The following is a 57,671-nucleotide window of genomic DNA, read 5'->3' on the forward strand; positions in this document are numbered from 1 at the left end:
CCAGATCACGTGCACGCGGCTACCGGAACGAGGCCAACTTCATCGCCATGATCTACCTGATCGGTAGCCCAGTCGGGCGCATGCTTGATCAGGCCAAATCCACATGAAACGACGAAGAGCCCAAAATATATATGTAGGAAATCAAGAAGTCTTTGAGCAGGATCCCCGTGAGGGACAACAGGTAGAAACGGGCATAAAATGGAGCTCAGCCGATAACCGTTACTTTATTACTGGAGCTATTTTTGATCTTCGCGAAGACAATGTGGTCGAAAACATCAATGGAGAGCCTGTTCCAACGGGTGGTATCAGATCCCAGGGTATAGAAATTTCCATGGCAGCTAACCCCATAGATGGCTTCAACTTGCGTGGCGCCATTGGTTTTCTTGATGCTGAGATCGTCAGCGATAATGATGCAACAAACGGTAACCAACCACGTAACGTCCCTGATACGACTGCTAGCCTTTGGGCGAGCTATGAATTTCAGAACCCAGAAAGTGCGCTTCGAGGGCTAGGTATCGGCAGCGGCATTACCTATACAAGCAACCGCTATGGCGATAACGGCCATAGAAACAACATTGGCGAGACTCTCCGTGGCTTTGAGCTTGGTGACTATACCGTTGTTGACGCCGGACTCTGGTACTACCTACCTGTTGGTAGCGGTGATCGCTTACGTTTCGACCTAGGTGTCAAGAACGTTACAGATGAAGAGTATATTGTTGCCTCAGGAGGCAACACTCGTATAAGCGTGGGTGACCCCAGAACATTCTATAGCGGTGTTCGCTTTGAATTCTGATTGAATGCACGACACGCTCAAAAACAAAGGAAGGGGGCGCGCCCCTTTCCTTCTGCTCTCAATATTCATCGTTGGTCCGTTCAAGAGAGATCATCATGCCGGGTTTCACTATTGCCCTTAGGCTTTCATTTAATAGCGTAGTGGCAATGGTTGTCATTGCGGCTTTAACGCTGCCTACTAAAAGCCTAGCATCTTCTAATGCCCCAACTATTGCCGCTCTCGATAGCCGTATTGTTGAAACACTAATTGCGATGGAGTTGCCCCCAGTTGCATTTACCTATCCCGGATCTCAATATTACTTATCTAACTCCAGTTTATCGGGTTCCACTAACCTTGGCTTAGCCTCCCAGCCCAACTTGGAGCTTCTTAACCAATTTTCACCACAGCAGATTTTGATTTCTCCGTACTTAACACAGATTTCTGCTCAGCTGTCAGGCATTGCCAAAGTAGTGATCCTAACTCCCTATAACAGCGAAAAACGAACAGGCCGTTGGCGGCAACTGACTTCTTTCACACGGAAGCTAGGCAAGCACATCGGTGAGATGAAATCCGCAGAAAGCTTGATACGTGAAAGCGAACATCAGCTCCAGGTATTGCGGGATAGGCTCCCTCGTGACCAGCCCCCCTTTTTAATTATTAGCTTTATGGATCACCGCCATGCTCGGGTCTTTGGGAACAACAGCATGTTTCAAGGTGCCTTGGAGCAGTTGGAGTTGACCAATGCCTGGCAAGGACAGAACAATCACTTGGGTTTTACGACTGTCAGTATTGATGCGTTGATCGACATTGACGCTCGTTTAATAATCTTAGAAAGCCCCTATGCTAACAGCCCCGTTCATGAACAATTTTTCGCGGAGGGTATTTGGGGGTATATGCGTAGCTTGCAGCGCGGGGATGAGATCTACTTGCCAGCAACATTTAGTCATTTCGGGGCCTTACCTTCTGCACGCCATTTTGCTGAGCTCTTGGTCGAGACACTCGAAGCGACTACAAGCTAATAGCATGCTTAGTCGATATTTTGATTCATATCTTTTGGACGACTTTCTATAAGCAAAACTAATACCCCATTAGCAGGATGATTTTTAGTTATCCAGGCTGCCCGTTACCTTAGTGCGATGTTTTCAAAGAGCAACGCTAATTCTGACAATGGGGGCAGGGCAATGTGGGAAAGTTATATCACCGGGCTGGTAGTGTGCGGCGGTATTATTATGGCGATTGGAGCGCAAAACGCCTACATTCTGGGGCTGGCTATTCGTCGTGAGTACCACTGGTGGTCGGCGGGGCTGTGCATGAGTGCGGATATTATCCTGCTCACCGCGGGTATGTTTGGGGTGAGTGCTTTTCTGCTGACGATGCCCAGCGCCCTGGAAGCCATGCGCTGGGTGGGCGTGGTGTTTTTAAGCTGGCTGGCGGCCCAGGCATTATTTAGAGCCTTTAGCGGGCGGCAAGGGTTGAGCGCTGAAGCGGGCAAAGCGCGCAGCTTAACCAAAGTGATTTTCGCCACGCTTGCCGTCACCGTGCTTAATCCCCAGGTGTATCTGGATACGCTGCTGCTAATACCCGCCATTGGCGCTCAGCAGGAGAGCGCCGGTGTATTTGTGGCGGGGGCATCTACTGCGTCCATACTCTGGTTCAGTCTGCTGGCCTGGGGTGGCGCTGCACTTTCGCCCTGGCTTTCAAAACCCATCGCATGGCGCATTATCGATGGTCTGATTGGCTTGATGATGGCGGGTATCGCTGTCCATCTTGCCCTGGGGGCATCCTATCCTGGCTAAGCCGCTCAATGGTTAATGGCGACTGGTTTTTAATGACGGCTAAAGTAGGCCTCCATCACCGCGATGACTTTGTCGATATCCGCGTCATTAACATCGCGATGGGCAACGAAGCGCGTGGCGTAAAGCAGCTCAATCAATATGCCATGCTCTTTTAGCCAGGCGGAGAGGGGCTTTACGTGCTCGTCGGGAAAGCGAACGAACACCATATTGGTTGCCTGGGCGGTAATCTCGACGCCAGGCAGCTTTGCTAAACCCTCTGCCAAGCGCGCCGCCCGACGGTGATCGTCAGCTAAGTCTGCCACGTGATGATCTAACGCATACTGGCAGGCGGCGGCGATAATGCCCGACTGGCGCATGCCGCCACCCACCACTTTACGCCAGCGCCGAGCGCGGTCGATCAATGCTTGCGAGCCCACCAGTGCCGAGCCGATAGGCGTGCCAAGCCCCTTGGAAAAGCATAGCGAGACGCTATCAAACGGCAGGCAAAGCTGTTTAAGCGGGATGTCGCTCGCCACGACAGCGTTAAACAGCCGTGCCCCGTCCAAGTGCGTGGCCAGGCCGCGTTCCCGGGCCAGTTCGGTGGCTTTCAAAACGTAATCTGCGGGCAGCACTTTGCCACCAATGGTGTTTTCCAACGCCAGCAGCTTGGTGCGTGCAAAGTGAAAATCGTCGGCTTTAATCGCCGCGCTGATTTTCTCCAGTGGCAGCGTGCCATCGGCGGCGTTTTCAATCGGCTGGGGCTGAATGCTGCCCAGCACTGCGGCACCACCACCTTCATAACGATAAGTGTGGGCTGACTGCCCCACAATGTACTCATCACCGCGCTCGCAGTGAGCCATTAGTGCCACTAAGTTGCTTTGGGTGCCGCTGGGAAACAGCAGTGCCGCCTCTTTGCCAGCTTGCTCGGCTAAATTTTCTTGAAACGCGTTCACCGTTGGGTCATCGCCCCACACATCATCGCCAACCGGGGCGGCCATCATGGCGTCTTTCATGGCAGAGGTTGGACGGGTCACCGTATCACTGCGTAAATCAATCATGCGCATCTCCTTTATTGTGTGGGGCAATCACTCGGAAGCGTTTTCTCAAGCAAGTTCTGGGGAACCATCTATGGTTAACAGCAGACTTCTATCATTCTAAGGCAACCCAGCAAAGGCAAACAGATGGATCTGAAAAGCGGTTATCCCTTTTGGGCGGTCAAAAATGGCCTGTTGAAAACCTTCCCGCAGTTGACTCACGATCATCAATGCGAGGTGGTGGTGATTGGCGGCGGCATTACCGGCGCTCTCATCGCCGATGAACTAAGTAAGCATGGCCACCAAGTGGTGGTGCTGGAACGGCGAGATGTGGGCTGGGGCAGTTCAGCCGCCAGCACGGCGTTGCTGCAATACGAAATTGACACCCATATGACCGACTTGGCTAAGCGCTACGGGGAAGATGATGCCGTACTCGCCTATCGCGCCTGTGCTGAGGCCATCGGCGAGCTTGAAAGCTTAGCCGCCGGCATGGGTGATGTGGATTTTGAGCGCCAGCAAAGCCTTTATTACGCCAGTAATGAAGAAGATGTCGCGCCGCTTAAAGAAGAGCTGGCGTTGCGCCAAAAGCATGGTTTTGACGCTGAATGGCTTGAAAGCGAGACCATTTGGGCAGATTACGGCTTTAAGGCCCCGGGTGCTATTCTGACTAAGTTAGCGGCCACGATGGATCCCTATCGGATGGCGTATCAGCTGTTTTCCAGGGTCGTCGAGCGTGGGGGAGAAGTGTACGACCGCACGCAAATGGAGACGATCACGCCGGACGATCTGGGTGTCACGCTCACGCTGGCCAAGGGCGCCAAGCTGCGCTGCCAATATGTGGTAATAGCGGCGGGGTATGAGTCGCAAACCTGGTTGCCCGAACCGGTGGCATTCAATCGCAGCAGCTATGCACTTATCACTGACCCAATACCGTCAGAAGCACTGGGTAAGCTACGCAATACCATGGTGTGGGAATCAACCCGCCCCTACCTGTATATGCGCACTACGCGCGATAGACGCCTGCTCGTGGGCGGCGACGATGACGACGAGGACATTCCCAAGCGCCGCGATGCACGGGTAGAAGAAAAAGCCGAAGGGCTAGCACGCAAAGTAGAGGCGCTGTGGCCTAAACTCGAGATTAATCCCACCTTCTCCTGGGGCGGCACCTTTGCCGAAACCGACGACGGCCTGCCGTTTTTTGGCCCACATGACGCCCAGGGCCCACGAGTGCATTTTGCCATGGCCTATGGCGGTAACGGCATCAGTTATAGCATGATTGGTGCCAAGCTATTACGGGCGTTAATAGAAGGGAGGAAGCATCCGTTGGCGGCGCTGTTTTCGTTTCAGCGAGTGAGTAAATAGCACGGCCAAGTCTGTTAGTAAAAATTGAGTAGCCGGAACTGTGTAGCTAGTCAGTTGACAGCGAGTATTCTTAACGAATATTCATAAGGATAGCGGGCAATGGGGCACACACTGTATTTACGGGCATTAGAGCGCAGCGACCTGCGCTTTGTTCACGAGCTAAATAATAACCAGAGCATCATGTCTTACTGGTTTGAAGAGCCTTACGAGTCATTTGACGAGTTGGAGGAGCTTTATAACAAGCATATACACGATAACGCCGAACGGCGCTTTGTCGCAGAAGATAGCGGTAGGAATGCGATTGGCTTGGTTGAGCTGATTGAGATCGACTACATCCACCGTAGTGCTGAGTTTCAAATCATTATTACCCCAGACCATCAAGGCAAGGGGTTTGCACGCTCATTGATCCGCCAAGCGCTGCACTACTCGTTCACGATTTTAAACCTGCATAAAGTATATCTCATTGTGGCGGTGGAGAATGTTAAAGCAATTCATCTTTACGCGGAGAGTGGTTTTACTGAAGAGGGCCACTTGGTGCAGGAGTTTTTTATCAATGGCAAATACCGCGATGTGAAACGCATGTATATCCTGCAGAATACCTATCTGGATCGACTGGACACCATGGATGCTTCCGAACCTAACTGGCTGTACTCACTTGATGGGGAGGATGGACTTATGGATACACGGTGATGTTCATGAGCCGGTGGATATTCTGCACAATGGTACGCGTGTTATGGTCAACCCTGGAGGATACACAGATGAGTTTAATCCAGCGTTGTTTAAGCCAAGCTTGGTGCTTAACATCTAACGACTCTCCTTTTAGCTCAATACAACTTGACGCCATTTTTTTGGGTTGGGAGAAAAAAACTGTCTAGACTCGAATGAAGTTGTAAAAGGCAGTCCACGCAGCGGGGCAAGGCACTTCCCGCCGTCGTCAAGCAAACTGGAGAGCATTCCCATGGAGACCCTCGAATTACTCATAGCCCCGCTGCGCGATGGTCTTTACGCCATCATGATGCCCGTCAGTAACTTTATCTGGAGCTACATTCTTGTTTATTTGCTGCTAGGTGCTGGCTTGCTGTTTACGATCATGACCCGAGGTATGCAGTTCCGGTTGTTTCGTCATATGGCCTACGTCACCTTCACTGCTCGGGGCGCAGGGGAAGGCATTAGCGGCTTCCAGGCGTTTGCCACGTCAATGGCGGCTAGGGTCGGCACCGGGAATCTAGCGGGGGTGGCGCTGGCGCTGTGGATTGGTGGCCCGGGGGCGATTTTCTGGATGTGGGTCACCGCGTTGCTTGGCTTCGCCACTGCTTTTATCGAGTCGACCCTAGCCCAGGTTTATAAGCATCGAAATGAAGATGGCGTATTCCGCGGCGGGCCTGCTTACTATATCGAGCGCTGCCTGGGATGGCGCTGGCTAGGCGCGCTGTTTGCAGTGTTCCTGGTTATTGCTTACGGCTTAGCGTTTAACGCGGCGCAATCGAATACCATTGCTCAAGGTATGAATGGCGCCTTTGGCATACCCAATTGGCTCACCGGTGTGGTGATTGCCATCTTGTCAGGCTTTGTCATTTATGGCGGCCTCAAATCGGTGGCGCGAACCGCTGAAAAAATTGTGCCAGCCATGGCAATTGCTTATCTGCTAGTGGCGCTATGGATCCTGGTGAATAACCTTTCTGCCGTGCCCGACATGCTCTCGCTGATTGTAATGAGTGCCTTTGGCCTTGGCCCTGCGGTGGGCGGTGCTGCCGGTTATGCCATCAAAGCGGCGATGGAAAATGGCGTCAAGCGCGGTCTATTTTCCAATGAGGCGGGTATGGGCTCAACGCCTAACGCAGCTGCCCAGGCGACAGTCAAACACCCGGCGGCCCAGGGGTTAGTGCAGTCATTTGGGGTGTTCGTGGATACCGTTGTGATCTGTAGCTGCACGGCCGTGGTGATTCTGCTTTCCGGCGTTTATGAACGCCTGCTATCCGAATCGGCGGGAGATAGCATCGAAGGCATTCAGTTGACGCAGGATGCCATGGTGGATCACCTGGGCAGTTTCGGTGAAATCTTTATTGCGCTGGCTATCCTGTTTTTTGCCTTCACCTCCATTTTAGCTAACTTCTCTTTCTCGTCGGTTAATATCGAATACCTATTCCGCCGTCATGCTAAAAAAGCGGTCAGTGTGTTTCGTGTAATTGTGTTGGCCATGGTGCTGCTTGGCTCTGTGGCGGAACTCAGCGTGGTATGGGACTTTGCTGATCTGGCCATGGGGCTAATGGCCACCACCAACCTGTTTGCGATTCTAATCATGGGGCCGATCGCCGTATCAGTGCTGAAAGATTACGAGCGCCAACGCCGTGAGGGTATTAAGGAGCCGTTATTTGACCCTGCTATTCTCAAGCGCCCTGAGTTGGTCGACGACGATGTATGGCCTGTTAAAGAGGGAAAAGAAGAGTAGGGGGAGCTACCTACTATTCCGGCATGCTGGTTGGTTTTAACTTGCCGCCTCAATAAACGCCTTCGCCCTGGCATCCTGCATATAAGCAACATTAAGGCGCAGCCAGGGCGTCGGTTGATGATCGGCAAAGAATAAATGCCCTGCCGATAGCGTGATTTCCCACTGGTTAGCTAGCTCGCTCAGTGTTTCGGGCGAGATGGCCTCTGGTGGCTTCGCCCACACGAACATGCCGCCCACCGGTTCGTTGAATATTTCCCACCCCGCCTGTTTTAGCATGCTTAGCGCTATGGCCATTTGGTCAGAAAGCTTGACTCTCAACCGCTCGGTTAGCTTTCGGTAACTGCCGTTTTGCAGCATGGTAGTGACCACCTGCTCTGCAAATCGCGAAGCAGAGATACTGGTCAACATCTTGATATCTACTAGGCGCTGTACCCAAGCTACTGGCGCGGCGATAAATCCCACGCGTAGCGAAGAGGAGAGGCTTTTGGAAAAACTGCCCAGGTAGATAACTCGGTCGAGTCCATCTAGTGCCGCCAGCCGAGTGGTGGGTGTGTGCTGAAAGTCAGCATAAATATCATCTTCGACAATCTGAATATCGTATTGATTGGCTAGTTGTAAAATACGGTGTGCAATGCCAGGGGTTATGCTGCTCCCCGTCGGGTTGTGAAACACACTATTGATAAAAAATAGCTTAGGACGGTGCTGGGCTAACAACGCCTCCAGGCGCTCGATGTCGGGCCCATCGGCTAATCGCGGTCCGCCAATCACGCGGACTCGCTGTAAGTGTAGCAGGCCGAAAAGGTTGTAATAGCCCGGCGATTCCACAAAGACCACATCGCCGGGTTCAAGCAGCATCCGCACCAGTAAATCCAGCGAATGGCTGCCGCCACCGGTCATCACTATCTGCTGAGCGTCCGCGGCAATCGCTAATGGGCGTAAGCGTTCTTGTATCAAACCGCGCAAATCCAGCGGCCCTTGGGGAGTGCTGTATTCAAAAATGCCTGAACGGCTTTTACGGGCGACTTGGCGGATGGCGTGAGTAAGGTCATCACCTTCACGCCAATGGCTGGGTAGCCAACCGCAGCCCAGCTTGAGCGAGTGTTCCTCAGCGCTGAACAGTCCCCACATGCCAGTGGTGACCTCCTCCAATGCATGAGTCGCTGACGGTCGCGATGCCAGTGAAGTTGCATGATCAGCTACATAAAAACCTGAGCCAGGTTTTGAGCGCACTAATCCTGCCGCTACCAGTCGTTCGTACGCCTCGATCACCGCGTTACGGCTGATGTCGTGTGTTGCGGCTAAGCGACGTATAGACGGTAAACGTCGGCCACCACCTGCGCCATGGTCTTGGATCCAATCGCGAATCCCATCTTCAAGCTGTTGCGTTATAGAGGTAGCAGCACGTCGGTTAACGTGTAGTTTCATAAAAGGCCCTGTTGCCCCTAACTGTTTGCAAAAAAAGCGGAACAGTGTCGTGATAATGATAGTTAAGTGTACCTTACCCATTATTCGTATGGATGCGAGCGTAACGGTTCAGCCAGTCACTATCAGGGACAGAGTCATGAACCGATGTAACGCCGTCCGTCTATCGTTTGCACTATGCATGATCACCACTGCCGTTAATTTGCAGGCGCCTCTTTACGATGTAATCGCAACGCGCGACGGCTTGGGTGTTGGGGCGAGCACTATTGCTTTCGCTTGCTATGTGGCGGGCATCATGCCGGTGTTGCTGGGCTTAAATGGATTAGCCGAAAGAGTAGGACGCAAGCCCTTAATCATTACGGCACTGCTACTTAGCTTTTTAGCTACCGCGCTTACCCTAATCGCGCCGAGCCTGTTGGCGTTAGGCGTTGCGCGCTTTTTACTGGGTATTGGAACGGCGCTGATGTCAGCGGTCGCCCCCATTTATATGCAAATGTTGTTGAGCGGCGAAGATAAGCGTATTGCCACGAACTATGTCACGGCCAGCACGGCACTCGGGTTTGGTTTAGGAGCCGCCATTACCAGCCTGTTTATGCTCCAGGCAACCAGTGTGGCCCCACCTAGCCTATGGCTTTACCTGTGTGCTGCTGCGCTGGCGATTGTAATGGTTGCTACGCTTCCAGATCACACCGTTAAAACCTCCCAAGGTGCCATGTTACGTTTGCCGCGCTATCCCCATGGCGCCTTATATTACGGTTTAGCGATTATGCTGGCGTGGGCAGTGGTGGGGTTGGTAATAGCGATTCTTCCTTCGGCGTTGGGCCAACATGGGTTAACCGCCTGGAGCGGATTTGCCACCTTTGGTATTTGCAGCTGCGGTGTGTTGTTTCAGCCCTGGGCGAGAAGGTTGTCACCCCGCAACGCCACCATAATGGGATTGCTTATTCTGCCTTTGGCGTATGCGCTAATTACATGGGGTGCGCTGCAAGGTCAATTGACAGCGGTACTAGTCGGAACGTTTGCCGCTAGCAGTGCCTGCTATGGGTTTATTTACTTAGGTGGATTAAGTGGCGTGCTGGGTATTTCGGAGTCACTTTCCACACAGGCCAGCGCAGGGTATTTTTTGATGGCCTATCTAGGTTTCAGCCTTCCCGTGATAACAACGGGGTTACTGATTGATGCCGTGGGGCATACGGCGGCATTAACGCTGTTTGGGGCCGCGCTACTGATTGGCGTCATCATGGTCATCGGCTTGCTGTTAAAAACCAGCGTATACAGCGAAGTAACGTCTGATGGTAACTAACCTGTGGCCTAGCGCTGTTTTTCCACCAGCTCGCCACAGGACGGTGCCGCCCAGCGTTTGTCGGCGGTGAAGACCACATCGCAGACCACTGGCGAGTAGCATTGGCGAATGTGTTGATCCAGTTGAGTGCGCAGGGCATCCAGGCTCACTACGCTGTTAAGCAAGGTGTTGCTGGGTAACACCACGTGCACGATGACATACAGCATGCGGCCTGGGCGCACCATGCGTACGCGCACTTCTTCGGTATCGACATCGGCCAGAGCTTGTTCGATGGCGTGATGAATGGGCCCGGTAAGCGCAGAGGGTGGGGTTTTGTTGAGCAGTTCGTGCAGCGCTTGAGTGGCCATGCGCACCGGCACGCCCATACACAGCACCACAACGCCGATGACCAGCAGCGGATCGACGTAGGGCAGCACGGTTTGCCAGTCAAGCGCGTCAAACAACAGCACTAGGCAGAACGCCGTCAATACCGACGCCGAAATCACGCTGTTGACGACCCAGTTCGATTTGTCGGCTTCCACCAGCGGGCTTTTGACAAAGCGCAAGCTGCGGTGCATTACCCAGGCGGTGAGTGAACAGGCGACCGTGGCAAATAGTGCATAGATGACCGCCACCCCGGCGGCAATGTCGCGCCCGCCGGTGAGCAGCGCGGCAATCGCATCGACCAGGGCGAATATCGACACACCAAAAATCAGCAGGCCTTTGCATAGGTTGACCAGCGACTCAAAGTAGCTGTAGCCAAACGGGTAAGCCTCGCTATCCGGACGGCTGGCGAGGCGACTGACCTTGATGGTGACCAGCGCCACGCCGAAATAAATCAGGTTAAACAACCCGTCCAGCAAAATGGCTTGCGAGTTAGAGGCAAGCGTAGCAGCAATGCCTGCACAGCCGATCAGCAACGCCATGAAGGCGGAAAACGCTAAGGTTCTGGATTCTGTCTTCACGAACGTGTTGCTCCCTGGCCAGTGCCAATGAAATAGCCAGCTAGGATAGCAAGTTTGTTCGCGGTATCGCTATTTTGGCGATATGGCCGACTGGATTGCGCTCAGCGGCCATGGCTTTAAGTGTAGCTAGGAACGCAGCTTAGCCCTCTACCCACACCTCATCCCCTTTAAATTCGATCTTCCAGGTTCGCAGCTTGACGTCCTCGTCCTCTAAACACTGGCCGTCTTCAAGGCGGAAGTGCTGCTTGTAGATGGGCGATGCGACCACCGCCGCGCCCTTAAGGTCGCCCACAATCCCCCGGGCAATCACGTTGGCGTTGGAGAAAGGATCGTGATGATCAAGCGCGAAAAGCTCATTCCCCTGGCCGGGAAGATAAAAAATCGCTACTTGCGCGGGGCCGTCGGCGGTTTCAAGCCAGGCGGCGACGCCGGAAAATTCCACAAGATCGACTTTGGTACAGACTTTTTGCCACGCCATCGTATCCATCTCTTTTTTCATTGCCGTTGTGGTCATAAGGTACCTCGTTTTTATTCAGAGTCAGTTAACGCGCCGATCAAGCAGGCCGTAGCTGGCCGCGCTCGCTGGTCATAATGATCGACGGATCCGGGCGGTCGTCGTTGACGAAGCTGCGGAAGCGCTTGAGTTTCTCCGGGTCGCTGATGGCGTCGGCCCATTCGCACTGGTAGGTGTCCACCACGGTCTGCATCTGCCGTTCAAGCTCGTCGTTGATTCCCAGGCTGTCTTCCAGGATGACTTCCTTGAGGTAGTCCAAACCGCCGTCGAGGTTTTCGCGCCATACCGAGGTGCGCTGGAGACGGTCGGCGGTGCGCACGTAGAACATCAGAAAGCGGTCGATGGTGCGGTACAGCTGCTCGTCGTCAAGATCGGTGGCGAACAGTTCGGCGTGACGCGGGCGCATGCCGCCGTTGCCGCAGACATACAGGTTCCAGCCGTTTTCCGTGGCGATAATGCCGATATCCTTGCTTTGCGCCTCGGCACACTCGCGGGTGCAGCCGGACACGCCAAACTTGATCTTGTGCGGCGAGCGCAGCCCCTTGTAGCGATTTTCCAGTTGGATCGCCATGCCGACGCTGTCCTGCACGCCGTAGCGGCACCAGGTACTGCCCACGCAAGATTTAACGGTGCGCAGCGACTTGCCGTAGGCGTGGCCGGTTTCAAAGCCGGCTTCGATCAGCTCGCCCCAGATATCCGGCAGGTCTTCCAGGCGCGCGCCGAACAGGTCGATGCGCTGGCCGCCGGTGACTTTGGAGTAGAGGCCGTACTTCTTGGCGACTTCGCCGAGCACGATCAGCTTGTCGGGGGTGATTTCGCCACCGGCGACACGCGGCACCACCGAATAGGTGCCATTTTTCTGCATGTTGGCCATGAAGGTGTCGTTGGTATCCTGCAGCGGCACGTGGGCAGCGTCGGTGATCGGCTCGTTGAAGCAGGAGGCGAGAATGGACGCCACGGCGGGTTTGCAGATATCGCAGCCCAGGCGGTGAGTCTCGTCGTTGCCGTGCTTGCCAATCAGCTCGCTGAAGGTCTTGATACCTTCTACACGCACGATGTCGTAAAGCTCCTGGCGGGTGAAGGCGAAGTGTTCGCAGATCGATTTATCGACCTCGACGCCCCGTGCTTCCAGCTCGTGGTCAACCACGCTTTTCAGCAGTGCCGTACAACCGCCACAGCCGGTACTGGCTTTGGTGACGTCTTTGACGCCGCCAAGGTCGACTGCGCCGTCATCGATGGTGGCGCAAATATCGCCCTTGGTGACGTTGTGGCACGAGCAGATGGTGGCGGTTTCCGGCAGTGCACCAGGGCCGAGCGTGGGCGCGGCGCCACTGCTTTGCGGCAGAATCAGCGAGGCGGGTTCGTCGGGCAGCTCAATGCCGTTGGCGTAATACTGCAGCAGGGTGTCGTAGGCGCTGTTATCGCCCACCAGCATGGCGCCCAGCAGCTTCTTGCCGTCGCTGGATACCACCATTTTGCGGTATACCTGGGTCAGCGGGTCGAGGTAGCGGAACATCCGCGCCCCGGGGTTCTGGTTACCGTGGGCGTCGCCAATCGAACCGACATCCACGCCGAGCAGTTTGAGCTTGGTGCTCATGTCCGCGCCGCCAAAGCGGGTGTCGCCGTCGGTCAGCGTGGCGAGAGCGGCCTTGGCCATTTGATAGCCGGGGGCGACCAGGCCGAAAATGCTCTGATTCCACAGCGCGACTTCGCCAATCGCAAGAATCGCAGGGTCGCTGGTGCGGCATTGATCGTCGACCACCACGCCACCGCGTTCGCCGATCTCCAGGTCGCACTCGCGGGCCAACTGGTCGCGGGGGCGAATACCGGCGGAAAACACGATCAGGTCGGTTTCTAGCACCTTGTCGTCCTGGAAGACCATGCGGTGATGGCTGTTGTCGCCGTCCTCGATGCGCTGGGTGGCGCGCTCGGTGAGCACCTGCACGCCCAGCGCTTCGATTTTTTCGCGCAGCAGCTCGCCGCCTTCGTTATCCACCTGCATCGGCATCAGCCGCGAGGCAAACTCCACCACGGCGGTGTCGAGGTTCAAGCCGCGCAGCGCATTGGCAGCCTCAAGGCCCAGTAGGCCGCCACCGACCACCACTCCATTGGTGGCGTTTTCGGCGGCGGCTTGGATGGCATCAAGATCATCCAGGGTGCGATATACCAGGCAGCCCTCGCGGTCGTTACCGGGAATCGGCGGCACAAACGGGAAGGAACCGGTGGCCAGTACGATGCGGTCATAGGGGTAGCGGCCCTGATCGGTGACCACTTCGTGAGCGCTGCGGTCGATCTCGATGACGGCTTCGCCAGTGCGCAGTTCCACACCACTGGTGGCGTAGTAATCCGCCTCGCAAAGCGCCAGCGAATCGGCATCTCGGCCGCTGAAGTATTCTGACAGGTGCACCCGGTCGTAGGCCCGGTGGCGCTCTTCGCCAAACACGGTGACCTGATAACGCTCGAGGGCGCCGTTATCGACTAACTGCTCGACCAAGTGGTGGCCGACCATGCCGTTACCAATAATAATAAGCTGTTCAGGATTCTTGGAAGACATCATTATGCCGCCTCTGAGGTCGATAAATGGGGTGTGTCGTTCTGCTGATCTTTGAGCACTTCTACATCGGCTGCACCAAACAGCAGCGCCTGACGAAATGCGCTCAGGTCGGTGCCGGCCAAGGCCTGCTCGAAGTACCAGGGGCCTTGGCTGGTGTCGCCGTAAAGCACCGCGCCTTCGATTTGGCCATCGCGCAGCAGTAGGCGGCGGTAGTCGCCGCGCTCAATGTCGTGGTAACTCAATACGTCATGTTCGGCGCTGGCCTCGGTGGGGCCAAAGGCGTAGAGCGCCACGCCGCTGATTTTGAGTTTGGTGGCGCTGGGGGCATCCGCGTAGCCCTGGCTGGCTGTGCCGCATAGCGTCGCGGCGAGTACCTCTACCTGACGCCAGATCGGCTCGACTAAGCCGTAGGTGGTGCCATCGAACTGGCAGCATTCGCCCAGCGCTGAAATCGCTGGGTCGCTGGTGGTGAGCCATTCGTCCACCACGATGCCGCGCTGGGTAGTCAGGCCTGCCTGTTGGCCAAGTTCCGCATTGGGGGTAATGCCGGCGGCGATAATCACGCTGGTGGCGTTCAACTGGCGGCCATCGGCAAGGTGTAGTGTGTCGACCCGGCCCTGGGCATCGGCGTCTAACCGCGCTAACTGGGCGCCGGTGATGATCTCTAAGCCGCGCTGGGTCAGTTCGTCTTGAAGCAGGTGTGCGGCGGTGGTATCCAACTGGCGGTTCATCAGCCGATCGCTGCGCTGGAGCACGCTGACCTTGATGTCGTTGCCGCGCTTACGCAGCCCTTCAGCGGCTTCAAGGCCCAGCAGGCCACCGCCAATCACCACCGCATCACCGTCGCTTTGAGCAATCGCTTCAAGCGCTGCTGCATCTTGCAAGTCGCGAAAACCGTGGACGCCCGCAAGCTCAATACCTGGAACGTCGGGTAGCGCTGGGCGCGAGCCGGTGGCGATGACCAGATGATCGTAATCAAGCGAACGGCCGCTGTCGGTGGTCAGTGTTTGGCACGAGCGGTCAAGTGTTTCGACCTTTTCACCCAGTATCAGGGTGACGCCCTGTTCGGCGTACCACTGGGCATCGCGCAGCGTAAGCGCGTCCTGCTGCATTTCACCGGCCAGCAGTGGCGAAAGCAGAATACGGTTATAGGCAGGGGATGACTCGGCGCCAATCACCGTGATGCGCTGGGGGCGTGTGGGCTGTTTGACCAGCGTTTCCACCAATCGGTGGCTGGCCATGCCGTTACCAATAATCACTAGATGGTTATTGGGATGGTCGTTGAGATCGTCGTTAGGTGAGCACCGGGAAGTGGTTTCCATGGGTGTCTCCTCTGTGTCTTTGCGGATGCTCGAGCACCAAACAAAAAACGCCCCCGACACAGCGCTTCTCCTAGTGATTAGGAAAAACGAGGTCAGGGGCGTCGTTGCCCGGTGGCGTCTGGTAACGCGCAGCAGCCGCCATTGGCTGCCAACAAGTTATCTATGGCTAATAACAAGCAAGTCAGCTGCCAACTTCCGGGTATGCTTTTTTTTTACTTTGTTTTCATTGCCTTGAGAGGGTGCGCAAAACAGCACTGGTGAGTGCGATTACTGACTGTGTGCACGCTGCTGGTGCGCATAGGGTGGTGGTTTGCACTCTTAGCACACAAATATAGGGCGGTGGCGAGGCAGTGAACGCCGGAGAGCGGGCGTAGTTTTTGTTTAACATTATGTTTTTGAAGGATTTTGATAATAAATGGCGGATAACGGCCTAGTGTTTGCAACTACCTATGCACAAGGAACAATCGCGCATTGTATTGCGTTCATCAACAACAATGGCAGCGAATAATTCCAAAGCCGTTAGAAAATGAGTATTGCACCGGCGAAGGTGCGCTGTGGCAACGACGTCCAGCCCTCTTTTCCCAATACGTTTTTAAAGTGTATTGGAAGATGGGACTGGGCGTTTTTTTATGCACGGCATTCAGGTGCGACCCAAGGAGTATTTATGCAGCAGTCCAAAACGACGCAGCAAGCCAAAACTACCTGCCCTTACTGCGGCGTCGGCTGTGGCGTGACGGCGACCATAGACGCGGGCACGCTGAGTTCTGTCGAGGGCGACCGCGAACACCCGGCGAACTACGGGCGGCTGTGTGTTAAGGGGGCTGCGCTACACGAAACCCTGGGCGAGCAGGGGCGGCTGACGCGACCTCGTGTCGATGGCGTTGAGGTCTCCTGGGATGATGCCCTGAGCGCCACTGCTGAACGTTTAACTACCCAGCGGGCCGAGCATGGCAACCACAGCGTGGCGGCGTACCTTTCCGGTCAGTTGCTCACTGAAGATTACTACGTCGCCAATAAGCTGTTTAAAGGCTTTTTGGGCACACCCCATTTAGATACCAATTCGCGGCTATGTATGGCCTCGGCGGTGGCCGGCTACAAGCGCGCTTTCGGCGCCGATGCGGTGCCGTGCAACTACGAGGATCTGGAAGAAGCGGAGCTGATCGTGCTGGTGGGTTCCAACCTGGCCTGGAATCACCCGGTGCTCTACCAGCGCATCAAAGTCGCCAAAGAGCGTAACCCGCTGATGCGTTTGGTGGTGATCGACCCGCGCGTCACTGATAGTTGCGAAATCGCTGACCTCTACCTGGGGATCAAGCCAGGTAGCGACGCCTACCTGTTTAACGGTCTGCTGGCGTGGATGCAAGAGCACCGCCGGCTTGATACCGTCTACCTTGAGCGTCACACCGAAGGGTTTGACGATGCCCTGGCGGCGGCCCAGCAAACGGCGGGCTCGGTGGCGGAGGTCGCGGCGGCTTGCGAGGTCGACCCCGAGCGGCTGGAAACCTTCTACTACTGGTTTGCCAGCCAACTGCATGTGGTCACACTTTACTCCCAGGGCGTTAACCAATCCGCCAGTGGTACCGATAAGTGCAACGCGATTATTAACGGCCACTTGGCCGGGGGTAAAATTGGCTTGCCGGGGGCCGGGCCGTTCTCAATTACTGGCCAGCCCAACGCCATGGGTGGCCGCGAAGTGGGTGGGCTGGCTAACCAGTTAGCTGCGCATATGGATTACCACTCCCCAGGCGCCCTGGATTTGGTCACCCGCTTCTGGGCTACCGACAGCTTGACGCCAACCTTGCCGGAAGGCCCAGGCTATAAAGCGGTAGCGCTATTTGAGGCCATTGAGCGGGGCGAGATAACCGCGCTGTGGGTGATGGCCACCAACCCGGCGATTAGCCTGCCCGATGCTGCGCGGGTGCGCGCTGCGCTGGAAAAGTGCCCGTTAGTGATTGTTTCCGAGTGCGCCGCCCACACCGATATGCTGCCTTACGCGGATATTGTGCTGCCAGCATCGGGCTGGTCGGAGAAAGACGGTACCGTTACCAACTCCGAGCGGTGTATTTCCCGCCAGCGGGGCCTGCTGCCGCCCCCTGGCGAGGCGCGTCACGATTGGTGGGTAATGGGCGAAGTAGCCAAACGGCTGGGGTTTGCCGAGGCGTTTAGCTATGCGCATCCTTGGGAGATCTTCGACGAGCACGCTCGTCTATCTGGGTTTGAAAACGGGCTTGAAAACGGTGTTGATAACAGCTCGGTGTCAGGCAGCCCGCAGCGGTTGTTTGATATATCGGGTTTAGTAGGCCTTGGCCAAGAAGGCTATGACGCCTTAGCACCCATTCAATGGCCGGTCACAAAGGACGCGCCCCACGGCACGGCACGGCTGTTTGAGGATGGCGAGTTTGCCACTGCCAATGGTCGCGCCAAGCTGCTGGCGATCAAGCCCCAAGGGCCTAAGCAGGCGCTGAGTGCTGCCTACCCACTGCGTCTGAACACCGGCCGGATTCGTGATCAGTGGCACACCATGACCCGCACCGCCCGGTCGCCTCGGTTAATGAATCACCGCGCGGAGCCGTTTATGGAGGTACACCCGGAGGACGCTCACACCGCCGGGGTGGTTGATCAAGGGCTGGCGGTGTTGACCGCCGCGAAAGGCGAATTTCGCGCTCGGGTGCGGGTATCCAATGCCCAGCGCCAGGGTGAGGTCTTTGTGCCTATCCACTGGACCGACTGCTTCACCCGCCAGGCCAGAAGCAGCGCGCTGATCGACAGCATCACCGATCCGTCCTCCGGTCAGCCAGAATCGAAACACGGCGCCGTGGCGTTGGCGCCCCTCAACAACAGCTGGCAGGCCACCCTGCTGGTCGCCGATGGGGCAGCTGAATCAACCCCCTGGTACACTAGTGCTTACTGGGCGCGTATTCCCATGCACGGTTGCCAGCGCTGGCAGCTTGCCGACACCCTGCCGGTGGGTGATTGGCTGACACAGCTTGAAGCCTGGTTGCCGGGCAACGTATCGGTCGTCAGCCAAGACCTCGCCAGCGGGCGGTTGCGCGCGGCCTGTGTGGAAAACGGCCAACTGCGGTGGTGGCTGATGGTCGGCCCGCCCAAAGAGCTACCGGGTCTGGCGTGGTTGGAAGCGCGTTTTAACGATTCGGCGCTGAGTGATAGCCACCGCCGCCGTTTATTGGCGGGTTGCGACGACGGCGCTGCGGATACCGGCCCGGTGGTATGCAGCTGCCACCAAGTGGGTCAAACTAGTATCGCCAACGCCATTCGCGCGGGGGATACCAGCGTTGAAGCACTGGGGGCAAGGCTCGCCTGCGGCACTCAGTGTGGTAGCTGTATTCCCGAATTGAAATCACTTATTGAAGAGGAGCGGCCCAATGCCCGCGCTAAGCAAACCCCTAATCCAGAAGTGGTTTAACGCTTTTATGCGCCTTTCCCCCCGCGCGCTGTTGTCGTCGGCCTCTCATAGTGCAGATTTACGTTTGCCGCTGCGGGGCGAGTGCCGCGCCGGACAGGTCTATTTGGTCGGCGCCGGTAGTGGCGATGCGGAGTTGCTAACCTTGAAAGCCGCACGGCTGCTGATGCAGGCGGACGCCGTTGTCTACGACCGCCTGGTGGGCGATGACGTGCTGGCGCTGATCCCTAAGAGCAGCGAGCGCTACTACGTCGGCAAGTCCCGTGGTCACCATAGCGTTCCCCAAAATGAGATTGGCGCCTTAATGGTCAAGCTGGTGGGCGAAGGTAAGTCGGTGGTGCGCCTCAAAGGCGGCGACCCGGCGTTCTTTGCGCGAATGGGCGAAGAGCTGGATGCCCTGACCGCCGCCCAAGTGCCTGCGGCCATTGTGCCGGGGATTACCGCTGCCTCTGCTGCTGCCGCCTGTATGGGCATTCCGCTGACGGATCGTGGCCATGCCCAGCAGTTGCGCTTTATCACCGCCCAGCTATGCCGCGAAGACGGCACCCCAGATTGGGCGGCACTGGCGCGCAAGGATGAAACCCTGGTGTTTTACATGGGGCTTTCCAAGGTCGACGCGATTTGCCACGGCCTGCGCCAGGCGGGGCTGCCTGACGCGTGGCCGATCATGCTGGTAGCCAATGCCAGCAAGCCCGAGCAGCAGTCACTAGTGGGCTCGCTTGCTGATATGCCGGAAAAACTCGCTGCCCATCCGTTGGCGTCACCCTGCTTGATTGTCGTGGGCAGCGTGGTGCAGCGTGTTGCGGCAAGCCCGGCATCCGCTGAGAACCAAGCGCGTTATGTAGGCCAGGTGTGAGATGTACCCCCTTGATATGACCGATCAGCAGCGCCTTGGCCGTTGAAATCGTGTTATGCCAGGGGTGGGGTAGGGCGAATCAATATTTCGTTAACGTCGACATGGGACGGCTGTGCCAGCGCGTAAACGACGGCATTGGCAATATCACGATCTTGCAGCGCATGTTCGGGCGGTTCGTCGAAAAACGGTGTGTCGACCATGCCGGGTTCGATTAACGTCACCCGCATGCCGGTGCCGCGCAGTTCCTCGCGTAGGTTGTAGCCGATACCGGTCACCGCCCACTTAGAGGCACTGTACATAGAGCCGGGAATGGTCGCACGCCCGGCTGCAGAACCTGTGAGAAGTACATGGCCTTTGCTGCGTTTTAGCGCCGGTAAGCAGGCTTGAAGGGTAAGCCCTACGCCGTAAACATTGGTTAGAATCATGTCCTTCCAGCGCTCGTGGTCGGCCTGGCTGAAGCCCCCGGGCGCGCCGCCGCATCCGGCGTTAGCGAAGACGGCATCAATCTGGCCAAACGTTTCCAGCGCTTCGTTGACCATGGCGCGTTGGTCATCCATTCGGGTGACATCGAGCGCACAGGTTAGCACGTTTTCCGGTCCGAGCTCTTGGGCAAGCGCGGTGAGTTTGTCCGTTGAGCGGGCGGCTAACACCAGTCTGTAGCCTTCCCTAGCAGCAGCACGCGCCGTGGCGGCTCCGATTCCACTCGAGGCCCCCGTGATCAGTAATACATTTTTATGCATCGTTTGCGTTCCTTACGGTTAACCATCAATGGCTTTTAAGCATGGCTAACTGAGCGAGGTTATGCAAACCGTAAGCCTGCAAACGAATAGTGCGGGAACGTCAGTGACTTTCGTCTTTGCGATTCAGCATGGGGGACAGATCAAGAACTGACTGTGCCATGTCGGCCATGCTTTTGCTTTGGTTCATCGAGGTGGTGCGCAGGAAACGGTAAGCTTCTTCTTCGGTCATGCCTTGGTGGGCCATGATCAGGCCTTTGGCTCGCTCGACCAGTTTGCGTTCGCGTAGGGCTTTGCGGGTATTTTCCAACTCATCGCTCAGCCCCTGTAAGCGGCTGGACTGTGCCTGGGTGAGTTCTATCAGCGAACGGCCAAGCGGAGAATTCAGTGCGTTGGCGGTCAAATCGCCCAGCGGCTCTGAATGACTTAATGCCAGCAGCTGTTCGCAGGGCGCTGGGGTGTTAGCGCAAGGTTCGGCTTTGGCTTTTTCCAATGACGTGTTGGCTTGGTGAATTTTTTCATGGCATAGCGCGGTGAGCTGGGCGTTGAGTGCATCCTCCACACATTTAATGCTATCGATGCGCAACGTCGTGAGTTCGTACCAAGTTTCACCCATCGACGCTGACTCCGGCGTATCAGGGGGCGACGCGCGCTGGCAGGCAGTGTCGCGCAAATGGCTGATGCCGGAGAGCGTGCGGTGCGACAGTTCTTGCCGCCAGCGTTGTTGAGCATCGGGTGTGGCAAATTCCAGAAAGGTATCAAAGTAACGCTGTTGGTCGGTGATCAATTGAGTAAGCAGCGAGCTATGGGCCTCGTCAAAATGCCCTTGGGTAAAGCCGAAGGCACCACAGGCGCGCTCTTGTCCGGCCAACTCTTTACCTTGCATCAAATGGAAAATAGCCACCAAGGCACGGGTGATGTCTGGGTCGATGGCCGTATCGGCGGCTTCAAACACAATTGCCAGCAAACCGCTGGTCAATTGATTAAACGCTTGGGTGGCAGCGTCTGGTGTAATGGCGAAGGTATCAATGGCGTGACGCAGCGCGCTGAGTTCATCAAGTGCATACCACACAGTGGCAATGCGGCGCAGCAGGCGCGCGGCGGCCTGAGGTCGCACTTCTTCGCTTAACGTTTCCAAGCGACGGCGCATTAGTGCTTCGGCATCTTGGCTATGCTGCTGATACGTGGCGCGGCGCTGTTTGAAACGTTTGCCCTGAGAGACTAAAAAAATCGTCGATGCCCCCCGCTCACGCTGCAACATGTGAATAAAGTGACTAATATCGCCGACAATTTCACATGTGGTTGCAAGGTGGGTGAGGTTGTCGATATCGCAACGTTTGGCGGTTAACAGTAGCTGTTGGGCTGAAGACATAATGCAATTCCTTGTGGCTCACCTCCATACGCTGCGCACGTCCCTGGACGTGCGCAGCTGGGTCTTGTAGAAGGCGGCGTTTAGCGTAACGAGAGGGCGCCGGCGCCGGTGTCGTCGCCCACCGCATCGCGGTAGGCAATAGCCGCTTCGGTTTCTTGAGCGTCGCTGAAGCGTACCAGCAATACGCACGATGCTAGGGCCAGTACGGCCAAGCCCAGGTAAAATAAACCCTGTTGGTAGGTAAGGCTTTCGCTACGGAATAAAAAAGCGGCGGAGACTGCCCCGACATTGCCGCCTGCGCCCACGATGCCGGCGACCGCCCCCATCGCTTTTTTATTAATAAACGGTACCACGCCGTAGGTGGCGCCCTCGGCCATCTGCACAAAGAGGCTGAAAACCAGCATGATACCGATGGCTAGACTTAATACATGCATCTGTGAAAACGCAATCAGGGCAACCCCCTCGCAAATTAGGGCGACCAACAGCCAACGCACGCGGCCTTTTAACCCTCCTTGTTTGGCAAATAAGTCAGAAAATACGCCCCCCAGGGTGCGTGCAAAAATATTCATCAAGCCAAACAGCCCGGCGATCACCCCGGCCGTAGCGAGTGTTAGATCAAAATTATCGAAGAAGTAGATCGCGGCAATGTTGTTGATGGTTAGTTCCACGCCAAAGCACAGGCCATACACCACAAATAACGCCCAAACACGAATGTCTTTCGCCGCCACCATAAAGCATTGTAATGCGCCGTTTTCACCGTTGGCTTCAGGTAGCTCGCCGCGGGCGCGCAGTTCGTCAAAATTGCCGTCTGGCGCATCTTGCGTAAACAGCCAGTAGGCAATCCCGGTGCAGAACAACACAACGCCCGGCACCACCATGGCTAACCGCCAGCCCAGCGCCTCGTTAACCCCCAGCATCAACATCCCGGCAAAAATCAGCGGCATTACGATCTGTGTGGTGCCGCCACCTAAGTTCCCCCAGCCTGCACTGGTGGCGTTGGCCGTGCCGACCACGTTGGGCGCAAACATGATGGAAGTGTGGTACTGAGTAATGACAAATGACGCGCCAATGGCGCCAATGGCCAAGCGTGCGATGAGAAAGGTTTCAAAGCTGTCGGCCAGGCCAATGCCCATGACGGGGATTGAGCCTAGCAATAATAAGCCTGAGTAAGTCTTACGCGGCCCGAGGCGGTCGCATAGCACGCCAATCAGCAGCCGCACAATGACGGTGATCGCCACCGAGGCGATAATCGTGTTGCCAATTTGTGTTTGGGTAAGCGCTAAGTCTTCACGAACCACCGCCATGAGAGGGGCAATGCCGAACCAGCCAAAGAAGCAGAGGTGGAAAGCAAACCAAGAGAAGTGGAACGCGCGCATTTGCGGTGTGGAGAAATTGAGCAACCGAATGCGGTTGGCTTTGTTGCGAATATCCATGGGATGGCCTCACGGGTCTAGTAACGAGATCAACATCAACACGCCGCGTATGAATCACGCCGCGTCGTCGGTTTACGAGAACATGCCTTCGCCATTGAAGGTCAGGTTCGACGCACTCGTACCCAGTTGGGCCTGGTCCACGCCTACCATCACTAGTAGATATAAGCAAAAAGGTGGCCAAGAAAATATTTTATGATTTTTATCAGTCAATTATTGTTATTTAGGGTGAAGGGTCGCGAGCAAATCAGCAACGCAAATGCTGCATGGTGGGGCAGGGTGCGTTACCTATGGCTTAGTTTGGTGCTGACGGCAGCCTCTAGCTGTCGTGCAAATAGACGTCGTCAATGTCCAGTGTGGAGCGTTCGCCTAGTGCTTCGACATTGTCTTCCAACCAGCGGTCAGCGGCAGCGCTTCCTTGTTCAAACAGATGACACAGAAAAGCCCACTCAGCGTTAAGCTTGCTGGACACCGATAGTTCTTTTAAGGCTTCTTCGCCGCTGATGCGATGGAACAGTGCCTGCGAATAACAGTTTTCGATGCCTTGGGCATCAAGCACCTGCTTGAGCATGGCGATCATGCGCACTTCTTTAATCAGCGCCGAGTTAAACGTGATTTCGTTGAGGCGATTCATAATGGCCGACGCCGTGGTGGGAAGGACATCGCGACGAATGGGGTTAATCTGGACAAGCAAAATGTCCCGAGCGCTACATTCTTCCATCAGCGGGAACAGCGCCGGGTTACCCATATAGCCGCCATCCCAATAAGCCTCTCCGTCAATTTCAACGGCTTGAAATACAAACGGCAGGCAGGCGGAGGCCATGACCGCATCAATGCTCATCTCTTGGCGATGAAACACCCGCTGCTTACCGGTACGGACATTGGTGGCCGTCACGAATAGCTTGAGTTGCTCGCAGCGGCGCACCCGGTCAAAGTCGATCCGTTCGGCGACAATCTCACGCAGCGGGTTCACGTTGAATGGATTGAACTGATACGGCGAGACCAAGCGGCTCATCAGGTCCATGGCGATGTAGCCCGGTGAGTGCTCAAGGCTCCAGTTGCCGGTCAATTTATCCAGCGGTGAGCGGCGTATAGGGCTTGCCATGCCCGCACGGCTAACGGCTTGCCAGAAATCGTGCAATGCTTCACGAGCGGTCTCTTTATCGCCACGGGTTAGCGCATCGGCCATCACTACGCCGTTCATCGCGCCAGCGCTGGTGCCGCTAATACCTTCGATCTCAACGCGGTCATCCGCGAGTAAGCGGTCGATAACGCCCCAGGTGAAGGCGCCGTGAGAACCGCCGCCTTGTAATGCTAAGTCTAACGTTTTGGGTTGCCCCATTATTTTGCCTCCCCAGTGGTTGGCGAAAGAGTCGTTGGTGATAGAAAAATGGCTCAGTGACCATCAGCATGACACACCAAAGCCATTATCGGTCATCACGCACGCGATTTGTCCGTTAAGCCCCTATCTGATCTCGGTGCTCGATACGGTAAGATGGTTTAAACGTTCTGGCGTGACGCTTCAAGGTCGAGCCGCTTTAGTTAATAGGGAGATACTGAAATGCACCCCGTCATGCTCTTGCCTCACGATGCCGATACGCGGGAACTACGCCAAGCTCTCTGGCAACACCGTATCGGGCATCGTATTACGGCTGAGGCCGATGGCCAGTTGATTTGGGTAGCTGACCCCAATCAGCACGTTGAGTTACAAGCGTTAGTGCAGCGCTGGGAGAGAGGCGAGCCGCTCGTACTTTCGCGTCCAACCCGGGGGCGTGCTCAACGCAGCGCCGATGTGCTGCCGGCGTTAAAGCGCGTGCCCGTGACAGCGGCGATGATTGTTTTAAGCCTTTTGGTATTTGCCTTGATTGGTCTATTCGGTGACTTGCTGATTGTGAGCTTGACCATCGTACCGATTGGTATTGCCAACGATGATTTGGTATTTGGCTCGCTATCGGCCACGTTAAATAGCGGCCAGCTATGGCGTTTTCTTTCACCTGCCTTTTTGCACTTTGGCTGGATGCACCTGGTCTTTAACCTGATGTGGGTATGGTACTTTGGCCGTCAAATCGAAATGCTTCAGGGTAGCCGCACTATGCTACTTCTCTTAGTCGTAGCCGGCGTGGGCGCTAATCTTGCGCAGTACGCCACCGGAACGGCGCTTTTTGGCGGCATGTCGGGCGTGGTTTATGCGCTTTTAGGGCATGTGTGGTTGATGTCGCGCCGGGTGCCCGAAAGCGGCTTTTTTGTTCCTACCATGCTGGTGGTGTTTATGCTCGGTTGGATGGTGTTCACCATGACCGATATGGCGGGCAGCGTTGGCTTTGGCAATGTCGCCAATGAAGCGCATTTGGGCGGTCTACTCGTGGGGCTTGTCACCGGCTGGTATTATTCATCCCGGCGTTTGAGAAACCGATAAGAGGCACGCAATGAGCGATATGACCTTCGATAAAATGATTAACCAGATGACCCCGGCCATTTATGAAAGCTTGAAGCAAGCAGTGTCGCTACGTAAATGGCCGGATGGCCGCTATTTGACGTCTGAGCAAACCGAGCTCTGTTTAGAAGCCGTGATGCGCTATGAGGCGGAAAACAACGTGCCCGAAGAGAATCGCGTAGGCTACCTAGAGCAGCGCACCTGCGGCGCTGGCGCCACAGGGCTGGGCGCTTCGCCGGAAATGGCTGGGCTTGCCAAGGATGCCACCCGCAACTAACGACGCCGTGGATGAGACCGATATAGACGAGAAGGGTGTGAGGGAATGAGTGACAAAGTGCTGCGCGGCTGCCTGCGCAAAATGGCGATTGAGCCTGCGGCAAACGTTCAGCTACCGGTGAACTACGCCCTACGGGCGGGGGCGCAACAGCTTGCTTTGAACGACAAGCTAGGCCAGCCGCTTACACTGGAGTGGCGCGGTGCGATTGCCTGTACCCATTGCGGGCGCGCGACGAAAAAGAGCTTTGCCCAAGGGTATTGCTACCCATGCTTCAAGCGGTTAGCCCAGTGTGATACCTGCATCATGAAGCCGGAAACCTGCCACTTTTTCCAGGGTACCTGCCGGGAGCCGGAGTGGGCCAAGCAGCACTGTTTTCAGCCACATATTGTTTATCTGGCCAACTCTTCGGGAGTGAAGGTTGGGATTACCCGCAAAACGCAGATGCCAACCCGCTGGCTAGACCAAGGCGCCATTCAAGCATTGCCAATTTTGGAAGTCGATACACGCCAACAGGCGGGTTTTGTCGAGGTGTTGTTCAAAGAGCAGGTGAGTGACCGCACCAATTGGCGCGCGATGCTTAAAGGTGAGGTTGAGCCGCTGGATTTGAAAGCCGAGCGTGATCGCTTATTCAATCAGCTGGAGAGCGGCCTAAATCAGCTCAAAGCGGAACACGGTGATGACGCGATTCGCCTGCTAGAAGCGAGCGCGCACACCTTTACTTATCCGGTGAGTGATTTTCCACGTAAGGTCGTCTCGCACAACTTTGATAAAAATCCTCGGGTGGAAGGCGTATTGCAGGGGCTTAAAGGGCAGTATTTGATCCTCGATAGCGGGGTCATTAATCTGCGCAAATTCACGGGTTACGAGATTGAGGTGAGTTAAGTCGCTAGCTAGAGTGCAGCGAGTTGACTAAGGTTAAGAAGTGATCTGACTTCGCCTTATGCAACGCAAGGAAGCCCCGATGCCCTGGCTTAAATTGCTTCACATTGCCGCGTTAGTGATCTGGTGCGGTTCGTTGCTTTATCTTCCCGCCTTGCTCAGCCAGGCGCTGCAGCTACGCAAAGACTCGGGTTTTGCTCAGGGCTCGCCGCACATGCTGCGGTTTTTTTATAACTCCATTGCCACCCCGGCCGCCTTAGTCGCGATTGCCACGGGTACGCTGCTGTTTCTCATCCATGGCCTGCTGGGCGGCTGGCTGATCTTAAAACTTGGCGCCGTGGTGGCCATGGTCGCTGCTCACGGCTGTTTTGGCTGGTTAATACTGCGCGTTGAGATTGGTCACTACCGCTGGGTTAAACCCGCCACTTGGACAGCGCTGTGCGTTGCGCTGGCGGGCATTCTAAGCGTGCTGGGGTTTGTGTTAGCTAAGCCTCTGGATTGGAGCTAACGCCGTGTTTTTTAACAGCTTAGTTTTAATCCTCAACCTCGACTCCCACTGCGTGTTCGTACACCAGCTGCCCGCCCAGCCAGCCCACCAGGGCGATCAAAGCGGCGGTGAGCAGCGATATGGCCAAGCCCCAGGGCAAAATCGCACTAAGGTCGTTAAAGCGCAGCAGCCAGTTCAGCGAGGCCAGCGAGAGCATCACTACGGCGACGAGAGCGTGGCTCCAGCCAGTTATCAGGCGTCGAATGCGCGACACGGTGACCAGATCGATAATTCCAGCCGTACTGGCAATCCAGCCGCCGAAAGCACCGACACCGGCCAGCCACAAGCTGACGCGCAACCAGAATGGATCGCCGCTCAGCAGGAAACCAATATCGCTTGCCACCAGCGCCATCAGGGCTGCGACGGGAAAGTGAATCATCACGGGATGAAGCGGATGGCCGGCGAGGGACGCGCGGCTTTTAATCGAGCGCTGACGAGGTTTTGCCATGGTCACTTCCTGTGGGCAGAAAAAGGAATTCAAGGGATGAGGCTCTGTATTCAACGCTTAACCCCGCAGCGGGTCAAATCGCCTGGCGCACCGCTAGCGCTGTTAGTTGGGCTGCTGCTAACCGGCTGTGCGGGTGATAAATCTATTCTAGACCCGGCAGGCCAGGCCGCGCGAGATGTGGTGATGATCTGGTGGGTAATGCTGGGTTTTGGCACCGTGATATTGGTGCTGGTGACTGTTTTTTGGCTGTATACCTTCAAGCGTAAAGAAGTAACGCGAACGCCTGCCGAGGAGCGAAAAATAGCACGCCGCTGGATTATTGGTGGTGGCATTGTGCTGCCGGTGGTCAGCATTACCGCGCTACTGGCCTTCGGAGTGCCTACTGGACAGCGGCTTTTACCGTTGCCTTTGAGCGAGCCGCCAGAGGTAATTGAAGTCATCGGCCACCAGTGGTGGTGGGAAGTGCGCTACCCCGGCGCGGAAGGGGGCGAGGTGGTGACTTCTAATCAGCTCATCATGCCCGCCGGTGAGCCGGTTGATTTTCATGTTACCGGTGCCGACGTTATTCATGCCTTCTGGGTGCCACGCTTGGGCGGTAAGATTGATATGGTGCCTGGGCGCGTTAATAAAATCCGCTTGGAAGCGGATGAGCCAGCCGTGTTTGGCGCTCAGTGCGCCGAGTTTTGCGGTGCTCAACACACTCAAATGCAGCTCTATGTGGAAGCCGTCGAGCGCGACGAGTACGACGCCTGGTTGGCCGCCCGCCAAACGGGTGAACTGGCAGCGCTAGCGGAAAACGACCAACAGCATGAATCTGCCAGGGAAGCATTTATGACCCATTGCGCGAGCTGCCACCGGGTAGCAGGGCTATCTTCAGGTGAATTAGGTCCGGATCTTTCCGATCTTGGCAGCCGCACCAGTCTTGGTGCGGGCATGATAGCCATGGAGGAGGGCGCGATAACCCACTGGCTACAGCATCATCGAGACTTAAAACCGGGCAACAAAATGCCGCCCCACGATGATATTGAAACCGCCACCTTAGCGTCCCTGGGTGATTGGCTGGAGACGCTAACCCCATGACCACTATTAACCGTGAAGCGACCCCGCAAGGCGATGACATTAAAGGGCCCAACCAACTGCACAATGACTTGCACGATATCTGGGGCAATCCGCGTGGTTTGAAAGCGCTCACCATTGTTAACCATACCGCTCTCGGCCTACGTTTTATGGTTACCGGGATGGTGTTCTTCTTGATTGGTGGCCTATTGGCCATGTTGGTGCGCACTCAGCTGGCGCTCCCCGATCAAGACTTTATGTCGCCGGATATCTATAACCAAGTCACCACCATGCATGGCACGGTGATGATGTTTCTGTTCGCCATCCCAATGCTGGAAGGGTTGGCGATTTATATGATCCCCAAGATGATCGGTGCCCGGGATCTGGTTTGCCCACGTTTAACATCGCTGGGTTACTGGTGTTATCTATTTGGCGGCATCATTTTATCGTTTAGTTTGGTGTTAGAGATGGCGCCGGACAGCGGTTGGTTTATGTATACCCCGCTAAGCAGCAGCGAATACTCACCGGGGTTGGGCTCAGATTTTTGGCTGCTAGGGATTACCTTCGTTGAAATCTCCGCGCTTTCCGCCGGGGTAGAGTTGGTTGTCTCGATCTTGCGCACCCGTACCCAAGGCATGGCACTGCACAAAATGCCGCTGTTTGCCTGGTATATCCTCGCCATGGCGCTAATGATTGTGGTCGGTTTCCCGCCGTTGATTCTGGGCAGTGTTTTGCTGGAGCTTGAGCGCGCTGCGGGGATGCCGTTTTTTGAAGTGGCGGGTGGCGGTGACCCGATTCTATGGCAGCACCTCTTTTGGCTGTTCGGCCACCCTGAGGTTTACATCATTTTCCTGCCTGCGGCGGGCATTGTCTCCACGCTAATCCCGGTGTTTGCTGGCCGTCCGATTGTGGGCTACGGCTGGGCAGTCTTTGCCATTATCGTGACCGGCTTTATTAGTTTTGGGCTCTGGGTTCACCACATGTTTACCATCGGCATTCCCCAACTGGCCCAAGCGTTCTTCTCCGCTGCCAGTATGTTGGTGGCGGTGCCTACAGCGATTCAGGTGTTTGTGTGGCTGGCCACGCTATGGCTGGGTAAGCCCAAGATGAAGCTGCCGATGCTATGGATCATGGGCTTCTTAATTATCTTTGTGTGTGGTGGTTTGACCGGCGTCATGCTGGCGCTGGTGCCGTTTAACTGGCAGGTGCACGACACCCACTTTGTGGTGGCGCATATGCACTATGTGCTGGTGGGCGGGATGTTCTTCCCACTGATTGCCGGGCTCTACTACTGGTTGCCGCTTTTTTCAGGACGGATGCCTTCAGAAACCCTCGGGAAATGGGGCTTTTGGCTCACCTTTCTGGGCTTTAATGGCACCTTCTTGATCATGCACTGGACGGGCCTGCTGGGTATGCCGCGGCGGGTTTACTCTTATGAAACGGGCATGGGCTGGGATATTTTCAACCTGCTGTCATCCATGAGCAGCTTTATTATGTCGGCGGGGATTGCCATGGTGCTGCTGGATTTTGCGCTGCACTTCCGTTTTGGCAAACCCGCTAAGCATAATCCCTGGAACGCGGATACTCTGGAGTGGGCCAACAGTATGCCGCCTAGCGCTTACAACTTTGTCAGCCTGCCAAAGATCGAGACGCGCCACCCACTATGGGATAACCCGGATCTACCGCGCACCATGGCAGAAGGGCAACATAGCTTGGCGGTGGCTACCCATGGTCGGCGAGAGATGTGGGGCACTGACCCTTTGACCGGCAAAGTGCGTGAAATCATTCATCTACCGGGTAACTCCTGGTGGCCGCTGTTTGCTGCCATGGCGCTGGCGGTCGTATGTATTAGCTTGCTAACGCGCCTTTATCCCTTGGCGGGTATCGCGGTGGTTATCGCTGGGCTATTTTTGCTGCGCTGGTCGTGGGAGAACGGGGCGCATCCAAAAGCCGCACCAGATGCCGAGGTTGCTCCCGGCGATCCACCACTGCACTCGCGAACTATGGATGGCCCCGGCCTATGGGCCATGTCGATCACGCTGCTCGCCAATGGTTCGTTCTTTCTCTCTTACCTATTTGGCTGGTTCTATCTATGGACAGTTTCCCCTGAGTGGCGGATGCCCGAGACCTCACCGCTCTCCTTGGTGGGGCTGATCCTTGCCGGGGTGGCGCTAACCGCTGGCGTGGTAATTCTCGAAAAACGGGTGCGCGGTTTGCGCCAGGGTAAGGATACGGGCTTGGCAATCGGCATGTATTGCATCAGTGCCCTAGGCTTTGTGCAGGTAGCGATAACGCTGTGGGTGCTGCTGAGTGCAGACCTAGCGGTTACCGAGACCTCCCATGATGCGATCATTATGGTCGGGCTGGCGTATGCGCTGCTACACGGCGGTTTAGGCGCTGTGCTGACTCTGCTGCAGGGCCTGCGGGTAGGTTATGGCTTTGTGGGCGCCCATGCACCTTTCGAGCCTGCCGTGGTTGCCCAGTGGTGGCGCTATAATCTGGTGACGTTCTGGATACTTGTGGGCGCGCTTGCTGTGCTGCCGCGTGTGATAGGGAGCTAAGCTAATGTCCATGACGATGCAGCGTTTACATCTTACCCATCCTTTACATTTCGTCATTGGCTTAACGCTATGGTGTATCTGGTTCGTGGCCGTTTACGGCGGGCACGCAGTAGCCTGCTCAGTGGCGCCGCCTGCTCCCGAGCAGGGCGTATTCACCCTGGTGAACGCTATGCTGCTTGTGGTCAGTATCGCGGCGATTGCGTTACTGGCAGCGTTAACGGTGAGTTGTTGCCGCATGGCCAAACGCCATGAAGGGCGGCTGCGCTTTAATGCCACGGTTTCTGCCGGGCTGTATCTTTTCTCTACCTTAGGCGTTGTGTTTGCGGCAATGCCGATTATGGGCATTCCGCCTTGTTTGTAAGCGATCCGCTTAGCAAAGAGGATGAGCAGCTCTATACCCTCCACGGTATGTGGTGCACCAGCTGTGCCCTAGCCGTGGAGGGCTCTCTAAAGCGGCTTAAAGGCGTGCGTGAGGTTAGCGTGCACTACCCAAGCGCCACGCTCTATATAAGTGGCACACCTGCCGCTATTCAGCTCTCAACTCTTGCCCCTAAGATTAAACGCCTGGGCTATCGGCTTTCGCAACTTGAGCCGATGTCGGACGCCCATGGGCGTTTAGAAGAGGAGAGCCGCTACCTGACGCTTAGGTTGATGATCGGTTCCCTTTTCGGCATGTGGACGATGCTCGCTTCACTATTGATATATGCGGGTGCATTGCCTTCGGAGCGAGTTGACTTGGTGGTGGCGTGAGTGTCGGGGGCATTTTCCCTGCCTGTCGTGCTGTTCGCAGGCATGCCGTTTTACCGGGCCGGATGGCGCACGTTAGTTGCCAAACGCCCCGGTATGGATGTGCTGGTGAGCCTTGGTGTTATCGGCGCAGTGATGGTCTCGGTTTGGCTGCTATGGCGCGGCTCAAACGAGGTCTATTTCGACACGGCGGTGATGCTGATTGTGCTTTTACTGGTTGGGCGGTTAGTGGAGACACTATGTCGCCACCGTGGGTTAAAAGCGTTGGATACCCTGACGCTGCCAGACTTAAGCATAAGGTCTTGGCAAGCGGAAGGGTGGCTATTGCTCCCCGTGAGCGAAGCGACAGAGGGAATGCGCGTCGAGCTAGCGCCCGGTGAGTTGGTAGTCCTTGATGGGATCCTGGAAGCCCCGGGTTGGATCGATACTGCCTCGCTTACCGGCGAGAGCCTGCCGCGCTACTTTCATGCCGGGCAGAAGGTCTATGCGGGCTGCCGCTACCTGGGTGTAACGCCGCTGGTAATGCAGGTGAGCGCTGGGGTAGGCCAGCGGCGACTGGATCGGCTGTGTGACGAAATGCGCCGCTATCAGGCCAAAAAAGGCGAATTACAGAAGCTCGCTGACCGTTTTGCCGCTTGGCTAAGCCCGCTAGCCCTAGTGCTAGCGATGCTAACGTTGCCCACTGCGCTGCTACTTGGGTTGGGCTGGGAGGATGCCTTTGTGCGCGCTCTTTCGGTGTTAGTGGTTGCTTGCCCCTGCGCCGTGGGGCTTGCGGTGCCGCTGGCAAGTCTTGCCGGTAGCGGCCAAGCCATGCAGCAGGGGATAGCGCTGCGCGACCCCGCCGCGCTCGAAACCCTAGCTCGTATTCGCTCTGTCGCGTTGGATAAAACCGGCACCTTAACCACTGGCAGCCATACGGTGCTGTATTGGCAAGCACGGAAAGGCGTTGATGAGCCCACTTTGCAGCGCAAGCTCAGTACCGCTGTTGCTGGCAGCGAACACCCCTTGGCACAAGCGCTAGCGCGCTGGTCGGGCAGCCAAGGTGATAAGCGTCCTGAGCAATGCGTGGACGTAAATGAAGCGCCTGGGGAAGGGCGCCATGTGCGCTTGAGTAACGCTGAGTGGCTGATGGTAGGCAGCGCTAGTTGGCTAACCAAACAGCAAATAGCGCTGCCTGCCCAAGCGGAAGACGCCGCCATGGCGTTTGCTTCCCAGGTGGTGCTTGCTGACGAATCGGGTTGGCTCGCCACGTTCTATCTTACCGATCAGCCGGTGGATGACGCCGAACCGAGCGTAAAGCGCCTGTTAGCGTCAGGGTATGTCGTCGCGATGATCAGCGGCGACCGCCAGGGCGCGGTCAGTTGGCTAGGCGAACGGGTAGGGCTTGCCCGTGAAGCTTGCTACGCGCAGCGTTCGCCTGAAGCTAAAGCGCGGCTTTTGCAGGGGTTGCCATCGCCAACGCTCTACGTGGGGGATGGCTTAAACGATACCCTGAGCCTGGCCGCGGCCGATGTGGGTATTGCGCCACTGAGTGCCAGCGACGCTGCATGCGAAGGAGCTTCCGCACAGCTAATGACGCCGGGGATGGGTGGTGTAGTGAAACTTCTCAGCATTGCTAAACGTACGCGGCGCATCATGGTTCAGAACCTGTTTTTTTCGGCGCTGTACAACACCTTGGCTCTCGGGTTGGTGGTGCTGATGGCGATACCTCCGTTAGTGGCGGTACTCGCCATGGCGGCAAGCTCTCTAACCGTTACCCTTAACGCTGCACGGCTAGCATGGGCAGAGCCCGATGAAAACGACGCAATAGCTTAAAAGAATAAATCTTGCTGCGCTCGTGGTGGGCGAAAATCCCAGGTGTTCAAGCCCTGTTCGGTGCGATCTTGCATGTTCCATTGACGGCTGGCGCGGGCAAAGCGTTGTGCGATCAAATCGGCAAATACCCCTTCACCGCGAAAACGCTTACCAAACGTGGCATCGTACGCCTTACCACCACGGCACTGACGCATTAGGCTCATCACTTTCGCCGCGCGCTCCGGGTAGTGGGCTTCTAACCAGGCTTCAAATAGCGGCGCCACTTCATAGGGTAAGCGCAGCAGCATCCAGGCAGCGGTTCGTGCCCCTGCACGGCTGGCGGCTTCCAAGAGCTTTTCGATCTCATGATCGGTTAGCCCCGGAATAACCGGCGAAATCAGCGCACCCACGGGAATCCCCGCGGTATTGAGTTCACGAATCGCCCGCAAACGCGCCTGGGGCGATGCCGCCCGTGGCTCTAAGGTGCGTTTCAAATTGGCATCCAGGCTGGTCAAGCTGACGAACACGCGCACTAAGCGGTGCTCAGCCATCTCCGCCAGGAGCTCTAAATCGCGCAGCACTAAGGTGCTTTTGGTCACCAGCGTTACCGGATGGCGACACTCCAGCAGCAGCTCAAGTAACTGCCGAGTGGTTTGATGTTTGGCTTCAAGCGGTTGGTAGCAGTCGGTGTTGCCGGAAAGGTTGATGGGGCGGCACACATAGTTGGGATGACAAAGCTCTTCAGTTAACCGCTCCACTAAACCGCTGCGGGCAATCAATTTGGTTTCAAAATCCAGCCCCGGCGACAAATCCCAGTAGGCGTGAGAAGGACGTGCATAGCAGTAAACGCAGCCGTGCTCACAGCCGCGATACGGGTTCAGCGAGCGATCAAAAGGTAAATCTGGCGAGCGATTCCACGACAGCGCACTTTTGGTCACTTCCTCGCGCACTTCGGTAGCGATGGTGGTGGAGACTTCCACCTGCCACCAACCTTCGTCTTCCGCCACGCTATGGGTAGGTGCAAAACGGTTGTGCGGGTCGTACGTCGCCCCGCGACCTTTATACACGGTTGAACCGCTAGGCGCTTGATCGGGAGTCGTCATTTGCTACCTCTGTATTCTATCAATACCTGTATATGATTATAAATACAGTATATGGTGTTTAGAAAAAGGCGCAAGGTTAGCCGTTACGGGTGAATCGCATGAAGAGTGGGGCAAGTAAACACGCGCCGGGTCTGCTACCATTTAGCGCCTTTTATCAGCCCGTTTTGGAGCCTGCCATGCCCGATATCGTTTCTGAGTGGATTTGCCGTATTCAGCCAGTTGAGCGTGAGGCGGGCGAAGCGGCGCACGCTTACCTTGATACGCTGACCAAGCCGCCAGGCAGCCTAGGCACGCTGGAGTCGCTTGCCATTCAGCTTAGCGAAATCACTGGGCATACACGATTTGAACCTAGCCCGCCGGGGGTAGTGGTATTCGCCGCCGACCATGGTGTAGCTGCTGAGGCGGTCTCGGCGTTTCCCAGTGAGGTGACCGCACAGATGGTGACCAACTTTGCCCAAGGCGGCGCGGCAATTAATGTATTTGCTCGCCAGGTAAGGGCGCGCCTGGAAGTGGTGGATGTCGGTGTAGGGAGTGATCTTCATGCCCCTGGGGTAGTGGATGCCAAAGTGCGGCGTGGCACAGCGAATATGGTGCACCAAGACGCCATGACACGTGAGGAAGCCAGTACGGCGATATCGGCAGGTATTGAGGCAGTGACGCGAGCTGCCGAGGCGGGATGCAAAACGTTAATCGTAGGTGAGATGGGCATTGCTAATACCACGGCAAGTAGCGCGATGCTGGCGGTGCTAACGGGCCAACCGGTCGCTGATGTTGTGGGTTTGGGTACCGGTATCACTAGTGCCCAGCAAATGCATAAAGTAGCCGTGATTGAGCGTGCGCTAGCAGCTCGTCAACCCGATGCGTGTGACCCGCTTGGCGTGCTTTCGAGTGTGGGCGGGCTGGAAATCGCGGCGATGACCGGTGCTTATTTAGCCTCAGCAGCGTATCGGCTGCCTATCATCGTGGATGGTTTTATTGCCACCGTCGCCGCCCTTACTGTGTGTAGACTTTGCCCTGCGGTGCGCGGCTACCTAATCTTCGGTCACCGCTCGCAAGAAGCTGGCCACCAAGTCGCGCTGGATGCCTTGCAAGCAAAGCCGCTTTTGGATATGCAAATGCGCTTGGGCGAAGGGACAGGTGCGGTCCTGGCATTTCCCCTGCTGCGGGCAGCCAGCGCGATGATGGTGGAAATGGCCACATTTTCCGACGCGGGCGTCAGTAATGCTAGCGGTTAAAGCGATGCCATGATGCTGGAAATACTGATCATGGTTTGTGTCGCGATAGTCATCGACCTTGTCATCGGTGATCCACGCCGCTTACCGCACCCAGTGGTGGGCATGGGGTGGTTGATTGCTGCGTTGGAAAAGCGCTGGAATCACGGCGCGGCGCGGGCAAGGTGCGCCAGAGGAACTTTGTTGACCACGGTGGTTGTGGTGTTGGTGTTTGCCCTGGCCTGGGGGGTGTTGGCAGGGCTGGCACGCATTCATCCGGCACTGGGGATAGCCGCAGAGGTGTGGCTACTGGCGACGACTTTGGCGACTAAAGGGCTGCGTGATGCCGCATTGGCCGTGGCGACGCCTCTTGCCCAGGGCGATCTTATCGCTGCTCGCCAAGCGCTGGCGATGATCGTAGGGCGCGACACCGAAGGGCTGGGAGAAAGCGATATTACGCGTGCCACGGTGGAGACGGTGGCGGAAAATACCGTGGACGGCATCACCGCGCCGCTGTTTTTCGCATTGATCGGTGGCGCACCGCTGGCGCTGACTTATAAAGCGGTGAATACCCTGGATTCCATGGTGGGCTACCGCAATGCGCGTTACGCGGACTTCGGCTACGTCTCAGCGAAGCTCGATGACCTAGCCAATTGGCTGCCGGCACGGCTTACTGCTGTGACGATCTGGCTGGCGGCGTTTTGCCTTTCTGGCTCGCGTCGGCGGGGCGCGCTAAAAGGCGCGTTGCCAGCCGCTCTGCGTGAAGCGCCGAATCACCCCAGCCCCAACGCTGGCTGGCCGGAAGCGATAGTGGCGAACCTGCTCGGCGTGCAGTTGGGTGGTACCAACTATTACGCGGGCGTGGCATCGCATCGCGCGCACCTCGGCGAACCGCTTGAGCCCTTGAGCGTGCAGCATATCTCCCGGGCGATTGCGCTGATGCACGGCGGTTGGCTGGTTTTCCTGCTGCTAATGAGTGGCGTGGTGCTGTTCAGAGAAGTACTTTTCAGGGAGATGCTGACATGAACCGAGCCGCTTCAGCCTGGCCCAGCCATGGTGGCCAGGCATCGGCGCTTCTGGCGCGTTTCGGGCTGCCGGAACACCATCCGCTGATCGATTTCAGCGCCAATCTAAACCCCCTGGGGCCACCGGCCTGGGTGCCCGAACGCCTGGCTGAACTGGTCACGGGCCTAGCGCATTACCCGGCGCCAGACTATATCGCGGCTTGTGAAGCCATCGCCTGCCACGAAGGGGTGAGCCCCGAGCAGGTGCTATTGACTAATGGCGGCGCCGAGGCGATTTTTCTGAGCGCGGCACTGCATGTCGGGGGCCGGGCGGGCATCGTACAGCCGACTTTCACCGAGTACGCCCGGGCCTGTAAGGCTTACGGTGTGGCGGTGGTTTCCATCGCCTTGACCGGCCCGGACTTTCAGCTTGATCTGGACTCGCTCGATCCAACCCTTGATCAGTGCCACGTTGTGTTTATCTGCCGCCCCAACAACCCCACCGGAACCCTGATTCCTCGCGCCACCATCAAGACGCTGCTGCAAATGGCCAGGGCACGCGATTGCCGCCTGGTGATTGACGAAGCTTTCGTGGATTTCATCGCGCATGGCGATGAACGCCTCACGCCGTTGTTGGCGCGTTTCGACAACCTCATCTTGCTGCGCTCACTAACCAAGTTCTACACCTTGCCGGGACTGCGCCTGGGCTATCTGCTGGCGGATGCCGACACCGTCAGTCAGGCCCGCACTTATCAGCCCTCTTGGAGCGTTAATCACCTGGCCGCCGAGTTAGTGGCGAAGCTGCTAGGCGATGAGGATTTTCAGGCCCGCACACATCGCTGGCTGCGTGAGGAGCATTCCCGCATGGCGACGGCTCTCGGCGCGTGCGGGCTTGAGGTCATTCCCAGCCAGGCCAATTTCTTTCTGGTGCGCCCTGAGCCGGGCAGCGACACCAGTGCGGCGCTTTTTGAGCGCCTGCTGCGCGGCGGTATTTTGGCGCGCCATACCCACAACTTTTCGGGGCTTGAAGGCGGCTGGCTACGCTTAGCGCTGCGTGATCGCGCCGACAATGACCGCCTGCTAGAGGCGCTGGACAAGGCAAGAGACGCATGATCGCTTTCGTCAGTGGTGGGGCGCGTTCCGGCAAGAGCGACGTGGCTGAGCGTCTCACGCTTGAGTGGCAACAAGAGCAGGGTGGCAAACGCTACTATCTTGCCACGGCGACCGGCTCGGATGCCGAAATGGCGGCTCGTATCCAACGTCACCGGCACAAGCGTGGGCCGGGTTGGTTCACCTTGGAAGCGCCGCTTATGCTAGGCGCGGCGCTCGATGGTGTCGAGGTGGGTGCTACCGTGCTGCTGGACTGCCTGACACTTTGGGCCAGCCGAGCGCTTTATGAAGGGGGCCTCGACGAAGCCGAGGCACGCGCCCAGGTCGAGGCTCTGGTCGCTAGCGCCCGAGCACGCCATATTGCACTGGTGGTGGTCTCAAACGACCTCAATGAAGACCTGCCACCCCAAGACGCCGAAATCTGGCGCTATTTGGCGTTTCTCCAGGGTTTGCATCGTCGGCTTGCCCTTGAGGCTGAAAGCGTGATCGAGGTGGTGGCGGGGCTCGCCATCGAATGGAAAAAAGCGGCGATTGAGGTTAAGGACACCTGATGAAAAACGCCGGATTCGGCCTGCTGCTGGCCATCCAGTTCCTTACCCGGCTGCCGGTGCCTGTCGAGTGCCCGTGGCGCCCGGCGACCAGCCGCTGGGCGCTGCGTTGCTATCCGCTGGTGGGGCTACTGTTGGGCGCACTGCTGGCCGGTGCCGCCGTATTGCTTCAAGAGCTATTGCCCACGCCGCTGCTGGCGCTTGCGCTGCTCAGTCTATGGGTCGGGCTTTCCGGTGGTTTGCACTTGGACGGCCTGATGGACGTGGCCGATGCCCTGGGCAGCAATATGCCGCTGGAACGCCGCTGGGAAATCATGAAAGACCCGCAAGTAGGCAGCTTCGGGATACTGGCGCTGGTATTCCTGTTGGCCTGGAAGGGTGTGCTGTTGTGGGCATTGCTGGAGGCCGAGATGCCCCCAGCATTGCTGGTAGCGATTTCGGCGCTTTCCCGCTTTGCCGCGGTGGCCCTGTTGTGCTTGACCCCTTGCGCCCGCCGCGAAGGGCTGGCTTGGGCGTGGCGGCAACACCTACGGCATCGTGACTTGGTGTTTTCTCTTATACCGTTATCTTTGCTGTTTCTTTGGCTGCCAGGGTGGCCGGTGCTGTTGGGTGCTCTGTTGGTGTTTGTGTTGTTGTATGCGTTGGTGATGATCCGCACCTTTACCGGTATCAACGGCGATATCGTGGGTGCCGCCATTGAAGGAGGAGAACTATGGTTGCTGCTGATCGGCTGGAGCTGGTGGTCGTTCGTCATGGCTTGACCGCCTGGAATCGCGAGCGGCGTTATCAAGGGCAGCGCGATATACCGCTGTTGCTGCCTGAAGCGGAAGAAGGGCTTATGGCGCTTCGCGAAGCGCTGGTTGATGAGCGTTTCGATGCTATTTACGTAAGCGACCTGAACCGCTGCCAGCAAACGCTCGAGTGGACCCAGGCTGCCAAGTCCGGCATTCCCGTGCATCTTGAGCCACGCCTGCGCGAGCTGGATTTTGGCGACTACGAAGGCAAGGTCTACGACGAGCTAAAAGACCTACCTCATTACCGTGCTTGGATTGATAGCGTGGGCGAGCTGCAAATTCCCGGTGGCGAATCGGCGGCCCAGCTACGCGAGCGGCTGGAAGCTTGGTTTCAGGAGCTCGCGGAAAAAGCCAGGCAGGAAAGCTATCGCAAAGTGCTGGTGGTCACCCACGGCGGCGTGATTCGTGAATTACGCCGCCGCTTTGAAACCATCGAATTCTGGGAGGGTACGGTGCACCAGGCGCAAGGCAGGCGCTGGCAACTGACGTATCTCCCGCGCGCGAATGAAGAAGGAGATTGGCAATGCAGCTCTTCATCGGCGGTGCCTGCGCTGGAAAACGTGACGTCGTAAGCGCACGCTTTCCCGAAGCGGCCTGGTGCCGGCTAGTGCCGGGTAGCGCTTTGCCAACGTTGTCGGAAGCGCTCTTAAGCGACAGCGAGGCTATCGAACCAAAAACCTGGGTGCTGACCGGTTGGCTCGCTTGGTTACAAACGGCGCTCAAGGCATGCCCCGATGACGACGCGCTGCGTCATGTGCTCGCCACTGAGCTTGAGGGGTTGTCCCAATTTGAACGCCTGGGAGGCCCAGAAATCGTGCTGATCGTGCCGGAAATCGGGCGCGGTATCGTCCCGATGGCCGCCGAGGATCGCAGGCTGCGTGATCTTGCCGGTTGGCTGGCCCAGGACGCCACCCGTTACGCCGAAAACACATGGTACGTGCGCCATGGGTTGGTACAAGCGCTGAAGGGTTAATATCCACTTGAATACTAATACTAAGCACTAGATTGATAGGGAGCTGGTCAAGATGCAAAGTGATTTTCTCGACGCTAGCGAGCGCCATTGGCAGGATGCTGAACAGCTCTTTGAGTCGCAGCGATGGGCCAATGCGGATCACCTTTTTGGCATAGCTGGCTGAATGCGGTTTGAAAAAGTTGATGCTGGCATTTGGTATGCCATTTGATGAAAACAGGGATAGGCCTCAAGCAAACCAGGATAGAAAACATGCTGATGGTATTTGGATTCGCTATGAGGCCTACCGCAGTGGGTTGTATCAAGGTGCGGCCATGACCAGGAGCAAGCAAATCCATTTGTAGACTGGAACGTAGCGCAGCGGTATTCCAACCAAGCTTGCTTCGATCAGGCTCGGGTCGATCCGCACAGAATAGGTGCTAAAAAGGTGCGCCAATTGATTCGCAAAGCCCAATGGGATGGTCTTATATGATTACCTTTGATGATATTTGGCGCGTTCTTACCAATGTTCTGGCCCCCCCATGCCAATTTGATCACGCAAATACAACCGGTTATTGCGAATCGAGATCTAAACGGGCGAGTCCGCTTGGTTTTCCCTGCTAGTGTTGAGCAAGATAAAGCATTACTCGATAGTTGCCAAAGCATCGCATCGGAGCTTTCTGAACAGCTTGGTGCACACGCCTTTCCCACTGAGCAGATGATTTTGTTTGAAGACAACATGGACACTGTATTGTCCGGTGCTTCTAACTTTGAGCTAGAAGGCCTTGAAGGCGCTTACGTTGTCGATCGGCTTGCGACCGAGGGGCGTTGGGCAAACATTGCAGCGGTAGCTGATGGCGTGCCTCGCGTGGTGTTTTTTTCCATTAAAGGAGGCGTTGGTCGTTCAACCGCTATGGCCGCATCGGCTTGGTCACTGGCTCAGTCGGGTAAGCGCGTGATGGTGCTGGATTTGGATCTTAAATCTCCCGGGCTTTCGTCAGGATTGTTACCTGAGGAAAGGCGACCAGCGTATGGTATTACAGATTGGCTGGTAGAGGACTTGGTCGATAACGGAGCGGCCGTGTTTGAGGACATGGTCGCCACCAGCGAACTTGCCCACGATGGAGAAATTCTTGTGGTACCCGCCCATGGGGCTGACCCCGGTGATTATATCGCCAAGCTTGGCCGGGTATGGATGCCAAAACACAACGACATCGGCGTGCGTGAGGTATGGGCTCAGCGCCTTGGCCGATTGCTTGGTCAATTAGAGCAGCGCTGGCAGCCGGATATTATTCTGATCGACTCCCGCTCTGGGATTGACGATGTCGCGTCGAGTTGTGTGACAGACCTGGGTGCTGGGCTAGTGCTTTTATTCGCCATTGATGGTGAGCAAACATGGTCGGGATATCGAATCTTGTTTGATTATTGGCATAAAGCAGGGGTTGCCCAGGATATTAGTGAACGCTTGCAATTAGTCGGCGCGATGATTCCGGACGTTGGCGCTGCCGAGTATTTTGGATCTTTGAATGAACACAGTTGGGATTTTTTTGCTGAGTCTTTATACGATGATGTGCCTCCCGGCGAGACGACCGAAACGCTATGGAACTTTGATGATAGCGATGAAACTGCCCCGCATTACCCATGGCCGATTAATTGGCACCGTGGCTTTGCCGCCTTAACGTCCTTACACAGTCGCTTTGAGCAAATAGATCGTCATGAGGTACGTGCTTGGCCCTCTGAGTGGGCTGATAGTACCTATCTCGTTTGATGTAATACTGCAGCGTTGGGAGGAAAGTTTTCCACATGGGCCGCAAGACGCCGATGCTGGTGGCCGCCTTCCACCGCAGCATGCGGAGAAAGGCTGGGTTGGCGTTCGTGAAGATTTATTGACCGTTGGTGTTTTCGAACAACGAAAGGATGGCCGCATCGACATGCCCGACCTTTATCGGGTCGGTTTCGGGCTGGGTCGTCGTGGAGGCATTAAACCTAAAAAATAAAAGCTAGGTTTTCGCCCGAGCCGAAAACACTTGGTACGTGCGCCATGGATTGGTGAGACGCCTGGGGTGACAAGATGCGCCATTGACCTTCCTTCGCCGTGTTGCTAGCTTACGTCCTCTCTCAGGTGCAGGCGGCACATTGTCGCCAGTGAAACGGGAAGTCGGTGCGCTTATAAACGCTATCCCGACGCTGCCCCCGCAACGGTGATCGAGATAACAACGGCCAAGATGCCACTGTGCTAATGCATGGGAAGGTGGTCGTTCGGAAAGCCTGGTTTTTTCCAACCTCGCTTTCGCTCGTCAGCCCGGAGACCGGCCCGAGAGTTTCATGCCGGGTTGCGGTGGGCGACGTTGAGGCAGGGCAGACGTCGCCGTTTTGTTTTTTCGTTTTCCCTTTCTCTTCCTCGATCCCTTGCCGTCCCGGTGACTGCACAGCGAATGCCGTACGGGTGCGTATGGCGAGCAAGGGATACTCATGAAAACTCGAATCAACACCGCCCGCGGCCTGGCAGCCTTCAGCCTGGCAGCTCTTCCTATGGCCGTTCAGGCCGAGAACGCAAGCGCCCCTAAGTCCGATGCCGTCGACTTCAATCCGGTGGTGGTTACCGCTGCCCTCGCGCCGCAAACCGCCAATGAAAGCCTGTCGTCGGTTACCGTGATAGACGAAGCCACTCTGCGCCGCCAGGACCCTGTTAGTATTCCCGACCTGCTGCGTGGCCAGCCTGGGGTGGATGTTTCAACTAATGGCTCCTTCGGTAAGGTCAGTAGCGTTTATTTACGGGGCACAGGCAGCGATTCCGCCGTTTTGCTTATTGATGGCATTCGTTTACGTTCAGCTACTTCTGGCAGTGCTGCTTGGCAGCACCTTGATCCGAGAATGTTCGACCGCGCTGAAATCGTGCGCGGTCCGCGCGGCAGCCTCTATGGTGCCGATGCCGTCGGCGGCGTTATCCAGTTGTTTACCCCGGAAGGGGAAGAAAAAGGTCCTCAGCCGCGTTTTTCAGTGGGCGGCGGTTCCTTCAATACCCAACGCTTGAGCGCTGGCATTAGCGGACGTGAAGGCGGCACGCGCTACAGTTTTGCGGGCAGCCATTTCAATACTGATGGCCAGCCCATTCGCCGTGACGGTGAAGATAAAGGTTACGACAACACATCGACGCTTGCTCGAGTTGCGCATGGTTTCGATAATGGCGCCGAACTAGGAGTTTTGGCGCTGCGTGCTAGGGGTAATACTGAGTTCGATAGCTTCGGTACGCCTGCGAACACTGATTTTGTACAGCAAGTGGCTGGAATTTACGGCGAGTTGCCAATTACTGATTCTTGGAGTAGTGGCCTTACGTTAAGTGAGGCGCGGGATGAGAGTGAGAACTTTACAGAGGCTTCAGCCTTTGGGCCAGCCAGCACGACTATATTCGATACGCAGACTCGCACAGTGCGCTGGGAAAACACTATTACTGTCGATGCCCATGAGCTTATTGCGGGCGCCGAGTATCAGAATGACAGCATTGCCGACAGTGATACGGGGGGCGGTACTTACGCTGAGGAAGAGCGCGATAACCGGGCTGTATTTGCTCAGGGCCTATTGGATTTTTCTCCGTTAACTCTGCAAGCCAGCTTGCGTCTAGATGATAACGAAGCCTATGGCGATGAAGTGACCGGTAGCCTTGCGGCAGGCTTTGCTCTGGATGATGTTCATACGCTTCGGGCAAACTATGGCACTGCGTTCAAAGCGCCCACGTTTAACCAGCTTTACTATCCCGGTTTCATGAATCCCGAGCTTGAGCCAGAAAGTTCTGCAACCGGCGAACTGGGCGTTCGGGCTCAATACAACCGCTGGTACTGGGATTTGGCACTATATCAATCGGATATTGATAACCTGATTATCAACGTCGATACGGTGGGGGATGGCTCTGTCGATACCCCGCAAAATGTGGAGAACGCTCGAATCCGCGGGGCCGAGTTGTCCAGTGGCATTGAGTTGGATGCCTGGACCCTTCAGGCAGCGCTGACCTATACCGACCCTGAAAATCGTGACACTGGCACTCGATTAACTCGTCGTGCCTCGCAAAGTTTTCGCTTGGGCGTAGATCGTGAGGTTGGCGATTGGTCGCTGGGCGGCTCATTAGTTGCCCAAAACCACCGTTACGAAGACACCGAAAACAAGGAGCGTCTCGGTGGGTTTGGTTTAGTCAATCTACGTGCCGGGTGGGCTTTTGCGCCGATGTGGTCGGCGCGGGTGACCGTCGAAAACGCGTTCGATAAAGAGTATGAGACGTCCCAAAACTACATCAACGCTGGCCGAGCAGGGTTCTTAAGTGTTCATTTTGGCCAATAGCAAACGTGGGTTAATGCGCTGGGCCTTGGGTCTCGCGTTTTCGCTCATGACAATTAATGCACAAGGTCAGAAACATTCCCGTTGTGTGGTGGATGACCGCGACCGCGAAGTGTGCCTGGGGGCTCCCGCCCAGCGAATAGCGGCGCTGTCGCCGGGCGCTACGGAGTTGACTTATGCGTCGGGGGCGGGCGACCAAGTGGTGGCGGTAGTTTCCTACAGCGACTACCCGCCTGAGGCCAAGGAGGTCCAGTCGGTAGGCAGCCACACGCGCATGGACCTGGAAGCGTTGGTTACGCTGCGTCCGGATCTGGTGATTGGTTGGACCACCGGAAACCCACCCGAGCAGCTGGAAACCATCGAAGCGCTGGGGTTGCCGGTATTTTATATTGAGCCACGCGGCGTTGATGGCGTCGCCAGCGTGATCGAGCGCTTGGCCCGGCTAGCGGGCACGGAATCGGTGGGGCAAAAAGTCGCCGACGAATTTCGTAAGGGGATGGCGGAAGTAGAAGATCGCTATCAGGATCGCGACCCCGTGCCCACGTTTTATCAGGTGTGGGACGAGCCCTTGATGAGCATCAACGACGAACATCTGATTGGTCAGGTGGTGCGGATGTGCGGTGGTGCCAACGTGTTCGGCGACCAGCAACGGTTGGTGCCACGCCTTGACGACGAAGCTGTGCTCGCCGCGAATCCCGAGGCGATCATTGCCGGGGGCATGGGCGAGGAAAACCGCGACTGGCTGACCCATTGGGAGCAGTACGATGAGCTGGAAGCGGTCGCCCAGGGCAACCTGTTCTTTGTGCCGCCCTCGTTGATTCAACGCCCCACGCCACGCTTGTTGGAAGGGACAAAGCTGCTTTGCGAAAAACTCGAGACCGCCCGTGAACGTCGCTAACCCAGGGGGCTTATGTACCGCCAATTGAGCCTACCGCTATTGCTGTTGGTTGTGCTGGCGCTGGCCGCCTTCAGCACGGCCTTAATGGTAGGCAGCGCGTCGCTTTCGATCAGCGACGTGTGGGCGGTTGTGCAAGGGGATGGTGATGGGCTGGCGCGCACCATGGTGATGGAGTTACGTTTGCCCCGAGCGCTTTCCGCGTTTGCCGTGGGTGGGCTGCTGGCAGTGGCGGGTGCCCTGATGCAGGTATTGCTGCGTAACCCCTTGGCCGACCCTTATGTGCTGGGGCTTTCCGGCGGCGCTTCCATTGGCGCGTTGGGGGCGATGCTGGCAGGCTTCGGCGGTGTGTTGATGTCCGGGTCGGCGTTTGCCGGAGCACTTTTTTCGACCTTTCTGGTATTTGGCCTCGCCCACGGTCGCGGCGGCTGGACGCCCTCGCGGCTGCTATTAACCGGTGTGGTCGTCGCGGCGGGGTGGGGTGCTGTCATTACCTTGATGTTGGCAATGAGCCCGGCCGAGCGCCTGCCGGGCATGCTCTACTGGCTGATGGGGGATTTGTCTTACGCCCGCACGCCCTGGCCGCCGCTCATCCTGTTGATCACGATTTGCCTTGTGCTGGTGCCACTCGGGCGTAGTTTGAACGTGTTGGCGCGTGGCCCGCAACAGGCGGCTGCCCTGGGGGTCGACGTGCGACCGCTGGAATGGGGTATTTACGTTGTGGCGAGCATTTTGACCGCCGCCGCCGTCACCACCGCCGGTAGCATCGGGTTTGTTGGCCTGGTGATACCCCACATGCTGCGATTGTTATTGGGCAACGACCAGCGGCTGATCTTACCTGCTTGCGCGCTGGCGGGCGGCACGCTGCTGGTGCTGGCCGATACTCTGGCACGCACCATCATTGCCCCCGAGCAATTGCCGGTGGGGGTGATTACTGCGCTCCTCGGCGTGCCGACGTTCCTGTTTCTGCTGTATCGGAGCCGCTGATGAGTCGCCTGGTAACTCAAGACCTCATCATCGACGTGCCCGGCCGCCAAGGCGGAACCCCGCTTAATCTTACCATTGAGCCGGGCCAAAGCTGGGGCGTATTAGGCCCCAACGGGGCAGGTAAAACCACGCTGCTGCATACCCTGGCCGGACTTAAGCCACCGCGTTCTGGCCACGTTAAGCTTGCCGACAAGCCGCTAGCACAGCAGCGCAGACGGCAAATTGCCCGCGAGCTTGGCATGGTGTTTCAAGACCGTCAGGACGGTTTTCCCGCCACGGTGTTGGAAACCGCCTTGATTGGTCGCCACCCGTATCTATCGCCCTGGCAGATGGAAGGCGCCGACGACTATGCCCGCGCCGAACGGGCCCTGGAACGGCTTGATGTCGCGCATCTGCGCGACCGCCTGGTGAATACACTCTCCGGCGGCGAGCGCCAGCGGGTGGCGATTGCTACGGTGCTGACCCAAGCCCCGGCCATTTGGCTGGCCGACGAGCCGACCAATCATCTGGACCTGCATCACCAAAGCGCCGTCATGGGGCTTATGGCCGAGCAGGCGGCTGGAGGCCAAGCGGTGGTGATGTGCTTACATGACCTAAACCTTGCTGCCCGCTGGTGCGATCATATTCTGTTGCTTTACCCCAGTGGCGAGGTGTGCTGGGGCACGCGGGACAATATGCTGGTTCCAAGCGCGTTGGAAGACCTCTACAGGCAAAAACTCGCTGTTGTTGAGGTCGATGGCGCGCCGGTATTTGTGCCGGTAAAAGGGTAATGCAAGCGCTGCTATTCGCTTCCGGCTTTCAGTAGCGACGCATGCCAGGGCCTACATGGCACTGCGAAAACGCATGACCTGCTTACCATCAACAGGATCATCGATCACATGAGCATATACCCCAAAGGTCTGCTGTAGCCTGTTGGTGGTGAGTACCTCGTGGGGAGGGCCGCTGTCGATCAGGCGGCCGTTATCCATCACGCCGATGCGGTCACACTCCATGGCGTGATTAAGATCGTGCAGCGAGATCATCACCGTGATGGGCAGTTGCCGGACCAGTTCAAGAATCGACAGCTGGTGGCGAATGTCCAGGTGGTTGGTGGGTTCATCCAGTAGCAGAATTTTAGGCTGCTGGGCCAGCGCCCGGGCAATGTGCACGCGCTGGCGTTCGCCGCCCGACAGGGTATGCCAAAGACGGTCCGTCATATGCGCCATATCGACGTCGCGCAGCGCCTGGGCAACGATGGCGTCGTCTTCCTTCGACCAGGGACGCAACGCGGAAAGGAAGGGGGTGCGGCCCAACGAGACCACCTGGCGCACGGTAATGCGGTCAGTGGTGTCAGCCTGCTGTTCCACCAGGGCGATGGACTGGGCGATCGTCCGTTGCTTGAGCGTGTGCATCGGCTGGTGGTCGATCAATACCCGTCCTGCCTTGGGTTTGTTCAAACCTGCGAGCAGGCGCAGCAGGGAGGTTTTCCCCGAGCCGTTCGGCCCCACCAAGCCAAAGGTCTGGCCGGGCTCGACGGTAAGGTTGACGTCAGTCAGCAGTGGCGTGCCGTGTACTGACCAGGCCAGCTTTTCAGCCGATAAGCGCATCAGGACCTCTTGTCGCGTACCAGGATCAGCGCAAACGCGGGCGCGCCGATCAGTGAGGTAATCACCCCGATGGGGAGTACCTGGCCGGAGACCAGCACCCGGGAAAGAATATCCGAGCCGATCAAAAACACCGCGCCGGCCAGCGCCGTAGCCGGTACCAGCCGGGTGTGACGGCTACCCACGATAAAACGCATGGCATGGGGGATCACCAGGCCGACAAAGCCGATGGCCCCCACGATAGACACCATCACCGCTGTGACCAGCGCCATGGCGATAATCAGCATGCCGCGCACCGGGCGCACCGCGATGCCCATGGACGCGGCGCTGTCGGCGCCGAAGGTAAACGCATCCAGGGAGCGCCGGTGCCACAGACAAACCAGCAACCCGAATAGCGCGGCAGGCACCGCCAGGGACACATCGGCCCAGCGCACCCCGGAAAGATTGCCCATCAGCCAGAACATGATGCCCCGCGCCTGCTCGGCGCTCGCTGACTTGGTAATGATAAACGCGGTCAGCGCATTGAACAGCTGCGAGCCTGCAATACCCGCCAGGATAATTGCCCCCGCCGCTTGAACGCCGCGGCCGCCACCCACACCGCTATTGGCCGCATGGGCGAGCATGACCACAATGCCAAAAGCGAGCAGGGCGCCCACAAAGGCACCCAGGGAGAGTGAAAGCGCACCGGCGCCTAAGCCTGCAACTGCCACCGCAACGGCACCCGTAGAGGCCCCGGCGGAAATACCCATTAAGTAGGGGTCAGCCAAAGGATTGCGCAGCAGCGCCTGTAGTACGACCCCCGCCAGGGCCAAGCTGGTGCCGCAACAGGCGGCGACCACGGCACGGCTAAGTCGGTAGTTCCAGATAATCCCCGCGTCGATTCGGTCAACCGCGTAATCGGCGCCTAACAGCTGATTGGCGAGCACTTTGAGAATGGTATCCACGGGGATCGGCGTCTCGCCGATAGCGGTACCCGCGATCAGCGCTGTCACCAGCACCAGCGGCGTTACCCATAGCCAGCGCAATCCCAGTCGACTGGCGGTTGGTCGTGTCAGTGCGATGCTCATTCGTTAAACGACATGGTTGATAGCGCTTCGGCCAGTGACTCGAGGCCATAGATAGTGCGCATGGTGGCGCTCATGGCGTGGGCATCCATCTCCACGATGCGGTTGTTCTTGACCGCGCTCATCTCCTGGGTGACCGGGTCACTGCGTAAAAACTCGTGTTTTGCGTCGATGTCGTCGGCAGGAAAACGGCGGCGATCCATCCGGGCGATCACAAGCACATCCGGGTCAGCCCGGGCGATGCTCTCCCAGCCGATGGTGGGCCACTCCTCGTCTGACGCGATGACATTGCGAATGCCGAGTTTCTCCATCATATACCCTGGTGCGCCCAGTCGTCCGGCAACGAAGGGGCTGACGCCCAGATCCGTGGACGAAAACCAGAAGGCCGCAGATAGATCCTCCGGCAACTCAAGGCTGCTCGCCAGGTCGATGGCGCGCTCTTCGCGGGCGGCAAGGTCAGCGACCAGCGCCTCGCCAGCGTCTTGCACATCGTAGATCTCGGCTAACTCGTTGATCCCTTTATAGATGGAATCCGTCGAGAAGGCGGCGGTGCGGGTGCCATCGCCGCCGGTCGAGTTATCCTTGGTGTCGCAATCGGCGGGCATGATGTAAGTGTTGATGCCCAGTTCATGAAACTGATCCCGGCTGGCCACGCTGCCGGTGGGGCCCACGTGCCACTCGTACTGTACCGCCACCAGGTCCGGCCGTTTATTGACCACGGCCTCGAAGCTTGGGTCGTCGTTGGCGATCCGCTCGATCGCTTCATTGGCATCAGCAAACTGGGGAAGAACCGGATTAAACCACACTGAAGTGCCATTCACTCGGTCAGCGAGCCCCAGCGAATAGAGGATCTCCGTCGCTGATTGGCCCACCGTCACCGTTCGCTCGGGTGCTGACACCACACTGAAGTCAACGCCGCAATTGGTTAGCGTAAGAGGGTAGTCGGTGGAGGCATAAGCCGCCTGTGCAAGGCCAACAGCGCTCGCGGCGATGGCCGTGGTCAATCTCAACATCATGTACACTCCCGTGCATGATGAGCTCCGCAGTCGGACAGAAAACACTGACCGAGTCACTTCGCTCGAGGTAAGTAATATATCGGCAGTTCTCCTGACTGACGGGTCATTGCTAGCTCGCCTTCCCAGACAATGTGTCCAGTGGCATCAAAGAGCATCGCTCGCCGCCTACAGTTGCGGGGGCAGTTCCGTTTCGCGGCAAGCCGCGGCGGATTCTCTATTAAGTTCCGAGGGGAACACCGACACTGGCCATTCTAGGTGGCAGGGGGATAGCGAACAACAGAAAGCCTAAGGATCTTATAAGATCCCATTTCTATAGCAATGTTATAACATTTTATTTTGAAGAGGTGTAAAAATCCAGCGTCATTCTTAGCGTCAGCTGATACATGCCTTCGCAAAGTTAACCACTTGCAACAGATTGGCCTCGCCGCCATGCCTTCCTCTATACTAAAAGCTTTTTAAATTCCCACTTCTTAATGAATGGTTTTATTATCACTCAGCTAGTTACCATGAATCTTATTCAAGTCCCACGCTCCCTGGATCAGTTGGCTATTAGTGATCGGTTAGCGGGCTTGGCCAGCACGGGAGGTGCCGGTGAGTGAGTTTCCCTTTGCGGCAGTGGTTGGCCAGGAGGCGCTGAAAACCGCGCTGCTTCTGAACGCCATTAACCCGCGTATCGGCGGGGTGCTGATCAGCGGGCCAAGAGGCAGCGCTAAATCCACCTTAGCCCGTGCTCTAGCCGCCATTTTGCCTAGCGATAGCGATGGGCAGCGTGCTCCTTTTGTCACTCTGCCGCTGGGCGCAAGCGAAGACAGGCTGGTTGGCAGTCTGGATCTGCAAAAGGTACTGGCCAATGGCGAAGCTACCTTTCATGCCGGGCTGCTTGCTAAAGCCGACGGTGGGGTGCTCTACGTAGATGAAGTCAATCTGCTGCCGGATACCCTGGTTGATTTGCTGCTGGACGTTGCCGCCAGCGGCACCAATATCGTCGAGCGCGATGGCATCAGCCACTCCCACCCGGCGCGCTTCAGCCTGATCGGTACCATGAACCCGGACGAAGGCGAGCTGCGCCCGCAATTGCTTGATCGCTTTGGTCTCTGCCTTGAGCAGGCGGGGGCCATCAGCATCGACGAGCGTATTGCTATCGTGCAGCAGCGGGAGGCTTTTGACCGCGACCCTACTGGCATGCTGCAACACTTTGAGTCTGCTCAGGCCGCCCTGACCGAGCGAATTGCTAAAGCGCAGCGTTTGCTCAAAGATATCACCACCGACTCCTGGGTGTATCGAACGATTGCCAACTGCTGTGAAGCTGCGGGCGTTGAAGGCCTGCGGGCAGACGTTACCTGGCACCGCGCTGCACAGGCCCATGCTGCCTGGCGTGGTGTGGCTAGCGTGGAGCAGCAGGATATCGATACCGTTGAGCCTTGGGTGCTGGCGCATCGGCGTACCCAACCGCCAGAGCAAAGTCCGCCGTCATCGCCGCCTAATCAAACGCCTTCGCAAGGCGAGGGCGGGTCGTCGGCAGCTAATAACGCGCCCAGCGGCGGGACGTCTAGTCAGCGCGGTGAACAGGGCCTGTGGGGCGCCATGCCTCCCATGGCTCAAGCGTCGATTAGCCAGCCAGCACTGAAACTGCCCGATAGCGATGAGTTTGCTCAGCGGGCTAAGCGTGCAGATACCGCTTCCAGCGCGGGGAAAGGCGGGGTGCAGGGGCGTGGCCGCTCCCAAGTTGAGACCTCGCGGCTGGACGGGTTCGCGACTGTTATCGCCAATCGTGGCCAGTGGCCCTGGCAGCAGTTAAAGATGCGCAAGTCTCGTGCTGGTCAAGCCACAGCGCACCTAGTACTGCTGGACACCTCCGGTTCCACGCTGGGGCAGCGCCTGTTAGGCCAGGCAAAGGGGCTGGTCGAGTCGCTGGTCAGCCAAGCTTACGCCGCGCGGGAGCAGGTGGCGGTGCTGGGGTTTGGCAACGGCGGTGTCGTGCCGATACTCTCCCGCCGCCGGGCCCCCAAAAACGCCCGAGGCACGCTTGAGGCGGCCAACGGCGGTGGCGGCACCCCGCTGCGGGAAGCCATCATTGAAGCCAAGCGGCTGACCCGCCAGTGGCAGCGCCGCGAGCCCGGCCTGAAGGTGCGCACCTATCTGATCACCGATGGCCGCACCCGGGAAACCGTTGACGATCTCGCCCCGCTGGAGGACTGCCTGCTGATCGATACCGAACAGTCCAAAGTCAAGCGCGGGCAGGGCGCACGCATCGCCCAGCAGTTGGGCGCGCGTTACTGGCCGGCTTCGTTTGGCAGACCCTCTATGGCAGTCTCTGCACATCAACCTGGGAACTTCTCATGAGCGACGCAAGCCATTTAGATCGCATGCAGCGTAAAAAAGACGTGGTCGACGAGCGCATCAGCAAGGCGACGGAAGAGCGCGGCGTGCTGATTCTGCTCAAAGGCAACGGCAAAGGCAAAAGCAGCTCCGCCTTCGGCACCATGGCGCGCTCACTGGGGCACGGCCAGCAGTGCGCGGTGATCCAGTTCATCAAAGGCCGCCGCGAAACCGGCGAGTACCTGTTCTTTCGCGATCATCCCAAGCTCGACTGGCACATCATGGGCCACGGCTTTACCTGGGAAACCCAGAATCGCGAGCGGGATATCGAAGCCGCCGAGGCCGCCTGGGCCGTCGCCAAAGGGCTGCTGGAGAACCCCGCCTATCATATGATCGTGCTGGACGAGATGAGCTATATGTTCAAGTACGGCTATCTCGACCCTGAGCCAGTGGTGGAAGCGCTTCAGCGCCGCCCGGCGCACCAGAACGTCATCATTACCGGGCGCACCATGGCCACGCCGCTGCAGGAAATCGCCGATACCATCAGCGTTGTCCAGGACGATCGCCACGCCTTTCGCGGCGGCGTCAAAGCTCAGGCGGGGATCGAATACTGATGACGACGCCAACCGCTCGCTGCCCCGCGCTGTTTATCGCCGCCCCGGCCTCCGGCCAGGGCAAAACCACCGTCACGGCGGGCCTGGCGCGCCTGCTGCGCAACCAGGGCAAGGTAGTGCGGGTGTTCAAGACCGGCCCGGACTACCTGGATCCGCAGATATTGGCCCAGGCATCCGGCCAACCGGTGGATCAGTTGGATCTATGGATGGCAGGCGAGGCCTACTGCCGCCAGCGCTTTTATGACGCCGCCTGTGAAGCGGACTTGATCCTGGTGGAAGGCGCCATGGGGCTGTTCGATGGCGAACCCTCCAGCGCCGATTTAGCGGCCTTGTTCGATATTCCCATGGCTATCGTCATGGATGTAAAAGGCATGGCCCAGACCGCAGCGGCGCTAGTCTCAGGCTTGGCCAGCTTTCGTGATGATATCCATATCGCCGGGCTTATCGCCAACGCCTGCGGCTCGGCGCGCCACCGCGAGCTGATCGAAGGAGCGCTGCCAGCGACGATCCCTCTGCTGGCCGCCATGCCCCGCGACCCTGCGCTGTCGCTCCCCGAGCGTCACCTGGGCCTCGTGCAGGCCGCAGAAATTCGCGAGGATCTGGAAAACCGCTTTGAGGCGGGCGCCAAAGCGCTGGAAGCCGCCGGGCTGCTGGGCGCGCTCTCCGCGCTTTCACCAGTGACCTTTACCGCTCCCCAGGAACAACTTGCGGCTGTTAAGCCCGCACTCAAAGGCCACACCATTGGCGTGGCCCGGGACGCCGCCTTCAGTTTCGTCTATCAGGCCAACCTTGATCTGCTGGAGCAGATGGGCGCGACGCTGCGCTTCTTTTCGCCGCTGACGGATAGCCACCTGCCCGAGTGTGACGCTCTGTGGCTGCCGGGGGGCTACCCGGAACTTCACGCTCAAACGCTGGCGGATAATGGCGCCATGCGTTCGGCTATTGAGGCTTTTTACCGCGCCGACAAGCCCATTCTGGCCGAGTGTGGCGGATTGCTCTACTGCCTGGAAACCCTGACCGACTACGACGATATTACCCATACCATGCTGGGCCTGCTGCCTGGACAGGGAGCCATGCGCGGGCGCCGTGGCTGCCAGGGGATGCAAACCGCCGAGCTGCCGGAAGGCCCAGTTCGCGGTCACGCGCACCACCGCTCCATGGCGGAAGGCACCCTCGAGCCGATTGGCCACGGGCGGCGCCAGCGGCACCCCGCGCCGGGGGAGGCGATTTACCGTCAAAAGCGCCTGACGGCGACCTATTTGCATCTGTTTTTCCCTAATAATCCTGACGCTGTGGCAAGGCTCTTTTCTGTCAGCCCGGCGTACTGCGAACCGCAACACAGCGAGGCATTTACCCATGCAATTGAATAAGATTCCTGCCACGGTCGTGACCGGTTTTCTCGGTAGCGGCAAAACCACGCTGCTGGCCAACATTCTGCGTCAGGTGACCGGCAAGCGGATCGCCGTGATCGTCAATGAGTTCGGCGAGCAGGATATCGATTCCAGCCTGCTGCGCAGCTGTGCGCTGGGCTGTGAAGAGGGTAGCGAAGGCGGGCAGCTAGACGGCGAAGACGGCAGTATCTATGAGCTGGCCAACGGCTGTATCTGTTGCACCGTGGAAGAAGAGTTTCTGCCGGTCATGAAAAAGCTGGTCGCCCGCCGCGACGATATCGACCACATCCTGATCGAAACCAGCGGCCTGGCACTGCCCAAGCCGCTGGTGCAGGCGTTCAACTGGCCCGACGTGCGCCAGCACTGCACCGTGGATGCGATTATTACCGTGATCGACGGCCCCGCCGTGGCCGCCGGGCGCTATGCCAGCGACGTGGATAAGGTGGCCGCTCAGCGCCTTGCCGACGAGAGCCTGGATCACGACCCCAGCCTGCGCGAGCTGCTCGATGACCAGCTCAGCGCGGCGGATCTGGTGCTGGTCAGCAAGGCCGACCTGCTCAGCCCGGAAGAGCGCACAAAAGTGGAAGCGGTGATTCAGGCGCGGGTGACGGCGTCGGTGAAAACGCTGTTTATCGATCAGACCCTGACCACCGACACCACCCAGCTGGAAGCGCTGATGGGCATCGGCGCGGCCAGCGAAACAAGTATCGACCTGATCACCAATCACCACGACAAGCACCACGCCGAAGGCGCTCACCACGACCACGCCCACGATAACTTTGATTCCTGCGTGATCACCCTGGGCGAAGTCGATGGCGATGTTCTGGCCGACAAGCTCCAGCAGCTGCTGAAAAGCCACGAGATCTACCGCGCCAAAGGCTTTGCGGCCATTCCTGGCAAACCCATGCGTCGAGTGATTCAAGCAGTGGGAGAGCGTTTGGAAGGCTACTTCGACCGGCTATGGAACCAGGACGAGACGCGTCAGACCCAGCTGGTGATCATCGGCAAATCGCTGGATAGCCAACTGCTGCAGGACGAACTTGCCGCAGCTGAAATGAAACCTGAACAGGCGCACACGGCCAGCTAATGCACTTATTTGCCGCCAAGCCCGGAGGCTTTGTCGATGATGAAGGCATCATCGACCTGCAACAGAGCCCCGCCGAGGTCGTGATACTCTCCGCCGCCGATAGCAACCTGTCGGCGCTGGCCCAGGCGGTCGACCGTCTGGGTGAGGTGTACCCCTCGGTGCGGCTGGCCAACTGGATGAACCTGGTAAAACCGGCCGCCTACGATCTCTACGAAGATCGGGTGCTGGAAAAGGCTCAGTTGGTCATCGTCTCGCTGTTGGGCGGCAAGGCCTACTGGCAGTACGGTCACGAACGTCTGCTAGCCTGGGCAGCGGCCAAACCCGAGCGCCAGCTGATTCTGGTGCCGGGCTGCGATGCCCCGGATGACGCCCTACTGGAAGACTCCACCATCGCCTTCGATGACGCTTACCGCGTGTGGCGCTATCTGCGAGAGGGCGGCGCTGACAACGCCGAACAGCTGCTGCGCTTTGTCGCCAATGAGTATATGGACAGCCAGTTTGTAGATAGCCAGCTGGGCGATTGGCAGGAGCCCAAGGTCATTCCGCCCGCAGTGATTTATGCGTCCCAGGAGCAGCAGGCGTCAAGCCTCAGCGAGTGGCGCGATCGCCAGGTGCCCGGGCGGCCAGTGTGCCTGCTGCTGTTTTATCGCAGCCATTTGCAGGGGGCGAATACCACCGTACCCGACGGTATGATCGCGGCGCTCAAAGACCAGGGGCTTGAGCCGTTGGCGGTCGCCGTGGCGTCTTTGAAAGAAGGGCCGTGTATTGATTTTATCAATCACTTGATTGAGCAGACCGGTGCCATGCTGGTGATCAATACCACCAGCTTTGCGGTCAACCGCAACGCCGACGGGCTGAATGCCCAGGGGGAAGAACTACCTGACAACCTGTTTGTAGGCCGACCCGTGGTGCTCCAGGCGATACTTGCCAGCAGTACTAGCGAAGACTGGCAGGGCATGGCCGCCGGCCTGCATAGCCGCGATGTGGCCATGCAGGTGGTGCTCCCCGAGATGGATGGCCGCATCATCACTCGGGCGGTGGGTTTTAAAGCCGAAGCCCACTACAACCCTCGCTGCCAGCTGGCGGTAACCCACCACGTGATCCACCCGGAGCGGGCCGCCTTTGTGGCCGAGCTGGCGCGGCGAATTTGTTTGCTACGCTTAACCCCCAACGGGCAGAAGCGTGTCGCGCTGATCATGGCCAACTACCCCAATCGAGATGGCCGGATCGGTAATGGCGTCGGGCTGGATACGCCCGCGTCGACGCTGCAGATTCTAAGCGCCCTGAAGGAGGCGGGTTACCCGCTCAGCGAGCTGCCGGAAAATGGCGATGAATTGATCCGCCAGCTTCAGGGCGCGGTGACCAACGATCACGGCAGCCTCGACCAGCGCGCCTGCTGGCAGAGCATCAGCGTTGACGACTACCTGGCCTGGTTTCAAACCCTGCCCAGCGAGTTGCAGGAAACCGTATGGACGCGCTGGGGCGCGCCTCACGAAGACCCCAAATGTCGCCAAGGTCGACTGATGATCGCGGGTATTCGTCTGGGGGAGACCTTTGTGGGTATCCAGCCTGAACGGGACTTTATCGACGATCTCACCCAGTCCTACCACGATATGGAACTGGCGCCGCCGCACAGTTACCTGGCGTTTTATTTTTG

General features: G+C 57.5%; 50 protein-coding genes and 2 riboswitches (1 of these 52 running past the window's edge). Of the genes, 35 read left to right on the forward strand and 15 right to left on the reverse strand.

Annotation, left to right across the window (positions count from 1 at the left end):
• The first annotated feature begins 103 nt into the window (after positions 1-103).
• The 3 genes from HZS81_RS15900 (at position 104) to HZS81_RS15910 (ending at position 2,568) form a co-directional block, all read left to right on the forward strand.
• A complete protein-coding gene (locus tag HZS81_RS15900) occupies positions 104-793 on the forward strand; it encodes a TonB-dependent siderophore receptor (protein ID WP_241697534.1) in 690 nt (229 codons plus the stop codon).
• A gap of 95 nt (positions 794-888) precedes the next feature.
• Positions 889-1,791 carry an ABC transporter substrate-binding protein gene (locus HZS81_RS15905; RefSeq protein ID WP_089707655.1) on the forward strand — a complete coding sequence of 301 codons (903 nt, stop codon included), beginning with the start codon at positions 889-891 and terminating at the stop codon, positions 1,789-1,791.
• 162 nt (positions 1,792-1,953) lie between these two features.
• A complete protein-coding gene (locus HZS81_RS15910) occupies positions 1,954-2,568 on the forward strand; it encodes a LysE/ArgO family amino acid transporter (RefSeq protein ID WP_179931501.1) in 615 nt (204 codons plus the stop codon).
• Between the two features lie 29 nt (positions 2,569-2,597).
• Here HZS81_RS15910 and ltaE read toward each other — a convergent pair whose 3' ends face one another.
• Positions 2,598-3,605 (reverse strand): low-specificity L-threonine aldolase, encoded by a 1,008-nt coding sequence (gene ltaE, locus HZS81_RS15915; protein WP_179931502.1) that lies wholly within the window; start codon positions 3,603-3,605, stop codon positions 2,598-2,600.
• Between the two features lie 123 nt (positions 3,606-3,728).
• Here ltaE and HZS81_RS15920 point away from each other — a divergent pair, with 123 nt between their 5' ends.
• The 3 genes from HZS81_RS15920 to HZS81_RS15930 all read left to right on the forward strand — a co-directional run bounded on the left by HZS81_RS15920 (position 3,729) and on the right by HZS81_RS15930 (position 7,392).
• Complete coding sequence (locus HZS81_RS15920; protein WP_179931503.1) at positions 3,729-4,943, forward strand: NAD(P)/FAD-dependent oxidoreductase; 1,215 nt, start codon at positions 3,729-3,731, stop codon at positions 4,941-4,943.
• A gap of 99 nt (positions 4,944-5,042) precedes the next feature.
• A complete protein-coding gene (speG, locus tag HZS81_RS15925) occupies positions 5,043-5,633 on the forward strand; it encodes a spermidine N1-acetyltransferase (protein WP_179931504.1) in 591 nt (196 codons plus the stop codon).
• 268 nt (positions 5,634-5,901) lie between these two features.
• Entirely contained in the window at positions 5,902-7,392 is a 1,491-nt protein-coding gene (locus HZS81_RS15930; RefSeq protein WP_179931505.1) for an alanine/glycine:cation symporter family protein, read from the forward strand.
• A gap of 36 nt (positions 7,393-7,428) precedes the next feature.
• On the opposite strand, the gene HZS81_RS15935 is transcribed toward HZS81_RS15930, so the two are convergent.
• Positions 7,429-8,817 (reverse strand): aminotransferase-like domain-containing protein, encoded by a 1,389-nt coding sequence (locus HZS81_RS15935; RefSeq protein ID WP_179931506.1) that lies wholly within the window; start codon positions 8,815-8,817, stop codon positions 7,429-7,431.
• A 136-nt stretch (positions 8,818-8,953) separates the two neighbouring features.
• Here HZS81_RS15935 and HZS81_RS15940 point away from each other — a divergent pair, with 136 nt between their 5' ends.
• Positions 8,954-10,117 carry an MFS transporter gene (locus tag HZS81_RS15940; RefSeq protein WP_179931507.1) on the forward strand — a complete coding sequence of 388 codons (1,164 nt, stop codon included), beginning with the start codon at positions 8,954-8,956 and terminating at the stop codon, positions 10,115-10,117.
• A gap of 8 nt (positions 10,118-10,125) precedes the next feature.
• Here the strand turns inward: HZS81_RS15940 and HZS81_RS15945 are convergent, their stop codons facing one another.
• From HZS81_RS15945 to HZS81_RS15960, 4 genes are all read right to left on the reverse strand, one after another.
• The gene (locus HZS81_RS15945) at positions 10,126-11,061 is read right to left on the reverse strand and encodes a cation diffusion facilitator family transporter (RefSeq protein WP_179931508.1); all 936 of its coding nucleotides are present in this window, start codon (positions 11,059-11,061) and stop codon (positions 10,126-10,128) included.
• Between the two features lie 139 nt (positions 11,062-11,200).
• The gene (nirD, locus tag HZS81_RS15950) at positions 11,201-11,575 is read right to left on the reverse strand and encodes a nitrite reductase small subunit NirD (protein WP_179931509.1); all 375 of its coding nucleotides are present in this window, start codon (positions 11,573-11,575) and stop codon (positions 11,201-11,203) included.
• 40 nt (positions 11,576-11,615) lie between these two features.
• Positions 11,616-14,132: a nitrite reductase large subunit NirB gene (gene nirB / locus HZS81_RS15955; protein ID WP_422141773.1), complete on the reverse strand. Its 2,517-nt coding sequence runs from the start codon at positions 14,130-14,132 to the stop codon at positions 11,616-11,618.
• Positions 14,132-15,451, reverse strand: a complete 1,320-nt coding sequence (locus tag HZS81_RS15960; RefSeq protein WP_179931510.1) for an NAD(P)/FAD-dependent oxidoreductase — start codon at positions 15,449-15,451, stop codon at positions 14,132-14,134. Before HZS81_RS15960 ends, nirB begins: the two co-directional genes overlap by 1 nt.
• A 664-nt stretch (positions 15,452-16,115) precedes the next feature.
• Here HZS81_RS15960 and HZS81_RS15965 point away from each other — a divergent pair.
• Positions 16,116-18,875 (forward strand): nitrate reductase, encoded by a 2,760-nt coding sequence (locus HZS81_RS15965; protein WP_179931511.1) that lies wholly within the window; start codon positions 16,116-16,118, stop codon positions 18,873-18,875.
• Complete coding sequence (cobA, locus tag HZS81_RS15970) at positions 18,835-19,728, forward strand: uroporphyrinogen-III C-methyltransferase (RefSeq protein ID WP_179931512.1); 894 nt, start codon at positions 18,835-18,837, stop codon at positions 19,726-19,728. Before HZS81_RS15965 ends, cobA begins: the two co-directional genes overlap by 41 nt.
• 53 nt (positions 19,729-19,781) lie before the next feature.
• Here the strand turns inward: cobA and HZS81_RS15975 are convergent, their stop codons facing one another.
• From HZS81_RS15975 to HZS81_RS15990, 4 genes are all read right to left on the reverse strand, one after another.
• Positions 19,782-20,468, reverse strand: coding sequence for an SDR family oxidoreductase (locus tag HZS81_RS15975; RefSeq protein ID WP_179931513.1), 687 nt, complete (start codon positions 20,466-20,468; stop codon positions 19,782-19,784).
• A 100-nt stretch (positions 20,469-20,568) separates the two neighbouring features.
• Positions 20,569-21,837 carry a nitrate regulatory protein gene (locus tag HZS81_RS15980; protein ID WP_179931514.1) on the reverse strand — a complete coding sequence of 423 codons (1,269 nt, stop codon included), beginning with the start codon at positions 21,835-21,837 and terminating at the stop codon, positions 20,569-20,571.
• Positions 21,838-21,917: 80 nt separating this feature from the next.
• Entirely contained in the window at positions 21,918-23,270 is a 1,353-nt protein-coding gene (locus tag HZS81_RS15985; protein ID WP_179931515.1) for a NarK family nitrate/nitrite MFS transporter, read from the reverse strand.
• A 316-nt stretch (positions 23,271-23,586) separates the two neighbouring features.
• Positions 23,587-24,609: a patatin-like phospholipase family protein gene (locus tag HZS81_RS15990; RefSeq protein WP_179931516.1), complete on the reverse strand. Its 1,023-nt coding sequence runs from the start codon at positions 24,607-24,609 to the stop codon at positions 23,587-23,589.
• Between the two features lie 219 nt (positions 24,610-24,828).
• Here HZS81_RS15990 and HZS81_RS15995 point away from each other — a divergent pair, with 219 nt between their 5' ends.
• The 4 genes from HZS81_RS15995 (at position 24,829) to HZS81_RS16010 (ending at position 27,365) form a co-directional block, all read left to right on the forward strand.
• Complete coding sequence (locus tag HZS81_RS15995) at positions 24,829-25,683, forward strand: rhomboid family intramembrane serine protease (RefSeq protein ID WP_179931517.1); 855 nt, start codon at positions 24,829-24,831, stop codon at positions 25,681-25,683.
• 10 nt (positions 25,684-25,693) lie between these two features.
• Entirely contained in the window at positions 25,694-25,978 is a 285-nt protein-coding gene (locus HZS81_RS16000; RefSeq protein ID WP_179931518.1) for a YeaC family protein, read from the forward strand.
• 45 nt (positions 25,979-26,023) lie between these two features.
• Positions 26,024-26,860, forward strand: coding sequence for a DUF2797 domain-containing protein (locus tag HZS81_RS16005; RefSeq protein WP_179931519.1), 837 nt, complete (start codon positions 26,024-26,026; stop codon positions 26,858-26,860).
• A 79-nt stretch (positions 26,861-26,939) separates the two neighbouring features.
• Positions 26,940-27,365 (forward strand): CopD family protein, encoded by a 426-nt coding sequence (locus tag HZS81_RS16010; RefSeq protein WP_179931520.1) that lies wholly within the window; start codon positions 26,940-26,942, stop codon positions 27,363-27,365.
• A gap of 25 nt (positions 27,366-27,390) precedes the next feature.
• Here HZS81_RS16010 and HZS81_RS16015 read toward each other — a convergent pair whose 3' ends face one another.
• Positions 27,391-27,852 carry a DUF2231 domain-containing protein gene (locus HZS81_RS16015; protein ID WP_179931521.1) on the reverse strand — a complete coding sequence of 154 codons (462 nt, stop codon included), beginning with the start codon at positions 27,850-27,852 and terminating at the stop codon, positions 27,391-27,393.
• A 36-nt stretch (positions 27,853-27,888) separates the two neighbouring features.
• On the opposite strand from HZS81_RS16015, the gene coxB reads away from it, so the two are divergent.
• The 5 genes from coxB to HZS81_RS16035 are packed head-to-tail and all read left to right on the forward strand — an operon-like array spanning position 27,889 to position 34,031.
• Entirely contained in the window at positions 27,889-28,932 is a 1,044-nt protein-coding gene (gene coxB, locus HZS81_RS16020) for a cytochrome c oxidase subunit II (protein WP_179931522.1), read from the forward strand.
• On the forward strand, positions 28,929-31,469 hold the full coding sequence (ctaD, locus tag HZS81_RS16025; protein WP_179931523.1) for a cytochrome c oxidase subunit I: 2,541 nt from the start codon (positions 28,929-28,931) through the stop codon (positions 31,467-31,469). Before coxB ends, ctaD begins: the two co-directional genes overlap by 4 nt.
• Before the next feature lie 4 nt (positions 31,470-31,473).
• Positions 31,474-31,830: a hypothetical protein gene (locus HZS81_RS16030; RefSeq protein ID WP_179931524.1), complete on the forward strand. Its 357-nt coding sequence runs from the start codon at positions 31,474-31,476 to the stop codon at positions 31,828-31,830.
• Entirely contained in the window at positions 31,821-32,219 is a 399-nt protein-coding gene (locus HZS81_RS18255; RefSeq protein ID WP_338401869.1) for a cation transporter, read from the forward strand. The genes HZS81_RS16030 and HZS81_RS18255 overlap by 10 nt, the downstream gene beginning before the upstream one ends.
• The gene (locus HZS81_RS16035) at positions 32,220-34,031 is read left to right on the forward strand and encodes a heavy metal translocating P-type ATPase (RefSeq protein WP_338401870.1); all 1,812 of its coding nucleotides are present in this window, start codon (positions 32,220-32,222) and stop codon (positions 34,029-34,031) included.
• Here HZS81_RS16035 and HZS81_RS16040 read toward each other — a convergent pair.
• Entirely contained in the window at positions 34,028-35,113 is a 1,086-nt protein-coding gene (locus HZS81_RS16040) for a PA0069 family radical SAM protein (RefSeq protein ID WP_179931525.1), read from the reverse strand. The genes HZS81_RS16035 and HZS81_RS16040 overlap by 4 nt on opposite strands.
• A gap of 176 nt (positions 35,114-35,289) precedes the next feature.
• Here HZS81_RS16040 and cobT point away from each other — a divergent pair, with 176 nt between their 5' ends.
• The 12 genes from cobT (at position 35,290) to HZS81_RS16105 (ending at position 47,710) form a co-directional block, all read left to right on the forward strand.
• Positions 35,290-36,348, forward strand: a complete 1,059-nt coding sequence (cobT, locus tag HZS81_RS16045; RefSeq protein WP_179931526.1) for a nicotinate-nucleotide--dimethylbenzimidazole phosphoribosyltransferase — start codon at positions 35,290-35,292, stop codon at positions 36,346-36,348.
• 9 nt (positions 36,349-36,357) lie between these two features.
• Complete coding sequence (gene cbiB, locus HZS81_RS16050; protein ID WP_179931527.1) at positions 36,358-37,350, forward strand: adenosylcobinamide-phosphate synthase CbiB; 993 nt, start codon at positions 36,358-36,360, stop codon at positions 37,348-37,350.
• Entirely contained in the window at positions 37,347-38,441 is a 1,095-nt protein-coding gene (cobD, locus tag HZS81_RS16055) for a threonine-phosphate decarboxylase CobD (RefSeq protein ID WP_179931528.1), read from the forward strand. The genes cbiB and cobD overlap by 4 nt, the downstream gene beginning before the upstream one ends.
• The gene (locus HZS81_RS16060) at positions 38,438-38,989 is read left to right on the forward strand and encodes a bifunctional adenosylcobinamide kinase/adenosylcobinamide-phosphate guanylyltransferase (RefSeq protein ID WP_179931529.1); all 552 of its coding nucleotides are present in this window, start codon (positions 38,438-38,440) and stop codon (positions 38,987-38,989) included. Before cobD ends, HZS81_RS16060 begins: the two co-directional genes overlap by 4 nt.
• Complete coding sequence (cobS, locus tag HZS81_RS16065) at positions 38,989-39,747, forward strand: adenosylcobinamide-GDP ribazoletransferase (protein WP_179931530.1); 759 nt, start codon at positions 38,989-38,991, stop codon at positions 39,745-39,747. Before HZS81_RS16060 ends, cobS begins: the two co-directional genes overlap by 1 nt.
• Positions 39,699-40,352, forward strand: a complete 654-nt coding sequence (locus HZS81_RS16070; RefSeq protein ID WP_179931531.1) for a histidine phosphatase family protein — start codon at positions 39,699-39,701, stop codon at positions 40,350-40,352. The genes cobS and HZS81_RS16070 overlap by 49 nt, the downstream gene beginning before the upstream one ends.
• Entirely contained in the window at positions 40,304-40,753 is a 450-nt protein-coding gene (locus tag HZS81_RS16075; protein ID WP_179931532.1) for a bifunctional adenosylcobinamide kinase/adenosylcobinamide-phosphate guanylyltransferase, read from the forward strand. Before HZS81_RS16070 ends, HZS81_RS16075 begins: the two co-directional genes overlap by 49 nt.
• A 583-nt stretch (positions 40,754-41,336) precedes the next feature.
• Positions 41,337-42,497 carry a tyrosine-protein kinase family protein gene (locus tag HZS81_RS16085; RefSeq protein ID WP_206679572.1) on the forward strand — a complete coding sequence of 387 codons (1,161 nt, stop codon included), beginning with the start codon at positions 41,337-41,339 and terminating at the stop codon, positions 42,495-42,497.
• Between the two features lie 335 nt (positions 42,498-42,832).
• A riboswitch (cobalamin riboswitch) is annotated at positions 42,833-43,061 on the forward strand.
• 140 nt (positions 43,062-43,201) lie between these two features.
• On the forward strand, positions 43,202-45,061 hold the full coding sequence (locus HZS81_RS16090; RefSeq protein WP_179931534.1) for a TonB-dependent receptor domain-containing protein: 1,860 nt from the start codon (positions 43,202-43,204) through the stop codon (positions 45,059-45,061).
• Positions 45,062-45,074: 13 nt separating this feature from the next.
• Positions 45,075-45,956 carry a cobalamin-binding protein gene (locus HZS81_RS16095; RefSeq protein ID WP_179931535.1) on the forward strand — a complete coding sequence of 294 codons (882 nt, stop codon included), beginning with the start codon at positions 45,075-45,077 and terminating at the stop codon, positions 45,954-45,956.
• Between the two features lie 12 nt (positions 45,957-45,968).
• Entirely contained in the window at positions 45,969-46,940 is a 972-nt protein-coding gene (locus HZS81_RS16100; protein ID WP_179931536.1) for a FecCD family ABC transporter permease, read from the forward strand.
• A complete protein-coding gene (locus tag HZS81_RS16105; RefSeq protein ID WP_179931537.1) occupies positions 46,940-47,710 on the forward strand; it encodes an ABC transporter ATP-binding protein in 771 nt (256 codons plus the stop codon). Before HZS81_RS16100 ends, HZS81_RS16105 begins: the two co-directional genes overlap by 1 nt.
• Before the next feature lie 51 nt (positions 47,711-47,761).
• Here HZS81_RS16105 and HZS81_RS16110 read toward each other — a convergent pair whose 3' ends face one another.
• Genes HZS81_RS16110 through HZS81_RS16120 form a run of 3 tightly spaced genes read right to left on the reverse strand, consistent with a single transcriptional unit; the run spans position 47,762 to position 50,603 of the window.
• Positions 47,762-48,526, reverse strand: coding sequence for an ABC transporter ATP-binding protein (locus HZS81_RS16110; RefSeq protein WP_179931538.1), 765 nt, complete (start codon positions 48,524-48,526; stop codon positions 47,762-47,764).
• Positions 48,526-49,590 carry a FecCD family ABC transporter permease gene (locus HZS81_RS16115; protein WP_179931539.1) on the reverse strand — a complete coding sequence of 355 codons (1,065 nt, stop codon included), beginning with the start codon at positions 49,588-49,590 and terminating at the stop codon, positions 48,526-48,528. The genes HZS81_RS16110 and HZS81_RS16115 overlap by 1 nt, the downstream gene beginning before the upstream one ends.
• Positions 49,587-50,603: an ABC transporter substrate-binding protein gene (locus tag HZS81_RS16120; RefSeq protein WP_179931540.1), complete on the reverse strand. Its 1,017-nt coding sequence runs from the start codon at positions 50,601-50,603 to the stop codon at positions 49,587-49,589. Before HZS81_RS16120 ends, HZS81_RS16115 begins: the two co-directional genes overlap by 4 nt.
• 64 nt (positions 50,604-50,667) lie before the next feature.
• A riboswitch (cobalamin riboswitch) is annotated at positions 50,668-50,859 on the reverse strand.
• 335 nt (positions 50,860-51,194) lie between these two features.
• Here HZS81_RS16120 and HZS81_RS16125 point away from each other — a divergent pair.
• The 5 genes in view from HZS81_RS16125 to cobN are tightly spaced (each overlapping or abutting the next) and all read left to right on the forward strand, a layout consistent with a single transcriptional unit that may run on beyond the window.
• Entirely contained in the window at positions 51,195-52,946 is a 1,752-nt protein-coding gene (locus HZS81_RS16125) for an AAA family ATPase (protein ID WP_179931541.1), read from the forward strand.
• Positions 52,943-53,536 (forward strand): cob(I)yrinic acid a,c-diamide adenosyltransferase, encoded by a 594-nt coding sequence (gene cobO, locus HZS81_RS16130; RefSeq protein ID WP_179931542.1) that lies wholly within the window; start codon positions 52,943-52,945, stop codon positions 53,534-53,536. Before HZS81_RS16125 ends, cobO begins: the two co-directional genes overlap by 4 nt.
• Positions 53,536-54,906, forward strand: coding sequence for a cobyrinic acid a,c-diamide synthase CobB (locus HZS81_RS16135; RefSeq protein WP_179931543.1), 1,371 nt, complete (start codon positions 53,536-53,538; stop codon positions 54,904-54,906). The genes cobO and HZS81_RS16135 overlap by 1 nt, the downstream gene beginning before the upstream one ends.
• Entirely contained in the window at positions 54,893-56,014 is a 1,122-nt protein-coding gene (gene cobW, locus HZS81_RS16140; protein ID WP_179931544.1) for a cobalamin biosynthesis protein CobW, read from the forward strand. The genes HZS81_RS16135 and cobW overlap by 14 nt, the downstream gene beginning before the upstream one ends.
• On the forward strand, positions 56,014-57,671 hold the 5' portion of the coding sequence (gene cobN, locus HZS81_RS16145) for a cobaltochelatase subunit CobN (RefSeq protein WP_179931545.1). It continues 2,179 nt past the right edge of the window; 1,658 of the gene's 3,837 nt are visible here — the first part of the coding sequence; its start codon is at positions 56,014-56,016; its stop codon lies off the right edge, out of view. Before cobW ends, cobN begins: the two co-directional genes overlap by 1 nt.

It is taken from the genome of Vreelandella salicampi (assembly GCF_013415105.1).
Taxonomy (GTDB): Bacteria; Pseudomonadota; Gammaproteobacteria; order Pseudomonadales; family Halomonadaceae; genus Vreelandella; species Vreelandella salicampi.

Excerpts from the sequence above, each read along its gene's own strand:
- HZS81_RS15900 (WP_241697534.1), top strand. The coding sequence starts at position 104 with ATGAAACGACGAAGAGCCCAAAATATATATGTAGGAAATCAAGAAGTC.
- HZS81_RS15905 (WP_089707655.1), top strand. The coding sequence starts at position 889 with ATGCCGGGTTTCACTATTGCCCTTAGGCTTTCATTTAATAGCGTAGTG.
- HZS81_RS15910 (WP_179931501.1), top strand. The coding sequence starts at position 1,954 with ATGTGGGAAAGTTATATCACCGGGCTGGTAGTGTGCGGCGGTATTATT.
- ltaE (WP_179931502.1), bottom strand. The coding sequence starts at position 3,605 with ATGATTGATTTACGCAGTGATACGGTGACCCGTCCAACCTCTGCCATG.
- HZS81_RS15920 (WP_179931503.1), top strand. The coding sequence starts at position 3,729 with ATGGATCTGAAAAGCGGTTATCCCTTTTGGGCGGTCAAAAATGGCCTG.
- speG (WP_179931504.1), top strand. The coding sequence starts at position 5,043 with ATGGGGCACACACTGTATTTACGGGCATTAGAGCGCAGCGACCTGCGC.
- HZS81_RS15930 (WP_179931505.1), top strand. The coding sequence starts at position 5,902 with ATGGAGACCCTCGAATTACTCATAGCCCCGCTGCGCGATGGTCTTTAC.
- HZS81_RS15935 (WP_179931506.1), bottom strand. The coding sequence starts at position 8,817 with ATGAAACTACACGTTAACCGACGTGCTGCTACCTCTATAACGCAACAG.
- HZS81_RS15940 (WP_179931507.1), top strand. The coding sequence starts at position 8,954 with ATGAACCGATGTAACGCCGTCCGTCTATCGTTTGCACTATGCATGATC.
- nirD (WP_179931509.1), bottom strand. The coding sequence starts at position 11,575 with ATGACCACAACGGCAATGAAAAAAGAGATGGATACGATGGCGTGGCAA.
- nirB (WP_422141773.1), bottom strand. The coding sequence starts at position 14,132 with ATGATGTCTTCCAAGAATCCTGAACAGCTTATTATTATTGGTAACGGC.
- HZS81_RS15960 (WP_179931510.1), bottom strand. The coding sequence starts at position 15,451 with ATGGAAACCACTTCCCGGTGCTCACCTAACGACGATCTCAACGACCAT.
- HZS81_RS15965 (WP_179931511.1), top strand. The coding sequence starts at position 16,116 with ATGCAGCAGTCCAAAACGACGCAGCAAGCCAAAACTACCTGCCCTTAC.
- cobA (WP_179931512.1), top strand. The coding sequence starts at position 18,835 with ATGCCCGCGCTAAGCAAACCCCTAATCCAGAAGTGGTTTAACGCTTTT.
- HZS81_RS15975 (WP_179931513.1), bottom strand. The coding sequence starts at position 20,468 with ATGCATAAAAATGTATTACTGATCACGGGGGCCTCGAGTGGAATCGGA.
- HZS81_RS15980 (WP_179931514.1), bottom strand. The coding sequence starts at position 21,837 with ATGTCTTCAGCCCAACAGCTACTGTTAACCGCCAAACGTTGCGATATC.
- HZS81_RS15985 (WP_179931515.1), bottom strand. The coding sequence starts at position 23,270 with ATGGATATTCGCAACAAAGCCAACCGCATTCGGTTGCTCAATTTCTCC.
- HZS81_RS15990 (WP_179931516.1), bottom strand. The coding sequence starts at position 24,609 with ATGGGGCAACCCAAAACGTTAGACTTAGCATTACAAGGCGGCGGTTCT.
- HZS81_RS15995 (WP_179931517.1), top strand. The coding sequence starts at position 24,829 with ATGCACCCCGTCATGCTCTTGCCTCACGATGCCGATACGCGGGAACTA.
- HZS81_RS16000 (WP_179931518.1), top strand. The coding sequence starts at position 25,694 with ATGAGCGATATGACCTTCGATAAAATGATTAACCAGATGACCCCGGCC.
- HZS81_RS16005 (WP_179931519.1), top strand. The coding sequence starts at position 26,024 with ATGAGTGACAAAGTGCTGCGCGGCTGCCTGCGCAAAATGGCGATTGAG.
- HZS81_RS16010 (WP_179931520.1), top strand. The coding sequence starts at position 26,940 with ATGCCCTGGCTTAAATTGCTTCACATTGCCGCGTTAGTGATCTGGTGC.
- HZS81_RS16015 (WP_179931521.1), bottom strand. The coding sequence starts at position 27,852 with ATGGCAAAACCTCGTCAGCGCTCGATTAAAAGCCGCGCGTCCCTCGCC.
- coxB (WP_179931522.1), top strand. The coding sequence starts at position 27,889 with ATGAGGCTCTGTATTCAACGCTTAACCCCGCAGCGGGTCAAATCGCCT.
- ctaD (WP_179931523.1), top strand. The coding sequence starts at position 28,929 with ATGACCACTATTAACCGTGAAGCGACCCCGCAAGGCGATGACATTAAA.
- HZS81_RS16030 (WP_179931524.1), top strand. The coding sequence starts at position 31,474 with ATGTCCATGACGATGCAGCGTTTACATCTTACCCATCCTTTACATTTC.
- HZS81_RS16040 (WP_179931525.1), bottom strand. The coding sequence starts at position 35,113 with ATGACGACTCCCGATCAAGCGCCTAGCGGTTCAACCGTGTATAAAGGT.
- cobT (WP_179931526.1), top strand. The coding sequence starts at position 35,290 with ATGCCCGATATCGTTTCTGAGTGGATTTGCCGTATTCAGCCAGTTGAG.
- cbiB (WP_179931527.1), top strand. The coding sequence starts at position 36,358 with ATGATGCTGGAAATACTGATCATGGTTTGTGTCGCGATAGTCATCGAC.
- cobD (WP_179931528.1), top strand. The coding sequence starts at position 37,347 with ATGAACCGAGCCGCTTCAGCCTGGCCCAGCCATGGTGGCCAGGCATCG.
- HZS81_RS16060 (WP_179931529.1), top strand. The coding sequence starts at position 38,438 with ATGATCGCTTTCGTCAGTGGTGGGGCGCGTTCCGGCAAGAGCGACGTG.
- cobS (WP_179931530.1), top strand. The coding sequence starts at position 38,989 with ATGAAAAACGCCGGATTCGGCCTGCTGCTGGCCATCCAGTTCCTTACC.
- HZS81_RS16070 (WP_179931531.1), top strand. The coding sequence starts at position 39,699 with ATGGTTGCTGCTGATCGGCTGGAGCTGGTGGTCGTTCGTCATGGCTTG.
- HZS81_RS16075 (WP_179931532.1), top strand. The coding sequence starts at position 40,304 with ATGCAGCTCTTCATCGGCGGTGCCTGCGCTGGAAAACGTGACGTCGTA.
- HZS81_RS16090 (WP_179931534.1), top strand. The coding sequence starts at position 43,202 with ATGAAAACTCGAATCAACACCGCCCGCGGCCTGGCAGCCTTCAGCCTG.
- HZS81_RS16095 (WP_179931535.1), top strand. The coding sequence starts at position 45,075 with ATGCGCTGGGCCTTGGGTCTCGCGTTTTCGCTCATGACAATTAATGCA.
- HZS81_RS16100 (WP_179931536.1), top strand. The coding sequence starts at position 45,969 with ATGTACCGCCAATTGAGCCTACCGCTATTGCTGTTGGTTGTGCTGGCG.
- HZS81_RS16105 (WP_179931537.1), top strand. The coding sequence starts at position 46,940 with ATGAGTCGCCTGGTAACTCAAGACCTCATCATCGACGTGCCCGGCCGC.
- HZS81_RS16110 (WP_179931538.1), bottom strand. The coding sequence starts at position 48,526 with ATGCGCTTATCGGCTGAAAAGCTGGCCTGGTCAGTACACGGCACGCCA.
- HZS81_RS16115 (WP_179931539.1), bottom strand. The coding sequence starts at position 49,590 with ATGAGCATCGCACTGACACGACCAACCGCCAGTCGACTGGGATTGCGC.
- HZS81_RS16120 (WP_179931540.1), bottom strand. The coding sequence starts at position 50,603 with ATGATGTTGAGATTGACCACGGCCATCGCCGCGAGCGCTGTTGGCCTT.
- cobO (WP_179931542.1), top strand. The coding sequence starts at position 52,943 with ATGAGCGACGCAAGCCATTTAGATCGCATGCAGCGTAAAAAAGACGTG.
- HZS81_RS16135 (WP_179931543.1), top strand. The coding sequence starts at position 53,536 with ATGACGACGCCAACCGCTCGCTGCCCCGCGCTGTTTATCGCCGCCCCG.
- cobW (WP_179931544.1), top strand. The coding sequence starts at position 54,893 with ATGCAATTGAATAAGATTCCTGCCACGGTCGTGACCGGTTTTCTCGGT.